The 57,225-nt window shown below is 69.8% G+C and carries 49 protein-coding genes and 1 pseudogene (1 of these 50 only partly in view); 20 read left to right on the top strand and 30 right to left on the bottom strand.

The window, feature by feature from the left end:
- Positions 1-193 precede the first annotated feature (193 nt).
- Entirely contained in the window at positions 194-760 is a 567-nt protein-coding gene (locus tag TSO352_RS08925) for a hypothetical protein (protein WP_109106987.1), read from the bottom strand.
- Between the two features lie 90 nt (positions 761-850).
- Positions 851-3,487, bottom strand: coding sequence for a glycosyltransferase family 2 protein (locus TSO352_RS08920; protein WP_247871992.1), 2,637 nt, complete (start codon positions 3,485-3,487; stop codon positions 851-853).
- Between the two features lie 324 nt (positions 3,488-3,811).
- Between TSO352_RS08920 and TSO352_RS08915 the strand changes: the two genes are divergently transcribed.
- Together TSO352_RS08915 and TSO352_RS08910 are read left to right on the top strand one after the other, a co-directional pair.
- Positions 3,812-4,222, top strand: coding sequence for an HIT family protein (locus TSO352_RS08915; protein WP_109106986.1), 411 nt, complete (start codon positions 3,812-3,814; stop codon positions 4,220-4,222).
- Positions 4,223-4,277: 55 nt separating this feature from the next.
- Positions 4,278-4,475: a hypothetical protein gene (locus tag TSO352_RS08910; protein ID WP_109106985.1), complete on the top strand. Its 198-nt coding sequence runs from the start codon at positions 4,278-4,280 to the stop codon at positions 4,473-4,475.
- A gap of 21 nt (positions 4,476-4,496) precedes the next feature.
- On the opposite strand, the gene TSO352_RS08905 is transcribed toward TSO352_RS08910, so the two are convergent.
- From TSO352_RS08905 to typA, 4 genes are all read right to left on the bottom strand, one after another.
- Complete coding sequence (locus tag TSO352_RS08905) at positions 4,497-5,558, bottom strand: ABC transporter ATP-binding protein (protein ID WP_109107374.1); 1,062 nt, start codon at positions 5,556-5,558, stop codon at positions 4,497-4,499.
- Between the two features lie 13 nt (positions 5,559-5,571).
- Entirely contained in the window at positions 5,572-6,594 is a 1,023-nt protein-coding gene (locus TSO352_RS08900; RefSeq protein WP_109106984.1) for a Fe(3+) ABC transporter substrate-binding protein, read from the bottom strand.
- Between the two features lie 113 nt (positions 6,595-6,707).
- Positions 6,708-8,381 (bottom strand): iron ABC transporter permease, encoded by a 1,674-nt coding sequence (locus tag TSO352_RS08895; RefSeq protein ID WP_109106983.1) that lies wholly within the window; start codon positions 8,379-8,381, stop codon positions 6,708-6,710.
- Positions 8,382-8,522: 141 nt separating this feature from the next.
- Positions 8,523-10,349, bottom strand: coding sequence for a translational GTPase TypA (gene typA / locus TSO352_RS08890; protein WP_109106982.1), 1,827 nt, complete (start codon positions 10,347-10,349; stop codon positions 8,523-8,525).
- 209 nt (positions 10,350-10,558) lie between these two features.
- On the opposite strand from typA, the gene TSO352_RS08885 reads away from it, so the two are divergent.
- Both TSO352_RS08885 and TSO352_RS08880 read left to right on the top strand, forming a co-directional pair.
- Positions 10,559-12,541, top strand: coding sequence for an autotransporter assembly complex family protein (locus TSO352_RS08885; RefSeq protein WP_109106981.1), 1,983 nt, complete (start codon positions 10,559-10,561; stop codon positions 12,539-12,541).
- Between the two features lie 102 nt (positions 12,542-12,643).
- Complete coding sequence (locus TSO352_RS08880; protein ID WP_247871991.1) at positions 12,644-16,963, top strand: translocation/assembly module TamB domain-containing protein; 4,320 nt, start codon at positions 12,644-12,646, stop codon at positions 16,961-16,963.
- A 39-nt stretch (positions 16,964-17,002) separates the two neighbouring features.
- Here TSO352_RS08880 and TSO352_RS08875 read toward each other — a convergent pair whose 3' ends face one another.
- From TSO352_RS08875 to TSO352_RS08860, 4 genes are all read right to left on the bottom strand, one after another.
- The gene (locus TSO352_RS08875; RefSeq protein WP_247871990.1) at positions 17,003-17,848 is read right to left on the bottom strand and encodes a class I SAM-dependent methyltransferase; all 846 of its coding nucleotides are present in this window, start codon (positions 17,846-17,848) and stop codon (positions 17,003-17,005) included.
- A gap of 57 nt (positions 17,849-17,905) precedes the next feature.
- Positions 17,906-18,217, bottom strand: a complete 312-nt coding sequence (locus TSO352_RS08870; protein ID WP_109106979.1) for a hypothetical protein — start codon at positions 18,215-18,217, stop codon at positions 17,906-17,908.
- 131 nt (positions 18,218-18,348) lie between these two features.
- Complete coding sequence (locus TSO352_RS08865; protein WP_109106978.1) at positions 18,349-18,684, bottom strand: hypothetical protein; 336 nt, start codon at positions 18,682-18,684, stop codon at positions 18,349-18,351.
- A gap of 169 nt (positions 18,685-18,853) precedes the next feature.
- Positions 18,854-19,873, bottom strand: coding sequence for a transglycosylase SLT domain-containing protein (locus tag TSO352_RS08860; RefSeq protein ID WP_109106977.1), 1,020 nt, complete (start codon positions 19,871-19,873; stop codon positions 18,854-18,856).
- Positions 19,874-20,423: 550 nt separating this feature from the next.
- Here TSO352_RS08860 and TSO352_RS33870 point away from each other — a divergent pair.
- Positions 20,424-21,212, top strand: coding sequence for a sigma-70 family RNA polymerase sigma factor (locus tag TSO352_RS33870; protein WP_247871989.1), 789 nt, complete (start codon positions 20,424-20,426; stop codon positions 21,210-21,212).
- A gap of 352 nt (positions 21,213-21,564) precedes the next feature.
- Here TSO352_RS33870 and TSO352_RS08850 read toward each other — a convergent pair whose 3' ends face one another.
- Positions 21,565-21,729: a DUF1328 domain-containing protein gene (locus TSO352_RS08850; protein ID WP_109107371.1), complete on the bottom strand. Its 165-nt coding sequence runs from the start codon at positions 21,727-21,729 to the stop codon at positions 21,565-21,567.
- A gap of 361 nt (positions 21,730-22,090) precedes the next feature.
- Between TSO352_RS08850 and TSO352_RS08845 the strand changes: the two genes are divergently transcribed.
- Positions 22,091-22,636, top strand: a complete 546-nt coding sequence (locus tag TSO352_RS08845; RefSeq protein ID WP_109106976.1) for a PepSY domain-containing protein — start codon at positions 22,091-22,093, stop codon at positions 22,634-22,636.
- A gap of 29 nt (positions 22,637-22,665) precedes the next feature.
- On the opposite strand, the gene TSO352_RS08840 is transcribed toward TSO352_RS08845, so the two are convergent.
- The 5 genes from TSO352_RS08840 to tldD form a co-directional block, all read right to left on the bottom strand.
- Positions 22,666-24,747, bottom strand: coding sequence for a YjbH domain-containing protein (locus tag TSO352_RS08840; protein WP_109106975.1), 2,082 nt, complete (start codon positions 24,745-24,747; stop codon positions 22,666-22,668).
- 117 nt (positions 24,748-24,864) lie between these two features.
- Entirely contained in the window at positions 24,865-25,416 is a 552-nt protein-coding gene (locus TSO352_RS08835; protein WP_109106974.1) for an ACT domain-containing protein, read from the bottom strand.
- Positions 25,417-25,521: 105 nt separating this feature from the next.
- Positions 25,522-25,809, bottom strand: coding sequence for an immunity protein Tsi6 family protein (locus TSO352_RS08830; protein ID WP_109106973.1), 288 nt, complete (start codon positions 25,807-25,809; stop codon positions 25,522-25,524).
- A 92-nt stretch (positions 25,810-25,901) separates the two neighbouring features.
- Positions 25,902-26,468: a polymorphic toxin type 46 domain-containing protein gene (locus TSO352_RS08825; protein ID WP_109106972.1), complete on the bottom strand. Its 567-nt coding sequence runs from the start codon at positions 26,466-26,468 to the stop codon at positions 25,902-25,904.
- Between the two features lie 161 nt (positions 26,469-26,629).
- The gene (tldD, locus tag TSO352_RS08820; protein ID WP_109106971.1) at positions 26,630-28,063 is read right to left on the bottom strand and encodes a metalloprotease TldD; all 1,434 of its coding nucleotides are present in this window, start codon (positions 28,061-28,063) and stop codon (positions 26,630-26,632) included.
- Positions 28,064-28,300: 237 nt separating this feature from the next.
- On the opposite strand from tldD, the gene TSO352_RS08815 reads away from it, so the two are divergent.
- The 10 genes from TSO352_RS08815 to TSO352_RS08770 all read left to right on the top strand — a co-directional run bounded on the left by TSO352_RS08815 (position 28,301) and on the right by TSO352_RS08770 (position 38,200).
- A complete protein-coding gene (locus tag TSO352_RS08815) occupies positions 28,301-29,635 on the top strand; it encodes a DUF3422 domain-containing protein (protein WP_247871988.1) in 1,335 nt (444 codons plus the stop codon).
- A 523-nt stretch (positions 29,636-30,158) separates the two neighbouring features.
- Positions 30,159-31,004 carry a cytochrome c oxidase subunit II gene (gene coxB / locus TSO352_RS08810; RefSeq protein ID WP_109106969.1) on the top strand — a complete coding sequence of 282 codons (846 nt, stop codon included), beginning with the start codon at positions 30,159-30,161 and terminating at the stop codon, positions 31,002-31,004.
- 126 nt (positions 31,005-31,130) lie between these two features.
- Positions 31,131-32,741 carry a cytochrome c oxidase subunit I gene (gene ctaD, locus TSO352_RS08805; protein WP_109106968.1) on the top strand — a complete coding sequence of 537 codons (1,611 nt, stop codon included), beginning with the start codon at positions 31,131-31,133 and terminating at the stop codon, positions 32,739-32,741.
- Positions 32,742-32,832: 91 nt separating this feature from the next.
- Positions 32,833-33,744, top strand: coding sequence for a heme o synthase (cyoE, locus tag TSO352_RS08800; protein ID WP_109106967.1), 912 nt, complete (start codon positions 32,833-32,835; stop codon positions 33,742-33,744).
- Positions 33,741-33,938 carry a hypothetical protein gene (locus TSO352_RS08795; RefSeq protein ID WP_109106966.1) on the top strand — a complete coding sequence of 66 codons (198 nt, stop codon included), beginning with the start codon at positions 33,741-33,743 and terminating at the stop codon, positions 33,936-33,938. The genes cyoE and TSO352_RS08795 overlap by 4 nt, the downstream gene beginning before the upstream one ends.
- A complete protein-coding gene (locus TSO352_RS08790) occupies positions 33,938-34,588 on the top strand; it encodes a cytochrome c oxidase assembly protein (RefSeq protein ID WP_109106965.1) in 651 nt (216 codons plus the stop codon). The genes TSO352_RS08795 and TSO352_RS08790 overlap by 1 nt, the downstream gene beginning before the upstream one ends.
- Before the next feature lie 21 nt (positions 34,589-34,609).
- A complete protein-coding gene (locus tag TSO352_RS08785) occupies positions 34,610-35,485 on the top strand; it encodes a cytochrome c oxidase subunit 3 (protein ID WP_199231542.1) in 876 nt (291 codons plus the stop codon).
- A gap of 87 nt (positions 35,486-35,572) precedes the next feature.
- Positions 35,573-35,944: a DUF983 domain-containing protein gene (locus TSO352_RS08780; RefSeq protein WP_109106964.1), complete on the top strand. Its 372-nt coding sequence runs from the start codon at positions 35,573-35,575 to the stop codon at positions 35,942-35,944.
- The gene (locus TSO352_RS08775; protein ID WP_109106963.1) at positions 35,941-36,735 is read left to right on the top strand and encodes an SURF1 family protein; all 795 of its coding nucleotides are present in this window, start codon (positions 35,941-35,943) and stop codon (positions 36,733-36,735) included. The genes TSO352_RS08780 and TSO352_RS08775 overlap by 4 nt, the downstream gene beginning before the upstream one ends.
- A complete protein-coding gene (locus tag TSO352_RS08770; RefSeq protein WP_109106962.1) occupies positions 36,713-38,200 on the top strand; it encodes a carboxypeptidase M32 in 1,488 nt (495 codons plus the stop codon). Before TSO352_RS08775 ends, TSO352_RS08770 begins: the two co-directional genes overlap by 23 nt.
- Before the next feature lie 411 nt (positions 38,201-38,611).
- Here TSO352_RS08770 and trpE read toward each other — a convergent pair whose 3' ends face one another.
- The 5 genes from trpE to TSO352_RS08745 all read right to left on the bottom strand — a co-directional run bounded on the left by trpE (position 38,612) and on the right by TSO352_RS08745 (position 43,098).
- Complete coding sequence (trpE, locus tag TSO352_RS08765; protein ID WP_109106961.1) at positions 38,612-40,123, bottom strand: anthranilate synthase component I; 1,512 nt, start codon at positions 40,121-40,123, stop codon at positions 38,612-38,614.
- A gap of 62 nt (positions 40,124-40,185) precedes the next feature.
- Complete coding sequence (locus TSO352_RS08760) at positions 40,186-42,066, bottom strand: SurA N-terminal domain-containing protein (protein ID WP_109106960.1); 1,881 nt, start codon at positions 42,064-42,066, stop codon at positions 40,186-40,188.
- 188 nt (positions 42,067-42,254) lie between these two features.
- A complete protein-coding gene (locus TSO352_RS08755; RefSeq protein ID WP_109106959.1) occupies positions 42,255-42,437 on the bottom strand; it encodes a CsbD family protein in 183 nt (60 codons plus the stop codon).
- 107 nt (positions 42,438-42,544) lie between these two features.
- The gene (locus tag TSO352_RS08750; protein WP_109106958.1) at positions 42,545-42,874 is read right to left on the bottom strand and encodes a hypothetical protein; all 330 of its coding nucleotides are present in this window, start codon (positions 42,872-42,874) and stop codon (positions 42,545-42,547) included.
- A gap of 20 nt (positions 42,875-42,894) precedes the next feature.
- A complete protein-coding gene (locus tag TSO352_RS08745; protein ID WP_109106957.1) occupies positions 42,895-43,098 on the bottom strand; it encodes a hypothetical protein in 204 nt (67 codons plus the stop codon).
- A gap of 192 nt (positions 43,099-43,290) precedes the next feature.
- Here TSO352_RS08745 and TSO352_RS08740 point away from each other — a divergent pair.
- Positions 43,291-43,632 (top strand): annotated as a pseudogene (locus TSO352_RS08740) (YnfA family protein).
- Here the strand turns inward: TSO352_RS08740 and TSO352_RS08735 are convergent.
- Complete coding sequence (locus TSO352_RS08735) at positions 43,604-43,861, bottom strand: hypothetical protein (protein ID WP_109106956.1); 258 nt, start codon at positions 43,859-43,861, stop codon at positions 43,604-43,606. The pseudogene TSO352_RS08740 and the gene TSO352_RS08735 sit on opposite strands and share 29 nt — an antisense overlap.
- A 593-nt stretch (positions 43,862-44,454) precedes the next feature.
- Between TSO352_RS08735 and TSO352_RS08730 the strand changes: the two genes are divergently transcribed.
- Positions 44,455-46,620: a bifunctional diguanylate cyclase/phosphodiesterase gene (locus TSO352_RS08730; protein ID WP_109106955.1), complete on the top strand. Its 2,166-nt coding sequence runs from the start codon at positions 44,455-44,457 to the stop codon at positions 46,618-46,620.
- 57 nt (positions 46,621-46,677) lie between these two features.
- On the opposite strand, the gene TSO352_RS08725 is transcribed toward TSO352_RS08730, so the two are convergent.
- The gene (locus TSO352_RS08725; protein WP_109106954.1) at positions 46,678-48,597 is read right to left on the bottom strand and encodes a potassium/proton antiporter; all 1,920 of its coding nucleotides are present in this window, start codon (positions 48,595-48,597) and stop codon (positions 46,678-46,680) included.
- A 139-nt stretch (positions 48,598-48,736) separates the two neighbouring features.
- Complete coding sequence (locus TSO352_RS08720; protein WP_109106953.1) at positions 48,737-49,273, bottom strand: RT0821/Lpp0805 family surface protein; 537 nt, start codon at positions 49,271-49,273, stop codon at positions 48,737-48,739.
- 188 nt (positions 49,274-49,461) lie between these two features.
- Between TSO352_RS08720 and TSO352_RS08715 the strand changes: the two genes are divergently transcribed.
- Complete coding sequence (locus TSO352_RS08715) at positions 49,462-49,641, top strand: hypothetical protein (RefSeq protein WP_109106952.1); 180 nt, start codon at positions 49,462-49,464, stop codon at positions 49,639-49,641.
- 64 nt (positions 49,642-49,705) lie between these two features.
- On the opposite strand, the gene TSO352_RS08710 is transcribed toward TSO352_RS08715, so the two are convergent.
- Positions 49,706-50,716 (bottom strand): patatin-like phospholipase family protein, encoded by a 1,011-nt coding sequence (locus tag TSO352_RS08710; protein ID WP_247871987.1) that lies wholly within the window; start codon positions 50,714-50,716, stop codon positions 49,706-49,708.
- 188 nt (positions 50,717-50,904) lie between these two features.
- On the opposite strand from TSO352_RS08710, the gene TSO352_RS08705 reads away from it, so the two are divergent.
- Positions 50,905-52,692: an ABC transporter transmembrane domain-containing protein gene (locus TSO352_RS08705; protein ID WP_247871986.1), complete on the top strand. Its 1,788-nt coding sequence runs from the start codon at positions 50,905-50,907 to the stop codon at positions 52,690-52,692.
- A gap of 31 nt (positions 52,693-52,723) precedes the next feature.
- Here TSO352_RS08705 and TSO352_RS08700 read toward each other — a convergent pair whose 3' ends face one another.
- The 5 genes in view from TSO352_RS08700 to tmk are tightly spaced (at most 50 nt apart) and all read right to left on the bottom strand, a layout consistent with a single transcriptional unit that may run on beyond the window.
- Positions 52,724-53,545 (bottom strand): MBL fold metallo-hydrolase, encoded by an 822-nt coding sequence (locus TSO352_RS08700; protein ID WP_109106950.1) that lies wholly within the window; start codon positions 53,543-53,545, stop codon positions 52,724-52,726.
- Positions 53,542-54,336, bottom strand: a complete 795-nt coding sequence (locus tag TSO352_RS08695; protein WP_109106949.1) for a TatD family hydrolase — start codon at positions 54,334-54,336, stop codon at positions 53,542-53,544. The genes TSO352_RS08700 and TSO352_RS08695 overlap by 4 nt, the downstream gene beginning before the upstream one ends.
- An 8-nt stretch (positions 54,337-54,344) precedes the next feature.
- The gene (gene metG / locus TSO352_RS08690; protein ID WP_109106948.1) at positions 54,345-55,895 is read right to left on the bottom strand and encodes a methionine--tRNA ligase; all 1,551 of its coding nucleotides are present in this window, start codon (positions 55,893-55,895) and stop codon (positions 54,345-54,347) included.
- 50 nt (positions 55,896-55,945) lie between these two features.
- A complete protein-coding gene (locus TSO352_RS08685) occupies positions 55,946-57,079 on the bottom strand; it encodes a DNA polymerase III subunit delta' (RefSeq protein WP_109106947.1) in 1,134 nt (377 codons plus the stop codon).
- On the bottom strand, positions 57,076-57,225 hold the 3' portion of the coding sequence (gene tmk / locus TSO352_RS08680; protein ID WP_109106946.1) for a dTMP kinase. Its footprint extends 531 nt past the window's final position; only the last 150 of its 681 coding nucleotides appear in the window; the start codon falls outside the window, past its right edge — the gene reads right to left on this strand; it ends in the stop codon at positions 57,076-57,078. Before tmk ends, TSO352_RS08685 begins: the two co-directional genes overlap by 4 nt.

Here is a 57,225-nt window from a genome sequence, read left to right as displayed (position 1 = left end):
AGGCCCCGTCTTCCGAAAGGGAGGCGGGGCTTTTTCTTTGGGCGGTGTCGGCTTCGAAGCCCCCACCTTAATCCTCCCCCGCTGGGCGGGGGAGGAGACTGGTGCTTATATGGGAGAGTGGCGGCAGTCCCTCCCCCGCCCAGCGGGGGAGGATAGGTGGGGGCTTCGAAGTCGACACTTCACCACGCCCCGCCTACACATCCACGATCATATGCGGCCGGAACGCGCCCTCCAGCGTCAGCAGCAGGTGCAGGTAGACCGCGACCTTGCGGGCGCGGTCGCTGTTGCGGGCGAGGCAGTCGCGCAGTTGCTGCGCCAACCTCGCGGTTTCCGCATCTTCGGCCGATTGGGACTCGCCGGCTCCGGTCGCGGCGCGGACGATGTGTTCAGGATCGACCGGAACCGCGGCGGCCGGATCGTTCAGCACCGCGGCGGCGAGCGCCTCCTCGTCGTGCTCCGGTGGCGGCGTCGCGGCGGGCGGCGGGGCGCGGGCGGTCAGGTGGTCGCGGAGGTTGGCCTTCAGCCGGTCGCGCTGGCGGTCGTTCAGCCCGTCGAACTGGTCGACCTCGTCGAACAGCAGATCGTAGAGGCGGCGGCGCTGCGGGTTGGGCGGGTTCTGTTCGCGCCGTTCCTGCTGCCGGTCGTGCAACTCCTGGCGCGGGTTGCGGCGCTGGCGGCGGTCGGTCGCGCTCCCGGTTCGTTCGACGCCGGTGGCGGTGCGAACGGTGAACTCCGGTGAACCGATGCCGCTTCCGGACATGGACCCGCCTCCAGGGACAACCCCTCAATGGTCAAGTCTGGCAGGATTGGCGCCGCCGTCAACGCGAAAGCGCCAATCCCGTCCGGTCGCTCAGTCGCCGGCGCCGGCGCCGACGGCGTCCTTGGTCCCGTCCTTGCCGGCGCCCGTGTCGGCCTGCGGCTTGCTCTTGCCGAAGCCGATGGTCGGGAAGACGTTGATCAGCGCGGTGACGAAGGCGGCCAGATAGGGCAGCGACTGCACCACCAGCAGGCCCGACCACATGAAGGCGTCGCGGTTCTCGTGGCCGAACACCAGGACGATGGCCAGCGCGGCGCCCCACAGCGACACCAGCAGCACCAGCTCCTCGCGCGCCATCAGGAAGGCCTGCATCAGCGCCGGCTGGTTCTCGCACTTCGGCGTGCGGACGAAGGGCCGGCCGGAGGTGAAGATGCCCAGCCACATGGCGCGGCCGACGGTGTGGGTCAGCGCCATGCCGGCGATGGCGGCGCCGACCTTGTCCCAGAAGCCGCACTTCACCCGCGCCTCGTAGAGCCACAGCGAGGCGCCGACCTTGAAGGCGAAGACGCTCAGCGTCGGGATCATGAAGACGTTGGGCGGGAACTCGAAGTATTTCGGGAAGGCCATCAGGCCGATCGACCACAGGATGCCGGCGATGCCGAACACCATGTGGGCGGCGTCGGCGAACCAGGGCAGCCAGCCGGTGATGAAATGGTACTTCTGCCCGGTGGTCAGCTCCTTGGCGCCCGGCGACAGCTGGCGCCAATGGTGCTTCAGGATCTGCACCGCGCCATAGGCCCAGCGGAAGCGCTGCGTCTTGTAGGCGGAGAAGCTGTCGGGGACGAGGCCCTTGCCGTAGCTCTCCGGCATGTAGACGGCTTCATAGCCGTGCTCGAACAGGCGCAGGCCCAGGTCGGCGTCCTCGGTGATGCACCACTCGCCCCAGCGGCCGACCTTTTCCAGCGCCGACTTGCGGATGATGGTCATGGTGCCGTGCTGGATGATCGCGTTGCGCTCGTTCCGCTGGATCATGCCGATGTGGAAGAAGCCGGCGTATTCCCAGTTGGTCATGCGCTGGAACAGGTCGTGTTCCCACTCCCGGTAGTCCTGCGGCGACTGGACGAAGCCGACCTCCGGCCGGTTGAAGTGCGGGATGGTTGCCTTCAGCCAATCGGGGTGGACCTGATAGTCGCTGTCGATCACCGCGATGTGCTCGGCGTCGGGTGCGGTCTGCGCCAGACCGAAATTCAGCGCGCCGGCCTTGAAGCCGGGCCAGTTGTCGAGGTGGAAGAAGCGGAACTTCGGCCCCAGCTTCTTGCAATACTCCTCGACCGGCCGCCAGACCGCCGGGTCCTTGGTGTTGTTGTCGAGCAGCAGCACTTCATAGTTCGGGTAGTCGAGCCGGGCCAGCGCGTCCAGCGTCTGCATCACCATGTGCGGCGGTTCGTTGTAGCAGGGCACATGGATCGACACCTTCGCCGCGTTGGGCAAGGGCGCGGCGGAGCAGGGGATGAACTTGCGCTTGAACTTGTTCTGCCAGACGACCTCGGTCAGCTCCATGCCGTCGATCAGCATCACCGCGAACAGCACGAGCTGGCAGAAGATCAGCAAGCCCCAGGCGATCTCGGTGGTCGTCGCGAGGCCGGCGGCCGAGGCGGCGCTGACGGTGAAGACGAGGACGGAGGCGACCGCCTGGATCAGCGCGCCGTAGAAGATCTGGCCGCCGATCTTCAGGTCGGGGCGGCGCCACAGGAAGAACACCAACGGCAGGAAGCCGAGCGCCACCGCGGTGCCGCACTTGATCTCCCAGTTGCGGACCTCGTTCACCCCGCCGATCATCGGGAATTTCGGGTTGCGCTGATAGTCCCACAGGCCCCAGCTCGTGCCGGCCGTGCCCTCGATCTCGCGCTTCCAGGGCTGGTCGAACGACTCCATGATGAAGTAGTCGAGCTTGTTCTGGGCGGCGACGTTCAGGAAGTTGCGGATGAACTTCGCCTGGTTGACCTGGCTCGCCTCGGCGCCGCGGCGCCACGGGCCGTCGGCCGGCCAGCCGATCTCGCCGATCAGGATGTGCTTGTTCGGGTACTTGGTCTTCAGCTCGTTGTAGCGGAACATGGCGTAGTCGACCGACTGGTCGACCGGCACGCCTTCCCAATAGGGCAGCAGGTGGACGGCCAGGAAATCAACCGCCTCGACCAGTTCCGGGTGCTTCAGCCAGACGTGCCACGGCTCGGCGATCGACACCGGGACGTTGACCTTCTTCTTGACCCGCTTGATGTAGTCGATCGCCTGCGGGACGGTCAGGTCGGCGCGCAGGATCGCCTCGTTGCCGACCAGCACGCGGCGGACGTTGCTGTTGGCGCGGGCGACCTTGATCAGGCCGGCCAGTTCCGGCTCGTCGATCTCGGGCTTGCCGGTGGTCCAGGCGCCGGCGGTGACCGGCAGGCCATGCTTGCCGGCGATCGCCGCCACCATCTCCGACCCGTCGGTGGTGGAGTAGGTGCGGACCGCCTTCACGGCGCCTTCCAGCGCCGTCATGTCCTTCTCGATGTCCTCGGCGGACGCCTTGTCGCCCTTCGATGGGCTTTTGTCGGAATGGAAGGGGGTGTAGGCGACGCCGGTGATGGCGCCGGCCCAGGACCGCTCCGCCACCGGCCGGTTCCACAGCGCCCAGAGGGCGACGTTGCCGAGGATCACCAGAATCAGGACCAGGAAGGCCGATTTGCGCATGGGGGTCGTTCTCGCTCGCCGCACCGAAAGTCACCGGACCGGCCCGCTTGGACCGATCCGAACCCGAAACACCAAAAGGCCCGCGGACATGGCGCAAGGGCGGTCATGCCGCCCCGAACCATCGCCTCGGACCGAACCCGGAACCCTTGGACCATCCACCGAAGGCCGCGCCACCGTTTGCCCGGCGCGCCCGGCATTCTATACAAGTTTCGCGGTTGCCCCGCCACTGCCGGCTATCAACAGACCAGCTTTCGGTTTATTCCGTCCGGGCCCGTTGCCATTTCGCAGCATGGCCACCGCAATCGTTCAGGTCAGGAGACAAGCATGTTTTCCCTTAACGAAAGGCTACAGGCCGACACCCTGCCGGTGACCGATCTGGGGCTGTGCCGGGTGCTGCTGATGAACAACCGGCTGTGGCCCTGGCTGATCCTGGTGCCGATGCGGCCCGGCGCGGTCGAGATCCACCGGCTGGACCCGGCCGACCAGGCGGCGCTGATGCGGGAGATCGTCCGCGCCTCCACCGTGCTGGAGCGGCTGTTCGCGCCCGACAAGCTGAACGTCGGCGCGCTGGGCAACATGGTGCCGCAACTGCACGTCCATGTGATCGGACGGACGCGTGGCGATCCGGCCTGGCCCGGTCCGGTCTGGGGCTCCGGCCATGCCGAGCCGTACGCGGCGGCCGACGGCGCCGCGCTCGCCCAGCGGCTGGCCGAGGCGTTGCGCGCCGCCGCGTGAGCTTTCCGGCGGCGCTCTGTTGGGGTGGTCAACCACAGCCTGGGAGACCGCCACCATGCCTGCCAACAACAACGACGACCACCGCAAGTCCGATGCCCCGTCCGACGCCGCCCAGCGGATCGAGGACAAGCTGGTCGAGGAAACCGGACAGGCGTCCGGCGATCCTGACAAGCCCGTCCAGAAGAAGTGGGACGAGATGGGCGAGAAGCAGGGGATCATCGAGCGGAGCCAGCGCGAGAGCGGGCGGGACTGACGGCGCCGCCGGCCGCCCCCCTCATCCTGCCGGGAACACCATCACCCGCGCCGCGTCGACCACCGCGGCCAGCTCCTGCCCGGCCTGCACATCGACATGGCCGGGGAGGCGTGCGTGGATCTCCGGCCCGCCGCCCGGCAGGTCGAGGCAGACGCGGGTCGAGGCGCCGAGGAAGCTGGAGTGGCGCACCCGGACCGGCACCGCGTTCGGACGGGCGCCGGGCGCGGTCAGCTCCAGATCCTCGACCCGGCAGGCGACCTCGACCCGGGTGCCGCTGGGCAGCGCCGGCGCCGGCAGACGGCCGAGCGGGGTGTCGAGCGCGCCGTCGCGCACCGTCGCCTCGAATCGGTTGACCTCGCCGAACAGCCGGGCGACGAAGCTGTTGGCCGGGCGGTGGTAGAGCGTGACCGGCGTGTCGGCCTGGACGATTCGGCCGGCCTCCATCACCACCACGCGGTTGCCCATCTCCATCGCCTCTTCCGGGTCGTGAGTGACGACGATGGTGGCGATGCCGCTGGCGCGGATGATCCGCACCACCTCCTCGCGCACCGAACGGCGGAGCTGCTCGTCCAGCGCCGAGAACGGCTCGTCGAGCAGCAGCACCTTGGGGTCGCGGGCCATGGCGCGGGCGAGCGCCACCCGCTGCTGCTGGCCGCCCGACAGGGTGTGCGGGTAGGCGTCGGCGTAGCGGGCGAGCGCCATGGTCTCCAGCAGCTCGGCCACCCGGCGCTTGCGCTCGGCGCGCGGCCGGTCGGTCTGGCCGAAGGCGATGTTGCCGGCGACCGTCAGGTGCGGGAACAGCGCGAAGTCCTGGAACATCATGCCGACCGGCCGCCGTTCCGGCGGCAGCGAGCGGTCCGGCGTGGCGAGCGTCGCCCCCTCCACCGCGATGGTCCCGGCCTGCACCGTCTCCAGCCCGCTGATCAGCCGCAGCAGGGTGGACTTGCCGCAGCCCGACGGGCCGACGATGCACACCACCTCGCGCGCGGCGACCGACAGCGACACGTCGTCGACGGCGGTCAGCCGGCCGTAGCGGTGCCGGATGTTCGACAGGACGACGGAGGGGGAGGGGGCGTCGCTCATCATCACCTCAGGGTCACTTCCAGCCGGCGCGGTCCATGATCCGCATCGCCTGCGGGGTGTGGGCGGCGAAGGCGGCGGCGTTGACGGCGGCCGGCTTGAAGCTGCCGAGCTTGGTCAGCTCCGGATGCGGCGCGACCGCCGGGTTGACCGGATACTCCATGTTGCCGTCGGCGAACTGGCGCTGGGCCTCCGGGCTCAGCAGATATTCCAGCAGCTTGCGGGCGTTCTCCGGGTGCGGGGCGGTCTTGACCACGCCGGCGCCGCTGAGGTTGACGTGGGTGCCGCGATCGCTTTGATTCGGGAAGACCACGCCGATTTTCGCGGCGACCTCGCGGTCCTCCTGCTTGGCCGAGGTGATCAGCTTGCCGACGTAATAAGTGTTGGCGAGCGCGACGTCGCCCTCGCCGACCGCCACCGCCTTGATCTGGTCGGTGTCGCCGCCCTGCGGCGGCCGGGCGAGGTTGGCGACGAGGCCCTTCACCCACTCCTCCGTCGCCTCGTCGCCCTTGGCCTCGATCATCGAGGCGGTCAGGGCGAGGCTGTAGGGATGGGTGCCGCTGCGGGTCAGCACGCGGTGCTTCCACTCCGGCTTGGCGAGATCCTCGTAGGTGGTGATGGCGCCCGGCTTCACCCGGTCCAGCGCGTAGACGATGATGCGGGCGCGGCTGGACAGGCCCCACCACGCGCCGTCCGGGTCGCGCAGATTGGCCGGTACCTTGACCGCCTCCAGCGCCGGCGAGGTCACCGGGGCGAGCAGTCCCTCCTTGGCGGCGGCGGCGAGGCGGCCGGCGTCGACGGTGATGAACAGGTCGGCCGGGCTGCTGGCGCCTTCCGATTTCAAGCGTTGGATCAGTTCATCGTGGTTGCCCTCGATGATGTTGACCTTGATGCCGGTGGACTTGGTGAACGTCTCATAGATGACGCGGTCGGTGTTGTAATGCCGCGAGTTGTAGACGTTGACCTCTTGTGCCTGGACCGAAACGGCGGTCAAGGCGCCAGCCGCGAAGGCCAAGCCGGCAATCTTGCTGATGAACATACGTCGCTCCCGGACTGATAACCGTTCTCACAATGATGAGAATGGGTATCAGTTGCAGCGCCGGGTGTCGAGCCGGGAAATTTGCCGGAGCCCTGGGGGTTTCCCCAGGCCGCTCAGCCCCGATGGCCGGGCCGCGCGGCGGCGATGCTGCGGCTGAGGTAGATGACCGGCAGCAGCCCGACCAGCACAATGACCAGGGCCGGCAGGGCGGCGTCGTCCAGCCGCTCGGTCGAGGCCATGCGGAAGGCTTCGATCGCCAGCGTGTCGACGTTGAAGGGCCGCAGGATCATCGTCGCCGGCAGCTCCTTGGTGATGTCGACGAACACCAGCATGGCGGCGCTGAGCAGGCTGGGGCGCAGCAGCGGCAGATGGACCCGGCGCAGCACCTGCCACGGCGTGTGGCCGAGCGAGCGGGCGGCGCCCTCCAGGTTGGGGCCGATCTTGGCGAAGCCGGATTCCAGCGGCCCGTAGGCGACGACGAAGAAGCGGATCAGGTAGCCGTAGAGGATCCCGGCGATGGTGGTGCCGAGGATGGCGCCGACCGGCCAGCCGGCCCAGTCGCGCATCAGCCCGGCGGCGATCAGGATGCCGACGGCGATCACCGTCCCCGGCGTGGCGTAGCCGAGCGAGGCGAGCTTCGCCGCGCCGCCGGCCAGGCCGCTGCGGTCGTGCCGCACCCCGTGGATGACCAGCAGGGCGATGCCGACCACCAGCAGGGCGCCGGCCGCACCGAGGATGAAGGTGTTGACCGTCAGGTCGGTGAAGCGGGCCAGCGTCAGCTCGGTGCCGCCGCGCAGGATCATGCGGATCAGGATGGCGGCCGGCAGCAGGAAGCCGAACAGCACCGGCGTCAGGCAGACGATCCAGGCGACAACGGTGCCGCCCGGCGACAGGCGCGGGGCGGGCAGGGCGCGGTAGCGGCTGGTCGTCTGGTGGAAGCGCATCCGGCCGCGCGACAGCCGCTCCAACGCCACCAGCGCCAGCACGACCAGCAGCAGGACCGAGGCCAACTGCGCCGCGGCGGCCGGGTCACCCAGCGCGAACCAGGTGCGGTAGATGCCGACGGTGAAGGTGTCGATGCCGAAATAGCGCACCGCGCCGAAGTCGGCCAGCGTTTCCATCAGGGCGTAGCCGACCCCGGCGACCAGGGCGGGGCGGGCCAGCGGCAGCGCCACCCGGCGGAAGGCGCCGAAGGCGGTGCAGCCCAGCGTCCGGCCGGCTTCCAGCACGCAGACCGACTGTTCCAGGAAGGCGGCGCGGGTCAGGACGTAGACGTAGGGGTAGAGCACCGACGACAGCACCAGCCCGGCGCCCCAGGCGGTGTGGATCTCCGGAAACCAGTAGTCGCCGCGGCGCCAGCCGAAGGCGGCGCGCAACGCGGACTGGAGCGGCCCGGCGAATTGCAGGAAGTCGGTGTAGGTGTAGGCCAGCACATAGGCCGGCATCGCCAGCGGCAGCAGCAGCAGCCATTGCAGGACGCCGCGCCCGCGGAAATCGTGCATGGTGACGGTCCAGGCGCAGGCGACGCCGGTCACCAGCGTGACGACGCCGACGATGCCCAGCAGGACCAGGGTGTTGACGATGTAGCCGGGCAGCACGGTCCGCGCCATGTGGCTCCACAGGTCGGTGGAGACGCCGGCGGACTGGACGAAGACGGCGAGGATCGGCAGGGCGATCGCCAACGCCAGGATGACGGCGAGCAGGCCGGTCGGCCCGATGCGCGACCACAGGCGGCGGACGGAGACGGCCGGGGAGCCGGGTGACGTCGCGTCGGTCGCCATCGCCATGCGTCGCAATCCTCACACTGTCAGATGGATGGCCCAGACGAAAACGGCCGGCGCCCCGCCCACCCTAGCCGCCCGTCGCGAGACGGGAAAGGGTGGAGAGGCGCCGGCCGTTTTGATCAGCTCAGCCGATCCGCCGTGCGATCAGCTCGCCTCGGCGGCGCGGGAGTGACGCTTGCGCTCGTTCGGGTCGAGGTAGCGCTTGCGCAGACGGATCGACTTCGGCGTGACTTCCACCAGCTCGTCGTCCGAGATGTAGGACAGCGCGCGCTCCAGCGTCATCTGGATCGGCGGGGTCAGGCGGACCGCCTCGTCCTTGCTGGTGGTGCGGATGTTCGTCAGCTGCTTGCCCTTGATGACGTTGACCTCGAGGTCGTTGCCACGGGTGTGCTCGCCGATGATCATGCCCTGATAGACCGGAACGCCCGGATCGATCAGCATCGGGCCGCGGTCTTCCAGGTTCCACAGCGCGTAGGCAACGGCGGTGCCGTCGCTGTTGGCGATGAGGACGCCGGTGCGGCGGGCGGCGATGGCGCCCTTGAACGGGGCGTAGCCGTGGAACAGGCGGTTCATGATGCCGGTGCCGCGGGTGTCGGTCAGGAACTCGCCCTGGTAGCCGATCAGGCCGCGCGACGGGGCGTAGAACACGATGCGGGTCTTGCCGCCGCCCGAGGGCCGCATTTCGACCAGGTCGGCCTTACGCTCGGCCATCTTCTGCACGACGGTGCCGGAGAACTCCTCGTCGACGTCGACGACGACTTCCTCGATCGGCTCCAGGCGTTGGCCGTTCAGCGGGTCGGTCTTGAACAGCACGCGCGGGCGGCTGATCGCCAGCTCGTAGCCCTCGCGGCGCATCGTCTCGATCAGGATGCCCAGCTGCAGTTCGCCGCGGCCGGCGACCTCGAAGGCGTCGCCGCCCTCGGTGTCGGTGATGCGCAGCGCCACGTTGCCTTCCGCTTCGCGGAACAGGCGGTCGCGGATCATGCGGCTGGTCACCTTGTCGCCTTCACGGCCGGCCAGCGGGCTGTCGTTGACCGAGAAGGTCATCGCCAGGGTCGGCGGGTCGATCGGCTGCGAGGCGATGGGGTCGGTGACTTCCGGCGCGCAGATGGTGTCGGCGACGGTGGTCTGGGTCAGGCCGGCCAGGGCGACGATGTCGCCGGCGGTCGCCTCGTCCACCGGAACGCGCTCCAGGCCGCGGAAGGCCAGCACCTTGCTGATGCGGCCGTTCTCGATCAGCTTGCCGTCGCGGCTCAGCGACTTGATCGCCATGTTGACCTTGACGGTGCCGGTCTGGATGCGGCCGGTCAGGATGCGGCCCAGATACGGGTTGGCTTCCAGGGTGGTCGCCAGCATCGTGAAGGGCGCGTCCTCCTGCACCTTCGGCGCCGGGACGTGGTCGCGGATCAGCTCGAACAGCGGGGTCAGCGTCTCGCGCGGGCCGTTCTCCAGGTCGGTGGTCGCCCAGCCGTTGCGGCCCGAGGCGAACAGCGTCGGGAAGTCGAGCTGGTCGTTGGAGGCGTCGAGCGAGGCGAACAGGTCGAACACCTCGTCATGCACCTCGTGCGGACGGGCGTCGGAACGGTCGACCTTGTTGACGATGACGATCGGGCGCAGGCCGAGCTTCAGGGCCTTGCCCAGCACGAACTTGGTCTGCGGCAGCGGGCCTTCGGCCGCGTCGCAGAGCAGGACGACGCCATCGACCATCGACAGGATGCGTTCGACTTCACCGCCGAAATCGGCGTGGCCGGGGGTGTCGACGATGTTGATGCGCAGGTCGTTCCACAGGACGGACGTGCACTTGGCCAGGATGGTGATGCCGCGCTCACGCTCCAGATCGTTGGAGTCCATGGCGCGCTCCGCAACCTGCTGGTTCTCGCGGAAGGAACCGGCCTGCTTCAGGAGCTGATCGACCAGCGTGGTCTTGCCGTGGTCGACGTGGGCGATGATGGCGACGTTTCGGAGATTCATGGAGCCTTGGTCTCGCAATGGCACCCCCGACACGCAGCACCTTGCCGCAAACAACAAAAAGGCCCGCCGAAGAATTCGGTGGGCGCTGTCGGGGAAACTGTTGCGGCGCAATATATGGAACCCGCGGAAAAACGCAAGTGCCGTGCCCTTCGGTCTAACGCGAATTTCCGGGATGGAGCCATGCGTCTTTGGACCCTACATTGGGAACGATGACCCGCCTCGTCTCCGCTTCCCGCCGACGGGTGGCCGCTGCCGCGCCGCTCAGAGCCCCCATCGCCGCCCCGCTGATCGCCGCCCTGCTGCTGCTGGGGCCGGCCGAAACCTGCCGCGCGCAGGACGCCGCACCGGACACCGCGCCCCCCGCCGCGGCTCCCCCGGCCGCGCCCGACACGCCGCCCCCCGACGAGGAGGCGGCGCCGGCCGGCGTCAAATACGAGGTGGAGTTCACCGGGATCGAGGATGACGGGCTGCGCAAGACGCTGAACGACGCCTCCACCCTGGTGGAGCTGAAGGGCGACGCGCCGCCCTCGCTGATCGGGCTGGAGCGGCGGGCCGACAGCGACCGCGACCGCCTGCAGACCGCCCTGCGCTCCGCCGGCTATTACGACGCGCAGCTCGACATCCGCATCGACGGCGGGCCGGCGGCCGGCGCTCCGGTCCCGGACACTCCGGTGAAGGTGACCGTCGCGGTGTCGCCGGGGCCGCTCTACCACATCAAGACGGTGACGGTGCAGGGGGCCGACGGCTCCACCCTGCCGAAGGAGGTGGCGACCGACAACCTCGGCCTGGCCGCCGGCGAACCGGCGGTGGCGCAGAAGGTGCTGGACGCGGAGGGCGAGCTGGTCGGGCGGCTGAGCCGGCGCGGCTATGCCTTCGCCAAGGCGACCGACCGCAAGGTGGTGGTCGACCATGCCGACCGGACGATGGACGTCGCCTACACGGTGCAGACCGGCCCGGTCGTCCGCTACGGCGACACCCGGATCGAGGGGCTGGAAACGGTCGACGAGGATCTGGTGCGTGGCCGCCTCGCCTGGAAGCCGGGGCAGGTCTTCGACCCCGCCGCCACCGACCGGGCGCGCCAGGACATTGCCAAGCTGGAGGTGTTCGACACCGTGCGGGTGCGGCTGGCCGACGAGCCGGGACCGGACGGGGTGACGCCGGTCATCGTCACGGTCGGCGAGCGCAAGCGCCGCTTCGTCGGCGCCGGCGTCACCTATTCGACCGAGGACGGGCTGGGCGCCAACGCCTATTGGGGCCATCGCAACCTGTTCGGCGGGGCGGAGCGGCTGCGCGTCGGCGTGGAGGTCGGCCGCGTCGCCGGCTCCTCCGGCGGCAGTTCCAGCAGCAAGAACGACCTGCCGGACCTGCGCTTCAGCGTCAATTTCCGCAAGCCCGACTTCCTGGCGGTGAAGCAGTCGCTGGTGGTCAACTTCGCGGTGGTGAACGACCAGCCGCCGGCCTACAGCCGCGTCGCCTCGGAACTGAGCGTCAAGCTGGAGCGGCCGCTGACCGACCAGCTCACCATCAGCTACGGCGTCGCCGGCGAGCGCGGCCGGGTGGAGACGCAGGACACCACCTACCAGACCGCCTACATCGGCGTGCCGCTGGCCGCCGCGTGGAACGGCACCGACAATCTGCTGAACCCGACCTCCGGCCAGCGCGCCTCGCTGCAGGTCACGCCCTGGTTTCCGGCGGGTGGCGACACCAACACCCCCTTCACCGCGGTGCAGATCAACGGCTCCGCCTATTACGACCTCGGCAGCGAGGGGCGCTACGTCGCGGCGGCGCGGATCGGGGTCGGCAGCATCCTGGGCGCGTCGCTGTCGCAGATCTCGCCCGACCACCGTTTCTACGCCGGCGGCGGCGGGTCGGTGCGCGGCTACGGCTTCCAGAAGGCGGGGCCGCGCGACCGCTTCGACGACCCGGTCGGCGGCCGCTCGCTGCTGGAGATGGGGGCGGAGCTGCGGATCAAGGTGACCGACAGCATCGGCGTGGTGCCCTTCATCGACGCCGGCACGGTCTACGACTCCGCCTATCCGGACTTTTCCGAGCCGCTGCGCGTCGGCGCCGGGCTGGGCCTGCGCTATTACACCGACTTCGGCCCGCTGCGGGTCGATGTCGGCTTCCCGCTGAACCCGCCGAGCGGCGACGCCCGCTGGCAGTTGTATCTGAGCCTGGGGCAGGCGTTCTAGCGGGAGAGGTCACCGTTTTGCCCGATTTCGTCCGGACGATCGGTGGGACGATGTCGGGCTCCCGTGGTTTAAGGCAGGGTCTTGCGGTTGAAAGGGTGTGGTGTGACGGCGGTTCGCTTTCTTCTGATCGGTCTGACCGTGCTGGCCGGTCTGCTTTCGGCCGCTGCCCCGGCGCAGGCGCTTCCCTTCATCGGCGACACCCGGCAGTGGCTGGTCGACCAGATCGAGGGGGCGGTCGAATCGCCCGACATGCACCTGAAGCTCGGCGCGATCGAGGGCAGCATCCCGACCGACTTCACCATCGCCACCGTCACGCTGGCCGACAGCCAGGGCGTCTGGCTGACGATCAACCGGCTGCGCGTGGTGATGTCGCCCTCGGCGCTGTTCACCCGCCGTCTGAAGATCGACCGGCTGGAGGCCGCGTCGGTGGACGTCGCCCGCGCGCCGGTCAGCACCCAGGCGACGGCGTCGACGCCGTCCGATCCCAACGCCTCGGTCCTGCCCAGCCTTCCGGTTGGGGTCGAACTCGACGCGCTGGTGGTGGAGCGGCTGCAACTGGCCGCCGCGCTGGCCGGCGAGCCGGCGGCCCTGCGCCTTGGCGGGGCGGTCAATCTGGCGCATGGCGGCGGGGCGCTCGACGTCAAGCTGTCGGTGGCGCGCATCGACGACCGGCCGGGGCAGGCCGACATCGCCGCCGCCTTCACCCCCGACAGCAAGGCGCTGAAGCTCGCCGTCACCGCATCGGAACCGGCGGGTGGCGTCATCGCCCGCCTGCTGTCGATTCCCGGCCTGCCGCCGGTCGAGCTGGCGCTGAACGGCGACGGCACGCTGGACAACTGGAACGGCAAGCTGAACGCCACCGCGGGCGACCCGGCGGCCGGCGGCGGCACCCTGAGCGCCGACGCCACCATCCGGACGGTGCCGGAGGGCCGCGCCCTCACCCTGGCCGCCGGCGGCGACATCGCCCCGCTGATCGCGGGGATCGCCGGCGACACGGTGACGCCGCTGGTCGGCCCGAGCCCGTCGCTGAACGCCACCGTCCTGATGGCGCCGTCCGGCGCGATCACGCTGCGCCCGGTGGCGCTGATCGCCGCCGCGGCGACCGCCACCATCAACGGCGACATCGCCGCCGACTACAAGAGCGTCGCCCTGCGCTGGACCGTCCAGGCCGGCCCCGATTCGGCGTTGCACCCGCTGGTCCCGCTGTCCTGGCGCGAAGCGGTGGTGGAGGGCTCCGCCGAGGGCGCGCTCGACGCGCTGACGGTGGCGGTGAACGGCACGCTGCGCGACCTCGCCGCCGACGACCCGGCGCTGTCCCCCCTCACCGCGCCGGAGACGGTGCTGGCCGCCCGCGCCCGGATCGACACCAACAGCGGCCGGATCGGCCTCGATACCTTGACCCTGACGACGCCGGCCGCCAAGGCGGCGGCGCAGGGGACGGTGGACGGGTGGGGCCAGACCGCCGATTTGACCCTGTCGGTCGCCGCCGACGACCTCGCGCCGCTGTCGGGACTGGCCGGCCGGCCGCTCGCCGGGGCGGTGACGCTGTCGGGTCCGGTGCGCCGCGCCGCCGACGGCACGCTGACCGCGGACCTGAAGGGCAGCGCCGACCGGCTCGCCACCGGTACCCCGGCCGACGCGGTGCTCGGCGACAAGGCGACGCTGGCGCTGGCGGGGCGGATGGAGCCGGACGGCGCCCTGCGACTGACCGGCCTGACCGTCGACGGCCGCAACGGCACGCTGACCGGCGTCGCATCCCTCGCCAACAACCAGGTCGACGCCCGGACCACGCTGGCCATCGCGGCGCTGGGGCCGCTGGGCGGCGCGGTCGGCACGCCGATGGAGGGTGCGGCAACGCTGGAGGCGACCGCCCGCGGCCCGCTCGACGCCATCCAGGCGCAGGCCAGCCTGCGCGCCCGCGATCTGGTGGTGCAGGGCCGCCGGCTCGGCGCCACGGAGGTGACCGCCAGCGCCGCCGGCCTGCCGGCCGCGCCCAACGGCACGCTGTCGGTGCGCACCCATTTGGACAAGACGCCGCTGGCGCTCGACGGCCGCTACGCCCTGCGCGACCAGACGCTGCGGCTGGACGACCTGACCGTCGCCACCGGCGCCAACCGGATCGCCGGCCAGCTGCAGGTGGCGCTGGGCACGCTGCTCGCCACCGGCCGACTGACCGGCACGCTGCCCAGGCTCGACGGGTTGTCGGAGCTGGCGGGGATGCCGCTCGGCGGCGGAGCGAATTTTGCCCTGTCGTTGGACGGCAAGGGCGGCAAGCAGGCCGCGGCGCTGACCGCCGACGCCAGCAACCTGCGGGTGGATGGGCAGGCCGGGCCGCTGCTGACCGCCCGCCGCCTGACCGCGTCGGCCGACGTCGCCGACGCGCTCGGCAGCCCCAGCGGCAAGGCGCGGGTCGAGCTGACCGACGGTGCCGCCGCCGGGACCCCGCTGGCGAAGGTCACCGCCTCGGTCGACGGCTCGCTGGCGAAGGCGAGCTTCCAGGCGAACGCCGCGGGAGCGGGCGCGCAGCCGGTCGCCCTCGACCTCGGCGGCAGCATGGCCCGCGAGGGCGAGGCGACGCGCATCCGGCTCGACCGGCTGCAGGCGCGCTACGCCGGCGAGGATCTGCGGATGACCGGTCCGGCCACCATCCTGCTCGCCGAGCGGCGCTATGAGGTGAAGGAGCTGCGGCTGTCGTCGGGCAACGCCCGGCTGGCCGCCGACCTCGGCCTCAACGGCGACCGGCTGAGCGGCGAGCTGACCATCGACCGCCTGCCGCTGGCGCTGGCGAAGCTGGCCAGCCCGACGCTGCGGCTCGACGGCGTGGCGAACGCGCGGGCGACGCTGGGCGGCACGCTGCGCAACCCGCGCGCCGACGCCACGCTGCGCGTCGCCGGGCTGAAGGCGCAGCAGACGACCCAGGCCGGCCTGCCGGGCATCGACGCCACCGTCGACGCGCAGTGGCGCGACCGCCGGCTGAGCATGACCGGGCAGGTCGCGATGCCGAAGAACGCCGGCCGCCTGACCGCCAACGCCGCCCTGCCGCTGGTGATGGACCCCGACAGCTACGCCGTCAGCCTGCCGCCGAAGGGCGAACTGGAGGCGGCGGTGAACGGCACCATCGACCTGTCGCTGGCGAACGACCTGCTGGCGACCTCGGGCGACCGGGCGCGCGGCTCGCTGCAACTGGACGTGCGGGCCGGCGGCACGATCGCCAGCCCGTCGCTCGGCGGGTCGGTGGTGCTGGCCAACGGGCGCTACGAGAACCGGGCGTCCGGCGCCGTCATCACCAACATCGAGGCGCGGCTGGTCGGCGACGGCGACGTCTTCACCGTCCAGCGCTTCCAGGGCCGCACCCGCAACGGCGGTGCCATCAGCGGCAGCGGCGTCGTCCGCCCGGCCGCCCCGGCCGACCGCCAGCTCGACATCGTGCTGAAGGCCGACAACGCCCGGCTGGTCGAGATCGACCTGCTGACGGCGGAGGTCGGCGCCAACCTGACGCTGACCGGCGGCTTCGCCAACGCCCGGCTCGCCGGGCCGATCGACATCCGCCGTGCCGAAATCCAGGTGCCCGACCGGCTGCCGGCCAACGTCGTCGACCTGAAGGTGACGGAGGTCGGCAAGGGCCGCGGCCGTGGCGCAACCCGGGTGGCGACCGCGGCGGGAACCCGGCGGGTGCCGCCGCCGCCGGCCGAACCGGCGCCGACGCCCTTCGTGCTGGCGCTCGACCTGACGGTGAACGCGCCGAACCAGGTGTTCGTGCGCGGCCGCGGGCTGAACGCCGAGCTGGGCGGGCAGTTGAAGGTCGCCGGCACCGCCAACGCGCCGGAGGTGACCGGGCGCTTCACCGTCCTGAAGGGCAGCCTGGACCTGCTGGCCCACAGCTTCGAGTTCAAGCGCGGCATCTTCGACTTCGACGGCACCCAGCCGATCGACCCGCGGCTCGACCTGATGGCGGAGGCGACGGCCAACAGCGTCACCGCCCAGGTGGTGGTCAGCGGCACCGCGCGCCAGCCGAAGATCGAGCTGACCTCGCCCCAGGGCCTGCCGCAGGACGAGGTGCTGGCCGGCGTGCTGTTCGGCAAGTCGGTCGGCAACCTCAGCGCGGCGGAGGCGGTGCAGCTTGCCCAGTCGGCGGCGGCGCTGGCGGGGGTCGGCGGCGGCAGCGGCCTGCTCGACCGCGTGCGGCGCGGGCTGGGCGTCGACCGGCTCGACTTCACCCAGGGCGAGAACGGCAAGGGCGGCGCGGTGCAGGCCGGCCGCTACGTCAGCGACCGCGTCTATGTCGGCGTCGAACAGGGCATCGGCGCCAACCAGAGCCGCGCCAAGGTCGAGGTCGACATCACCAAGAACCTGAAGGGTCAGGCGGCGGTGGGTGCCAACTCCGACACCCAGTTCGGCCTGACCTACGAGAAGGACTACTGAGCCGCTCTCCATCCCGGTCGGGTCGTCAGCACGCCGCCCTCACCAGCCGACCACGATGCGGGCGTGCGACGGGACCGGGACGACGCCGTCCACCGCCTTCGCCGCGAAGCGGGCGGCGATGTCGGCCTCCAGCGCGGCGCGGCGGTCGGCGGGCAGGCCGCCCAGCCGGTGGCCGAAGCTCATCTCCAGCGCCGCGTGCCAGAAGGGCTGGCCGGCCGGCGCCTTGCGCACCGGGGTGAGGTCGGTTTCGCCGCCATGCTGGAATCCGGCGGCGCGCAGGATGGTGGTCAGGGTTCCGGGGTCGGCGAAGCGGAACAGCGGGTCCAGGCTGCCGTCCTCGCCCAGATGGTCGGCCACCACGGCGCCGATCTCGGCGAACAGCCCGTTGCCGGCGCGGGGACCCCACACCATGAAGGCCGCCCGCCCGCCGGGGCGCAGCACCCGCCGCACCTCGCGCAGCGCGCGGTCGACCGGCGGGACGAACATGATGCCGAACCGGCAGGTCACGCGGTCGAAGGCGCCGTCGGCGAAGGGCAGGGCGGTCATGTCGGCGGCCAGGAAGACGGGCGCCGCCCCTTCCGCGGTCCGGGCGCGACGGACGGCGCCGGCCATCATGCCGGGCACGAGGTCGCTGCCCACCACCAGCCCGCCCGGTCCGACACGGCGCGCGGCGCTCAGCGCCGGTTCGCCGGCCCCGGACGCGAGGTCGAGCAGCCGGTCGCCCTCCGCCACCTCGGCGGCGTCGAGCAGCGGGCGGTTCAGCTTGTCGGCCAGACCGGCCATCGGGTCGGCCCAGCGGTCCCAGGCGTCGGCGCTGGCGGCCCAGCGGTCGCGCTCGCGCGCTGCATCGGGGTGGGTGCCATCGGCAAGGAGAGTGTCGGTCACGGGCCCTGCGTTCAATTCGATCGGGGACGTTACGCTCACCGTTCTACCACACCGGGCTCAATGGAGAAGCCTCGCGCTGCCCGCAACGCGCTGGACCGTGTCGGCATCGCTCAACCGCTCGCCGAGTGCGGTCAGCTCGTCGGACAGCTTGCGGTTGGCGTCGGTCAGTTGCTGGATGCGGGCCTGCGCCGCCTGATGCTGGGCGGACAGCGTCGTCACCGTCTCCGTCAGCTTGCGGATCTGCTGCGACTGGCGCGTCGCGGCCTCGTTCAGGCTGCGGCGGATCGATCCGACGGCCACCAGCACAACCACGCTGATGGTCACGCCGGCCACGATGGCGACGATGCTGAGCCCCGTGTACCAGTCCATGGGCGAAAGCTTCCGCCCATTCGACCCGCCGGTCAAGGTTCACCAAACGCGACGGACCCGGCGCCTGTCGGGGCCGGGTCGTCGCGTCGCGCTGTGTCGGTCGGGGAAGACGCCGGGATCAGGCGCCGGGATCAGGCGACGGTGCTGTTCACCGGACGCTCCGCCTTCATGCGCAGGTCCTTCAGGTGATCGCCGAAGGCGCGCAGCACCGGCAGGATGCGCTGGGTCTGGTCGGCGGTGACGTGGGCGTCGGTCTTCAGCACGATGGTCGGCGCCTCGCTCATCAGGCGCTTGGCGCGCATCGGGCCGACCTTGTCGTCAAGGAACATGGCCATGCCCATCAGGATGCCCAGCGTGACGTCGTCCGGAGCCTTGGGCAGGGCCAGGACCTCATGCAACTCGTTCAACAGCGTGTAGGCGACGATGGAGGTGCGTTCGATCGTATCGACGTCGGCGGCCATGGGCATCGGGCGGGTCCTCGAGAAACGTTCGGATGAAACGCTGGGAATCGCTTGGGGGCGGCTCTTGCGAATTCCTTCGCTTCCCGAGGGTAATCAGCATTTTATAACCAAAGTGTTAACCATCCACGCTCCGAGTCGTCCGAGTCGCTTTTTTCCGATTCGCAATCTCCCGTTCTCAGCGTTTGCCGCCGCTGCGCGTCCTGGTCGAAAGCGACAGCTCGGCCACCTCCTCTCGCTTCGGACTGACCAGCCCGGCCGACTGCACGACGTCGCGGTTGTAGGGGTGGTAGTTCGATGCATACAGGCTGTGGATCTTCACCACATAATCCTGGGTCTCGCGGTAGGGCGGCACGCCCTTGTACTGCAGCACGGCGCCTTCGCCGGCGTTGTAGCCGGCCAACGCCAGCGTGACGTTGCCGTCGAAATAGGCCAGCAGCCAGCGCAGGTACTTCATCCCGCCGCGCAGGTTCTGTTCCGGGTCGAACGGCTTGGTAACGCCGAAGCGTTCCGCCGTCTCCGGGATCAGCTGCATCAGGCCCATGGCGTTCTTGTCCGACACGATGTCGACGCGGTAGCCGGATTCCACCGCGATCACCGCCAGCACCAGATCGGGGTCCAGGCCATAGGTCGGCGCCATCTTCGCCACCATCGCGCGGATTTCGGCCGGCGGCTTGCGGATCACCCCCCAGCGCACGTTCGGCGGTTCGCAGCGGTCGGGCGTCTTCACCCGGTCGGCGGTGCCGACCATGCGGAGCGCCGGCTCGTTGCCCAGCGCCGCCGCCTTGCGCAGCCAGGCCCGCCCCAGCTCGGCGTCCTTGGCGACGCCGCCCTGGCCGGCCATGTGCATCCGCCCGGCCATCAGGGCGGCGTCGGCATAGTCCTGGCGGGCGGCTCGGCAATAGAGCGACAGCGCCATCCGCAGATCGGTCTGCACCCCGTCCGCCCGCTCGTAATGCTGCGCCAGTTCGTACTGGGCGCGGGCGCTGCCCTTGCCGGCCAATGTCTGCAGGGCGGCGACCGTCTTCTCGGCGATCCCGGCCTCGGCCGGTGCCGTGGTCAGCAGCGCCGGCAGCAGCGCGCCGAAGGTCAGGGCGGCGATGCGCGTGCCGCGGGCCAACCGGTTGAAACCACGCTGAATGGTTGCTGAGTTCTTCAGCGCGAACGGCGTACCGCAAAGGTTCGTGTGGCCTTTCACGTGACCCCCCTGTATGATTTTACTGAAGCGTTCGGAGAACTTCGAAAGGAACAACTCCGATTTTTCAGGGAGGACGCCGCTGCAGCCCTTTGGGGCGCCGGCATATGCCGTAGTGAAAAGGTGGCTGCACGATAAGTCATCGCAGAACATGCTTGATGCGGAGCCACCAATAAAAAATCCATAGGCCGATCGGTCATTGCCGTTCGGCCTTTTTCTTTTCAGCTTGGTCATGCGTCCTCCAATCGTGTTGGAGAGATAACGAACAACCAAGTTATTCGCCAACACCCGAACGGCGACCTTCGTGGGATTCACGGGGTACTCTGGGGGTACTCTGGCCACTTTGTATGAGCGACTAGCCTTTTTCCCATCTGGCAGGTGGTTTGTGCGCCCATTACGTACGGATCGGGCCAGATAATCGGCTGCAAATTCGACGGCCCCGGACGGACGCGGAACAAGGCGCCCTTCCGGGGCCGTCGCGCCGGAGGCCACGGCGGCGCGTCGAACCCGCACCGCCATGGCGCACGGCAATCAAGGAGGCATCGTTTCACCGATGGCGAACCACGTCGCGACCACGTTGAGCCACCGAATGCGCTGCCCGACGCCGGTCGAGCCGGGAGCGTTCGGCGCCGATGCCGTCGGCCGGACCCGTTCGGACCATGCGCCGGCTGCTGCGAAGCAGGACGCCGACCACGGCGATACCCGTCATGACACCACCAGCCACGCGGAGGCGCAGACTATTCCGGACGTCGAGGATGCCACCCTTGGGGACGCCGCCAGGGACACCGTCGCCACGGCGGCGGAGGATGACTTCCGCCCCGATCCCAACGCGCCGCCCGATCCGGCGGTGATCCGCCAGATCGAGGAGGAAATCCCCCGCCTGCGCCGCTTCGCCCGCGCCATGGTGCGCGACGCCACGCTGGCCGACGATCTGGTGCAGGAATGCCTGGAGCGCGCGCTGTCGCGCCTGCATCTGTGGCGTCCCGGCACCAACCTGCGCGCGTGGCTGTTCACCATCCTGCGCAATCTCCACATCAACGGCGTCCGCCGCCGGCAGCCGGTGGTCGACATCGACGCCGAGGCGCAGGCCGCCATCGGCGCCGCCCCCGGGTCGCAGTTCGTGCGGATGGAGTTGCGCGACCTGCGCCGCGCGCTGGCCCTGCTGCCGAACGAGCAGCGCGAGGTCGTGCTGCTGATCGGCCTGGAGGGGATCTCCTACAACGAGGCGGCCGACATCCTCGCCATCTCCATCGGCACCGTGAAGTCGCGCCTGTCGCGCGGGCGCCGTGCGCTCCGCCTGCTGATGGAGGGGCACAGCCCGAGCGACGACGCCGACGCCTGAACCGGCGTCGGTTCCCCGGCGGCACCCGGGGCCTGTACGAATTTCGCGGGGTGTCCGGTCGCCGGGCGCCCCGTTTTCATGCGCCTTCCGTGCCGATCCGATCCAACGGCCGATCCGATCCAACGGCCAAAAGAAATGGCGGCGCCCGCAAGGACGCCGCCATCAGGCGGGGACAATCGAAGCGCCGCCAGGGCCTGCCGGCCAGGACGTCACATCCGGGAAGAGAGCGTTGCCGCATCGGGGGGAACGAGGCGCCAACGCGGGTCGTCACGGGGGGAGTCAACCGTGCGATCCGCCGCTGGTTCCCGGATGGAAGGGAAGAACCGGCGGATCGCCCGGTCGACTGGTCAGCCTACCGTCGGCGGACCAGACCCATGATCAGGCTGATGGCGAACAGGACCAGGAACAGGAAGAACAGGATCTGCGCGATGCCGGACGTGGCCGATGCGATCCCACCGAACCCGAGCGCGCCGGCGATCAGCGCGATGACGAAGAAAACGAGAGCCCAATAGAGCATCATACCCTCCCTCGCTCGGCCGAAGATCTCGTGTTGAGGATTTCGGGCGTCGCGCATGAGACAAGTCGTGGCCGGATCCGCCGTCCCGCGGTCTCCCGTCCGTCGCCGCGGCCGATCGGGCAAGACCGGCCAAGGTGACGGAAGCAGAGGCGTTACGGCGGCATTCAGGAAGCAGAACAGCCAACCCGGCGTGATGTTCCCGGTCGGCGCATCGCGATGCTGCGCGTCGCGATGCGTGTCGACCCGGCGTTCGCGGTTTCCGGGCAACAAGCGGCGGCCCCGGGTGTTGACCTTGTCGTGACGGCCGACGGTTTCGCCGATCCCGGCGGGGCCGGCCGCAGGACAGGGACAGGAGGGATTGATGAGAACCACGCTTTGTCTGGCGGTGCTCGCCGCGACGCTGGCCGCCGCCCCCGTCGCGATGGCGCAGGGCACCTCGACCGGGTCGCGCAACGACGGCACGGAGCCGCCGATGCAGAAGTCGACCAGCTCGTCCGGCACCAGCCAGGCGCCGGTCATCGACAGCCTGCCCGGCAACCAGAACGATCCCTGGCACGACATGAACGCCCGGCCGGGCACCAAACCCGACCGTGCGGTGAAGCACCGCGCGCAGTCGGGCAGCACCGGCGGGTCGAAGGACCGCGCGGCGTCCGGCTCCTCCTACTCCGACAGCGGCCGGCGCACCTCTTCGGACGCCAGTGTCACCGGGCGCCGCGGCCGGGGACAGAAGCCGCTGGAACTCCAGCAGACCACGCTGTTGAACCAGCTCAGCGCGGCGGGCTACAGCGCGGTTCGCGACTTCCGCAAGGACGGCGACCGCTATGTCGCCAGCGCGATGGACCAGAAGGGCCAATGGTCGACGGTGGTGCTCGACCCGCACACCGGCAGCATCGCGCCCCGGCGCTGATCCGGGGCGTTGCTCTGGGGCGCTGATCCTCAGTCGATCAGGCGCTGCCAAGTGCCGGCGAGCCGCCCGAAGCCGCCCGGCACCCGCAGATCATACAGGGGCAGCGGTTGCTGGAGCCGCTGCCCCGCGTCGCGCCCGAGCGTCCGCACCGCGGTTTCCACCGTGCCGCCGACCGGCAGCCAGCCCGACGCGGCGATCGGCACCACCAGCGCCAGCCCCCAGTCCATCCGCCCGCCAAAGCGGCTCTGGCCGCCGTCCGGCCCCTCGGTCCAGGTGGCGTGCGCCGTCAGCGCGACACCGCCGTCGAAGCGCCGCATCACCTCCGCCGTGCCGCCCCAGTCGCCGCCGAGATAGCGGCCGAACCGCAGCGCCGTCGTGGTGCCGGCCCCCGGCGCCTCCCAGTAGAGGCTGGCGTGCCCGGTGTCGTGCGCGTCGTTGCGCTCCAGGCCGAACGGGCGCTCCGGCCGCCGTTTCCAGACATGGTTGAGGTCCAGCCCCAGCGCCCAGCGGGCGGCCAGCGGCTGGTACAGCGCCTCCCCGCCATAGCCGGCGAACATCTCCTCGATATGACCGGCCGACAGCCGCGTCGTCACCCCGTCCAGCGGGCTGGCGAGCCACGCGGCGTAGGCGTGGTCGAGCGACAGCGGCCGCCCGGTGTAGCGCGGCAGATCGCTGCGCACCGGCTGGGCCGTCGGCAGCGCGTTGGTGTCGAGCAGGGCGAGGTTGTCGCCGGCGTTGATCCGCAGCCCGCTGCCGAGCACCAGCCCGCGCAGCGGTTCGCCCCGCAGCATCACGTCGGTGTGGGTGCGCTGGACCAACGGCGTCCCCAGCTCCGCCAGATCGAAGGTGGCGACCAGCCGCGTCGACAGGTCGAGCCGCGGGCGCCAACGACCCGGCCCGCGGCCCGGCGGCGGTCCGGCCGACGGCTCCACCAGCGCGGTGCGCCACATCTCCTCGGCGCTGCCGCGGTGGCGGGCGGCCTGCTCCAGGTCGCGGCGCAGCAGGGTGACGGCGGCGCCGTCGAGCCCGGCGGCGCCGGTGACCAGCCGCAGTCGCTCCACCTGTGGCGGGGCGAGGTCGGCGAGCAGCCGCGCCGCGTCGCCGACCTCGCGCGCCGCCGGCCGCCGGCCGGTGCCGGCGGGGTCGAGCCACAGCGTCGCGGTGTCCCCCTCGATGCGGACGGCGCGGGCGGGCAGTCCGTGGGTGCGCGCCACCAGCGCCAGCGCGTCGGGCGACAGCGCCGCGTCGGCGGACGGCCGTGGTCCGATGGTGGGGGAGGGTGGCGTGCCGCGGTCGGCGTCGACCGCCGGGTCGTAGCGCACCGTCAGCCGCAGCATGGCGCGCCGACCCTGTTCGTAGGCGGCGCCCAGATCGACCCAGGGCACCGGGCGGTAGGACAGCCCGACGCTGTAGCGGCTGCCGGGGTCGAAGCCCGGCTCGTCCTGGCGCTGGGCGCGGAAACGGTCGCCGGAGGATTCCAGTTTCAGGCTCAACCCCGGCAGCGGGGTCTGCCACTCGGCCCCGCCGAACAACGCCACCCGCTCGCCGCCGAACCACGCCTTGGGTCCGCGGACGGTCGGCCAGGACGACGGGTCGCGGTCGCGGCGGAACCGGCCGCCCAGGCCGCGCAGCGGGTTGCGGAAATGCCCGGCCTCGCCCAGCGTGCCCCAGCCAAGCCCGAGCGTCAGGTCAAGGTCCCACCAGCGCCGCGACAGCGCGACATACTCGCCGGCAAAGCGCCCCTTGCCCGGCAGGTCGAGCCCGGCACCGGTAACGTCGCGCCCGCCGACGACCAGCGCCGGCCCGTTGCCGTCCTCAGCCCGCAGCCGGACCTTCAGGTCGAGCCCCGGCTCGCTGAGGCCGAAATAGCCGGGGTAGGCGCTGTTGCGCGCCGTGACCTCCAGCCAGGGCAGCGGCTGGGCCGAGATCGTCGCGTGCCGGTGCAGATCGCCGAGCGCGGTCAACCCGCCGCTCATCGAGCCGTCCGGCGCCATGCGGGCGCTCGGCATCTGCAACAGCCCGACGCCGCCCCAGTCGGAGAGGCTGACGGACGGCTCCTCCGCAAGGGCCGGCGTGACGGAGAGGATGAGAAGGCAAAGAGGGATGCGCACGCGCTGATCGCGAAGGAGGCGGGTATGGCGCCGATCCTTCGCGATTCATGCGTATGGATGCAACCGCAAAAAGAATGAGGGGAGCTTTTTGCCGGAACGCGCGTGCGTTGCGCCCTGCTACAGCGCCTCGGTCCGGCAGGTCAGCCCGAGCGTTTCCGCCGTGTTGGCGACCGCCGACAGGCAGACCTCCGCCCGTTCGGCCGGGATCGACACCGAGAAGCGCAGGATATAGCGCTCTCCCGCCCGGTCGGGCAGGGTCTGGGCGTCCAGGCGGACGATGTTGGCGTCGAACTGGGTGAAGATTTCCGACAGGCGGGCGACGAGGCCGGGCTGGTCGCCGCCCGACACCTCGACGCGGTGGGTGATCAGCGCCTGCGGACCCGGTTGCGGGTCGAAGGCGAAGAGGGTGACCTTCACCTCGGCGCCGGCCAGGACGGGCAGGGAGGACAGGCTGCCCTGCACCTCCTCCACCGTCAGGCCGTCGGGCAACTCGCAGACGGCCGAGAACTCGGCGCCGGTGCCGAGCGAGGCGAAGGTGGCGTCGCGCAGGTTGATGCCCTGTTCGAACAGGTGGCTGGTGATGCCGGACACCAATCCGACCCGGTCGGGGCAGAAGGTGGAGACCAGGGCCAGTCCCCTAGCCGATCCCGTCTCACTCGATCCCGTCATGGCTCGTCTCCCGTATCGACTTTCTTCGTGGGCGGGGCTCGGCCGCACCGTCTCATGGGGCGATCATCGAAGCGGGGTGCCGGGAACGCCAGCACAAAATGACGCTCAGCCGCCGAACAGGCGGCGGGTGGCGGCGCTGATGGCGTGAAGCTCCGCCGCCAGCGCCGGGTCGACGTCGTCAACGTAGTGGGAGGCGAGCAGGCCGAAATTCAGCTCCGCCGCCCGGTCCAGCCGGTCGCGCCCGGCGCGCGCCTCGCCGTCGACATAGTCGAGCTGGCGCTGGATGCTGGTCAGCCAACGGTTGTCCGGCTCCCGCCGTGCCAGCGCGGCGATGCCGACGGAGGCCCGCGCGATGCGGCGGCGCAGTTCGTCGGTGGTGGCGATGTCGGGCATGGTCGGGCTCTCCGGTAAAACGCGGCGGGGCGCAGTCTGGACCGCCGACCCCCGTCCGGTGAACAGCGGATGGCGGCGGAGGGTTGCGCGCCTTACGGCACGGCACCGCCGCTGGTGACGCCGGCCTTGACGCTGTTCGGCACCACGACCTGGGCACAGCCGCCCTGGGTCTGCACGCTGGTGCCGGGGGTGGTCCAGTTGTCGACGATCGGGGCGGCGACCGACTTCAGCCCCTGGCCGGCCGGCAGCACCGCCTTGTACTCCGCCCGGCCGGCGCCCGAGATGCCGAGGCAGTCCGGGGTGGCGGTCACCACCGGGGAGAAGAAGTTGCCGAAGCGGACGCTGTCATAGCCGGTGCGGACATACTGGAACCAGGTCGTGCCCGCCGGCACCTCCATCACCTCCACCGGCTTGGAGAAATCGATGTCCTTGGCGTCGTCGCCGTAGCGGGCGGAGGTGAGGTCGGTCGAGGCGTAGAAATAACTCGCCACCACCACGCGCGCGTTCAACTGGTCGGCGCTGGTGCCGGCGGCCTTGGCGGCGGTCACCTGATCGGGCGTCGGCGCGGTCTGGGCATGACTCGGCCCCGGCAACGCCATCGCCAGTGTCAGGCAGAGCGCGAGCATCGATCCCTTGGCAATGCGTGCGAACGGGTGCATGGGGTGTCATCCAATCCGGGAGGTTGAGAATCTCCGGAGGAACGATACCCACGCAATCGAGCCTGCCAAGCCCGGAATGCGACAGGGGCCGGACCGCTTTCACGGCCCGGCCCCTTGTCAAAGCATCAAAGCGCGCCCTGTTCAGGGCAGGCCGTCCCGCCTCAGGCGGCGGTGCCGCCGACCGTCAGGCCTTCCAGCTTCAGGGTCGGCTGGCCGACGCCGACCGGCACGCCCTGGCCGTCCTTGCCGCAGGTGCCGACGCCGGGGTCGAGGCGGCTGTCGTTGCCGATCATCGACACGCGGGTCAGGCTGTCCGGACCGTTGCCGATCAGGGTGGCGCCCTTCACCGCCGGGCCCAGCTTGCCGTCCTCGATCAGGTAGGCCTCGCTGGCGGAGAACACGAACTTGCCGTTGGTGATGTCGACCTGGCCGCCGCCGAAGTTCTTGGCGTAGATGCCCTTCTTCACCGAGGCGATGATCTCGTCCGGGGTGTGGCTGCCGCCGCGCATCACCGTGTTGGTCATGCGGGGCATCGGGTGGTAGGCGAAGCTCTGGCGCCGGCCGTTGCCGGTCGGGCGCATGCCCATCAGGCGGGCGTTCATGCGGTCCTGCATGAAGCCGACCAGGATGCCGTCCTCGATCAGCGTGGTGCACTGGCCGGGGGTGCCCTCGTCGTCGACGCTGATCGAGCCGCGCGAGTTCTCGATGGTGCCGTCGTCCACGATGGTGACGCCGGGGGCGGCGATGCGCTGGCCCATCAGGCCGGCGAAGGCGGAGGTCTTCTTGCGGTTGAAGTCACCCTCCAGCCCGTGGCCGATGGCCTCGTGCAGCAGGATGCCCGGCCAGCCGCTGCCCAGCACCACCGTCATCTCGCCGGCCGGGGCCGGGACGGAGGCGAGGTTGACCAACGCCTGCCGCAGCGCCTCGTCGACGAAGCCGCGCCAGGTTTCCGGCTGGATGTAGTGCTCGTAGGTGACGCGGCCGCCGCCGCCATAGCCGCCGGTTTCCATCCGGTCGCCCTCGGCCACCACGACGGAGACGTTCAGGCGGACCAGGGGGCGGAGGTCGGCGACGCGCACGCCGTCGCCGCGCAGGATCTGCACCGCCTGCCATTCGCCGCTGATCGAGCAGCTGACCTGCCGCACCCGCTCGTCCTTGCCGCGGGCGTAGGCGTCGATGTCGGCCAGCAGCTTCACCTTCTCCTCGAAGGGAACGAGGTGCAGCGGGTTGTCGGGGATGTAGAGCGCGCGGTTGGTTCCCGCCGGCGGCTCCGCCAGGGTGCCGGTGTGGCCGCTCTGCACGGCGCGCACGGTGGTCGCGGCGCGGCGGATCGCGTCCTCCGACAGGGTGCTGGCGTGGGCGAAGCCGGTCGCCTCGCCGGCGATGGCGCGCAGGCCGAAGCCCTGCGTGGTGTCGAAGCTCGCCGACTTCAGCTTTCCATCGTCCCAGCCCAGCGATTCGCTCTGGGCGTATTCCAGATACAGCTCCCCATCGTCGGCGTTGTGCAGGGCCTCCTGCACGACGCCTTCCACGCGGGCGCGGTCCATGCCGGCGCGGTTGAAGAAGAGATCGTCAGTGACGGCAAGCGCGCTCATGGACACTCCGAGAATCTGATGGTGGGCCGGATCGCGACCGGATGCGGACTCGTTCCAAGGTAGGACACAGTGTCATAGCCGGCGCCCTCGCGCCCAGCCGTGCGATGTGTTCTAACGGACACTGTATAGTGTGGCGTCGCGCGCGGCATCCGGCAAGGCTTGGCGGCAAGGCCCGGCGGCGCAACAGGGCAGACGAAGGGGGGTATCATCATGACCGGCGGTGCGGTTCAGACCAGCATGGGAACCCTCGATCGCGACGGCGCCGTCATCGGCTCGCGCCCGCTGCGCGACCACCCGTTGCGCCAGACCCTGACCAACGAGGTCCACGCCCGCCCGCCGGAGGCGCTGACCTCGCCGATGCGCGCCACCATGCTGGCCATGCTGTCGGGCGAGGGCGCCGGGGAGGCGGACCGCCGCCATCTGGAGGCGTTGTGCGACTGGGCCGGCGTCGTTCGCCCGCCGCAGGGCGCCACCCACCACAGCGCCTCCTTCGGCAGCTTTCACCTGAAGTGGGAGCGCCACACCGAATTCTCCGCCTGGACGGTGTTCCGTCCCGGCGCCATGCCGGCCGGCACGCTGGTCGACCCCTTCCTCGACCCGGCGCTGGCGGCACTGCCGCGCGACTGGCTGGCCGGGTTGCCGGGCGACCTGCTGGTCGGCATCCACGTCGCCGTGCTCGACCCCGAGACGCCGGAGCCGTCGGCCAACATGATGGCGGCGATGTTCGGCTCGGAAAGCTACGTCGGCTCGCGCATCGCCGGGCGCTCCGCCACCGCCTGGACCGACTTCCGCATCCATGGCGACGGCTTCTCGCGCATGCTGATCATCGACCACTCGATGACGCCGCGCCAGACCGGCCGCGTCGTCCAGCGCCTGATGGAGATCGAGACCTACCGGGTGCTGGCCCTGCTGGCCCTGCCGATGGCGCGCGGCGTGCTGCCGCGCATCAACCCGATCGAGGCCGGGCTGGCCGACGTCACGACGCGCATCGCCACCCTGCGCGGCCTGCAGGACGAGCGCGACCTGCTCGACCGGCTGACCCTGCTGGCCGCCCAGACCGAGCAGATCGCCGCCGAGACCGCCTACCGATTCGGCGCCGCCCGCGCCTATTACGAGCTGGTGGAGCGCCGAATCGAGGAGCTGCGCGAGATCCGGATCGAGGGGCTGCAGACGGTGCAGGAGTTCATGGACCGCCGCCTGACCCCCGCCGTCCGCACCTGCGAGGCGGTGGAACAGCGCCTCAACTCGCTGTCGCAGCGGGTGGCGCGGGCCAGCAACCTGCTGCGCACCCGGGTGGAGATCGCGGTGGAAGGCCAGAACGCCGAGCTGCTGCAGTCGATGGACCGCCGCGCCCACCTGCAACTGCGCATGCAGGAAACGGTGGAGGGGCTGTCGGTGGTGGCGATCAGCTATTACCTGGTCGGCATCGTCGGCTACGCCGCCAAGGGCTTGAAGGGCTTCGGATTCAAGATCGATCCCGACATGCTGGTCGGCGTGATGATCCCCATCGTCATCGCCTTCGTCTGGTCCGGCGTCCGGCGGATCCGCAAGGTGTTGACCAACCCGCACTGACGGCGGCCGAAGGGGCGGGACGCTACCACCTTCGCGGTACTGGTCCCGAACCCGCAGCTCCACCATTCTGATTCCCCGGCCGGCCCCGCAGCGAGGGCCGGAGTCGCGTTGGTGCGTCGCAACAATTCTGCGCGACGCCGCGCCTTGGCGCATGTTCCTTTCGGCCGACCATTGGCAGAAAACTCCGCTGTTCCAACGGACTGCGACAGAATGCCGCATGGATTGCCCCCGCCGCCGGCTCAACCTTTGTTCCTCTGACACGGCTCAACGCGAGGAAAAGTCTATGCCGAGAGTGGGAGAGAGGAAAGGCTTGTAACCCAGCGTGGCGAGGGGATAAGCTCCGCCTGCGGGTAAATGTCGCGCTAACATGGCGTGATCCCTGCATAAACTGGCGTTCGCTGACAAGCCCAACGATGGACCGCACCAACAGGTGACGGACCGAACAACCAGGGGCGAAGGGAGCGTCGGCGGGAAGAGACGACCGCGGCTCGACACGAACGTCGCGGCTAAGAAGGGGTTGGGGATGAAAAGGCAAAGCCTGTGCGCCGCCGGGCTGGCGGCGGTCCTGTCGATGGTCGGAGCCTGGGGAAGCGCGCTGGCGAACGAGCCGCGGCCGTGGGAGATGGGCATGCAGCCCTCGGCTTCGCCGGTCAAACACCTGATGACCTCGTTCAACGACCTGCTGAACGTCATCATCACGCTGATCGTGATCTTCGTCGCGGCGCTGCTGGCCTACTGCGTCGTCCGTTTCAATTCCAAGAGGAATCCGGTCCCGTCGAAGACCTCGCACCACACGCTGCTCGAGGTCGCCTGGACCGTGGTGCCGGTGATCATCCTGATCGTGATCGCCGTGCCGTCCTTCAAGCTGCTCTACGCCGCGGAGCGCATCCCGCAGGCCGACATGACCATCAAGGTCACCGGCCACCAGTGGTACTGGGATTACGAATACCCCGACCACGGCAACATCACCTTCTCCAGCTACATGATCCCGGAGCCGGAACTGAAGCCGGGCCAGCGCCGCCTGCTGGAGGTCGACAACCGCGTCGTCGTTCCGGTCAACACCACCGTGCGCGTGCTGGTCACCGCCAGCGACGTCATCCATTCCTGGGCGGTGCCCGCCTTTGGCCTGAAGAAGGACGGCGTGCCCGGCCGCATCAACGAGACCTGGTTCAAGGCCGAACGCGAGGGCGTCTACTACGGCCAGTGCTCCGAAATCTGCGGCACCAACCACGGCTTCATGCCGATCGCGGTGGAAGCCGTCTCGAAAGAGGCGTTCGACGCCTGGGTCGCCAAGGCCAAGACGGCCTACGCCCCCCGTGACGCCGACCGCGACGTGGCGCAGCGCCCGACCGGCACGCTGGTCGAGTAACGCCGCATCGCACCCCCGCCGACGGGACCACGCGACCAAGAAGAACCGTACCCAGCCGCCGCCCGCCGTCCCCGCCGAGGGACAGCCGCCGGTACCGGCCAGGAACAGCGACAAAGGGTTGAAGACATGGCAAACGCCACACCGGGACATGCACAGGGGCATGAGCACGGACATGACGACCATCACGTCCCAGGTTTCGTGCAGCGCTGGTTCTATTCGACCAACCACAAGGACATCGGCACGCTCTATCTGATCTTCTCGGTGATTGCCGGGCTGATCGGCGGCCTGTTCTCGGTCATCATGCGGATGGAGCTGCAATCGCCCGGTCTGCAGATCGTCGGCGACGGCCAGATGTGGAACGTGCTGATCACCGCCCACGGCCTGATCATGGTGTTCTTCGTGGTCATGCCGGCGCTGATCGGCGGCTTCGGCAACTGGTTCGTGCCGCTCATGATCGGCGCGCCCGACATGGCCTTCCCGCGCATGAACAACATCAGCTTCTGGCTGATCGTGCCGGCCTTCCTGCTGCTGCTGAGTTCCGCCTTCGTCGGCACCGGCGCCGGCACCGGCTGGACCATCTATCCGCCGCTGTCCTCCCCCGTCGGCCACAGCGGGCCGTCGGTCGACATGGCGATCTTCGCGCTGCATCTGGCCGGTGCCAGCTCGATCCTGGGCGCGGTCAACTTCATCACCACCATCTTCAACATGCGCGCGCCGGGCATGACGCTGCACAAGATGCCGCTGTTCGTCTGGGGCATGCTGGTGACCGCCTTCCTGCTGCTGCTGGCGGTGCCGGTGCTGGGCGGCGCGATCACCATGCTGCTGACCGACCGCAATTTCGGCACCACCTTCTTCAACCCGGAAGGCGGCGGCGACCCGATCCTGTTCCAGCACCTGTTCTGGTTCTTCGGCCACCCCGAAGTCTACATCATGATCCTGCCGGCCTTCGGCATCATCAGCCACATCATCTCGACCTTCTCCAAGAAGCCGGTGTTCGGCTATCTCGGCATGGCCTACGCCATGGTCGCGATCGGCGTCGTCGGCTTCGTCGTGTGGGCGCACCACATGTACACGGTCGGCCTGGACGTCAACACCAAGGCCTACTTCACCGCCGCCACCATGATCATCGCGGTGCCGACCGGCGTGAAGATCTTCTCGTGGATCGCCACGATGTGGGGCGGCTCCATCGACTTCAAGGTGCCGATGCTGTGGGCGATCGGCTTCATCTTCCTGTTCACCGTCGGCGGCGTCACCGGCGTGGTGCTGGCCAACGGCGGCCTCGACAACTACATGCACGACACCTACTACGTCGTCGCGCACTTCCACTATGTGCTGTCGCTGGGCGCCGTGTTCTCGATCTTCGCCGGCTGGTACTACTGGATCGGCAAGATGTCGGGCCGGCAGTATCCGGAATTCTGGGGCAAGGTCCATTTCTACACGACCTTCCTCGGCGTCAACATGGTGTTCTTCCCGCAGCACTTCCTGGGCCTGTCGGGCATGCCGCGCCGCATTCCGGACTATCCGGACGCCTTCTGGGGCTGGAACATGGTCTCGTCGCTGGGTGCCTACATCTCCTTCGCCTCGACCCTGCTGTTCGTCTGGATCGCGATCCGGACGCTGCGCAGCGGCGAGCGGGTTTCGGCCGCCTATTGGGGGCCGCAGGCCGGCACGCTGGAGTGGACGGTAAGCTCCCCGCCGCCGTTCCACGCGTTCGAGACGTTGCCGCAGGTCAAGTGACCGTGCTAACCGGCGGGCGTCGCCGCAAAGCATCGCCCGCCAATGGGGAGCACGGCCGACTGATCCAGGGCCAGAGGATAAGGGACAATTCATGACCGACATGACCAACGAACTGACGCTCGACCGGCCGGGAGGGGCATCGGCCGGTGATTACATCGAGTTGCTGAAGCCGCGCGTCATGTCGCTGGTGGTCTTCACCGGCCTGGCCGGGATCGTCCTGGCGCCGGGCCACATCCACCCCTTCCTGGCCGCGGTGGCGGTGCTGTGCATCGCCGTCGGCGCCGGGGCGTCGGGTGCCATCAACATGTGGTACGACCGCGACATCGACGCGGTGATGACCCGCACCGCCAAGCGTCCGATCCCGTCGGGCCGCGTCGGCGCCGACGAGGCGCTGGGTTTCGGCGTCACCCTGTCGGTCTTCGCCACGCTGGTGATGGGGATCGCGGTGAACTGGACGGCGGCGGCGCTGCTGGCGCTGACCATCGGTTTCTACGTGTTCGTCTACACCATGGGGTTGAAGCGGCGGACGCCGCAGAACATCGTCATCGGCGGCGCGGCCGGCGCCTTTCCGCCGATGATCGGCTGGGCCGCGGTGACCGGCGGCGTCGAGTTGCCGTCGATCCTGCTGTTCCTGCTGATCTTCCTGTGGACGCCGCCGCATTTCTGGGCGCTGGCCCTGTTCCGCAACGCCGACTACACCCGCGCCGGTGTGCCGATGATGCCGGTGGTCGCCGGGCCGCTGTCGACCAAGCGCCAGATGCTGGTCTACACGCTGGTCCTGCTGCCGGTGGCGGCCTCGCCGTATGTCGTCGGGATTTCCGGGCCGTTCTATCTGGCGGTGTCGAGCCTGCTGGGGCTGATGTTCGTCGGCTGCGCGGTCCGCGTCCTGCGGTCGACCGACGACACGCCGGCCAAGAAGATGTTCGGCTTCTCGATCCTGTATCTGTTCCTGCTGTTCGCCGTGATGATCGGCGAGCGGCTCGTGCTTGGAGGTGGGGCATGACCGTGATGGACCGCGATCTTTCCGACAGCTCGCCGCCCAGGGCGGATGCACCGCGGGCGGACGAGGTCCGGCGCCAGGAGGCATTGCGGCTGAAGCGGTTGCGCGGCCGCAACCTCGCCGTCCTGGCGGCGCTGCTGGCGCTGGTGGTGCTGTTCTACGCCATCACCGTCGTCCGGATGAGCGCGGGGCACTGATGGCCGCCCCGGAAAACAACCCCTCCGGCGACCGGATCCGCCGCCGCAACCGGCTGATGGTCGGTTCGCTGTTCGGGCTGGTGCTGGGCATGATCGGGCTGACCTACGCGTCGGTGCCGCTCTACAGCCTGTTCTGCGCCGCCACCGGCTTCGGCGGCACGACGCAGCGGGCGGAGCAGGCCGCGGCGAGGATCGTCGACCGCAAGGTCACCGTCCGCTTCAACGCCGACACCAACGGCGCGCTGCCCTGGTCCTTCCGGCCGGAGCAGAAGGAGGTGGTGCTGAAACTGGGCGAAACCGCGTTCGCCGCCTACCGGGCGGAGAACAAGGGCGCCAAGCCGACCGTCGGCACCGCCGTCTACAACGTCACGCCCGAAAAAGTGGGCAGCTATTTCAACAAGATCCAATGCTTCTGCTTCACCGAGCAGGTCATGCAGCCCGGCCAGGCGGTGGACATGCCGGTGGTGTTCTTCGTCGACCCGGCGATGGCCGACGATCCCAACATGGACGACGTGACGACCATCACGCTGTCCTACACCTTCTTCCGCGCCAAGGACAGCGAGGCCGTTCTTGCCCAGCAGGCCGCCTCGCCGGCGCCCGCGCCAGGAAGCAATCAAAAGGCGGAGCCCGGGGCGACCGCCACAAACTGAACCAAACGGGGTAGAGAGACGATGGCCGACATCACCCACGGGCACATGCCGCACGCAGAACCATCCGCGCACGAACCGGGCGCCGGCATCCCGCATCCCTACCATCTGCTGAAGCCCAGCCCGTGGCCGCTGATCGGCGCCTTCGCCGGCGGGCTGCTGGCGACCGGCATGGTCATCTACATGCACGGCGGCGGCAAGCTGCTGCTGATCCTGGGCGTGCTGGCGATCCTGACCACGATGGCCGGCTGGTGGCGCTCCGTGATCCGCGAGTCGGTGGTGGAACACGCCCACACGCCGGTGGTGAAGATCGGCCTGCGCTATGGCATGGCGCTGTTCATCGCGTCGGAGGTGATGTTCTTCGCCGCCTTCTTCTGGGCCTTCTTCCACGCGGCGCTCGAACCCAAGGCGACCGCGGTCAACCCCGACGCCCACTGGCCGCCGCCGAACATCCACGTCATCAACCCGTTCGACATGCCGTTGATGATGACGATGATCCTGCTGCTGTCGGGCGTCACCGTCACCTGGGCGCACCACGCCATCCTGGAGGGCCGCAACCGCGAGGCGTCGAAGGCGCTGGGCTTGACCGTGCTGCTGGGCGTGATGTTCTCGTTCTTCCAGGGTTATGAATACGTCCACGCGGCGTTCAAGTTCACCGACGGCATCTTCCCCTCGACCTTCTACATGGCGACCGGCTTCCACGGCTTCCATGTGCTGGTCGGCACCATCTTCCTGGCGGTCTGCTGGGTCCGCACGGTGAAGGGCCACTTCACCCCCGACAGCCATTTCGGCTTCGAGGCGGCGGCCTGGTACTGGCACTTCGTCGACGTGGTGTGGCTGTTCCTGTTCGTGTCGGTCTACTGGTGGGGTGGGCATGGCGGCGTGGTCGCCAGCCACTGACGGTTCACCCGCTTGGGGCCGGTCCGGCGGCTGGCGGCCGCACAGAAAACGGGCGCCGGAACGGCCCGAACGGGAGGTCACCGAAGCGTGAGCGACTACCACACCAACGTCTCCCCGATCACGGCGGGCCTGCGCTGCGCCTGCCCGCGCTGTGGCCGGGGGGCCCTGTTCACCGGATACCTGACGGTGGCGGAGCGCTGCCCCGTCTGCGGCCTTGATTTCTCGAAGGTCGACAGCGGCGACGGGCCGGCCGTCTTCCTGATCTTCATCCTGGGCTTCCTGGTGGTGCCGGTGGCGCTGTGGGTGTCGATGACCGTCGACTGGCCGCTGTGGCTCCACGCCATCGTCTGGAGCATCGTCGTGCTCGGCCTGACGCTGGGCATGCTGCGGCCGGCCAAGGCCTGTGTGGTCGCGCTCCAGTACCGCTACCGCCGCAGCGAGGTCGAGAAGGGTTCATGAGCCTCGATCACTCATCGGGCGCCCGGCGCGGATTCCGCCCGGCGCTCGGCGCCACGCTGGTCACGCTGGCCGGGATGGCGGTGACGATCGGGCTCGGCACCTGGCAGGTCGAGCGTCTCAATTGGAAGACCGACCTGATCGCGCGGATCGACCGCCAGATGGCCGAGCCGCCGGTGCCGCTGCCGGCACGGATCGACGATCCGGCGGCGTGGGAGTTCCGGCCGGTGACGCTGACCGGCCATTTCCTGAACGACAAGGAGTTGCTGGTGATCGCCCGTCCGCACCCCGGACAGGCGGGCTACGAGGTGGTGACGCCGTTCCAGCGCGCCGACGCGGCCGGGGATGGCGGGATCGTGCTGGTCAATCGTGGCTTCGTGCCGATGGACCGCCGCGACCCGGCCAGCCGCGCCGCCGGCCGGGTGGAGGGCGACACCACCCTGCGCGGCATCGTCCGCCTGCCCCAGACGCCCGGACTGTTCATGCCGGGCAACGGCACGCCGGCCCCGGGATCGGTGTGGATGCGGGTCGAGCCGCCGGCGATGGCGGCGGCGCTCGCGCTGCCCGCCGTGGCGCCGGTGGTGGTGGAGGCGCTGCCGGGACAGACCGCCGGCCTGCGCGACGCGCCGGCGGGGATCGAGCCGCGCGTCGAGCTGCCCAACAACCATCTGCAGTACGCCTTGACGTGGTACGGGCTTGCCGCCACGCTCGCCGCGATCTACGTGCTGTCGCAGCGCAAACGCGCCGACACCGGAACCGACGGACGCCCCGATGACCGCATACCAACAGCTTGAACGCCGCCACGCCCGCATCGCCGCCATCGGCGACGCGCTGGGGATTCTGGGCTGGGATTCCCAGACGATCATGCCGGAGGGCGCCAACGACGGCCGGGCCGAGCAGACCGCCACCCTGTCCGTCATCGCGCACGAACTGGCGACCGACCCGCGCATGGCCGATCTGCTGGCGGAGGCCGAGGCCGACGACAGCCTGGACGCGTGGCAACGCGCCAACCTGCGCGAGATGCGGCGCCACCACATCCACGCCACCGCGGTCCCGGGCGAGCTGGTGGAGGCGACCAGCAAGGCGGTGTCGGTCTGCGAGATGACGTGGCGCAGCGCGCGGGCCGACAGCGATTTCGCCATGTTGCTGCCCTCGCTGACCGAGGTGCTGGCCCGCACGCGCGAGGGGGCGGAAGCGATGGGCGCGGTGATGGGGATCAGTCCCTACGACGCGCTGCTCGACACCCACGACCCCGGCGCGCGGGTCGAGCGCATCGACGCGCTGTTCGCCGATCTCGCCGCCTTCCTGCCGGACCTGATCGGCCGCGTGCTCGACCGGCAGAGCGCCGGGCCGGCGCCGCTGCGGCCGGAGGGGCCGTTCCCGGTGGAGACGCAGCGCCAGTTGGGCGTGCGGTTGATGGAGCGGCTGGGCTTCGACTTCCGCCGCGGCCGGCTCGACGTGTCGCTGCACCCGTTCTGCGGCGGCGCCACCGGCGACGTGCGGATCACCACCCGCTACGACGAGGCGAATTTCGCCGACGCGCTGATGGGCGTGCTGCACGAGACCGGCCATGCGCTGTACGAGCAGAACCGTCCCCAGGCGTGGCTGAGCCAGCCGGTGGGGCAGGCGCGCGGCATGGCGGTGCACGAGAGCCAGTCGCTGCTGATGGAGATGCAGGCCTGCCGCTCGCCGGAGTTCATCACCTGGCTCGCCCCGGTGGTGCGCGAGGCGTTCGGCGGGACCGGCCCGGCGTGGGAGGCCGACAACCTGCGCCGGCTGTACAGCCGGGTGGAGCGCGGCCTCATCCGCGTCAACGCCGACGAGGTGACCTATCCCGCCCACATCATCCTGCGCTACCGCCTGGAAAAGGCGCTGATCGCCGGCGACCTCGCGCTGCGCGACCTGCCGGGCGCCTGGAACGACGGCATGGCGGAGTTGGTGGGGGTGGTGCCGCCCGACGACCGCCAGGGCTGCCTGCAGGACATCCACTGGCCGAGCGGCGGCTGGGGCTATTTCCCCAGCTACACCCTGGGCGCGATGACCGCCGCACAACTGTTCGAAGCGGCACGCGCCGCCGACCCGGAGATCGTGCCGTCGCTGTCCCGCGGCGAGTTCGCCCCGCTGGTGGCGTGGCTGCGGGTGAACGTCCATGAGACCGGCTGCTTCCACGCCTCGGGCGATGCGCTGCTGACCGCGGCGACCGGCCGGCCGCTGGACGCGACGGTGTTCAAGCGGCATCTGGAGCGACGCTATCTGTAAACGCCAGTCTGCGCGGAAGGCGTGCAGAAGGGTCTTGCAGGGAAGCAGAAACGGATTATCTTTGGGATAAGCGTGCCGAGGGTCCTACACCTCGGCACGCCCATCCGATCAGCGGTTCAGAAGATCAAGGCACGCCTTGACGATCTGCAACAGCAGGATCAGGAGTTTGAGGAGGTCCGACATCCTCTACCTCCTTGCTTTGCGGCGGTGGTGGCGGCCAGCCCGCCACCACGTCCGCCCCGGCACTATAGCGTTAAGGTTGCAGATGTGTGCTGCGTCGGTCGGCACGCGCGTGAAATCCTGTGGATAAAATGCGAATCAGCGCTCCTGGCCGCCTGTGCACAGCGTCCAAGCGCATGAAAAAAGGCCGCCCATTAAGGCGGCCTTTTCGCGTTCTTGCAGGGAGTGCCCTTACCCGCGCGCGGTGGTGCGCAGGGTTTCCTCGGCGGCGCGGATCAGGGCCATCGACTTGTTGACGGTCTCCTGATACTCGGCTTCCGGGTCGCTGTCGGCGACGACGCCGCCGCCGGCCTGGACATACATCATGCCGTCCTTCAGCACGGCGGTGCGCAGCGCGATGCAGGTGTCCATGGCGCCGGACGCGCCGAAATAGCCGACGCAGCCGGCGTAGACGCCGCGGCGGGCCTTTTCCAACTCGTCGATGATCTCCATCGCCCGAACCTTCGGCGCGCCCGACACCGTGCCGGCGGGGAAGCCGGCGACCAGCGCGTCCAGCGCGTCGAATTTCGGGTCGAGATCGCCCTCGACGTTGGAGACGATGTGCATGACGTGGCTGTACAGCTCGACGATCATCTTGGCGGTCACCTTGACCGTGCCGATCTTCGCCACCCGGCCGACGTCGTTGCGGCCGAGGTCGAGCAGCATCAGATGCTCGGCCAACTCCTTGGGGTCGCTCAGCAGGTCGGCGGCCAGCGCCTCGTCCTCCGCCGTCGTGGCGCCACGCTTGCGGGTGCCGGCGATCGGGCGGACGGTGACCTTGCCGTCGCGCACCCGCACCAGGATCTCCGGGCTGGATCCGACGACCGTCAGTTCACCGAAGTCGCAATGGAACAGGAAGGGCGACGGGTTCAGGCGGCGCAGCGTGCGGTACAGCGCCAGCGGCGACGGCTTGAAGGGGAAGCGAATGCGCTGGGACGGCACGACCTGGAAGATGTCGCCGGCGCGGATGTACTCCTTCGCCTTCTCCACGATCGCGTGATACTCGGCCTGCGTCGTGTTCGAGGTCCAGGCCAGCGGCAGCCCGTCCTCGGTCCGCGGCTCGCGCCGGTAGGGCAGGGGGCGCTCCAGGTCGGCCAGCGCGTCGACCAGCCGTTCGCGCGCGTCGGCGTAGGCGGTGGCGGCGTCCTTGCCGGCCTTCGGCCAGACCGGGGTCACCAGCGTGATCGAATCGGTGTGGCTGTCGAAGATGGCGACGATGCTGGGCCGGGTCAGGATGGCGTCCGGGATGTTCAGCTCGTCCGGGTTGTCGTCCGGCAGCCGCTCCATCAGGCGGACCATGTCGTAGCTCATGTAGCCGAACAGCCCGGCGGCCATCGGCGGCAGCTCCGCCGGCAATTCGATCCGGCTCTCGTTGATCAGCGCCCGCAGCGCCTCCAGCGGGGCGGTGTCGAGCGGGCGGTAGGCGTCGGCGTCGTGCAGGGCGTCGCGGTTGATCTCCGCCGCCGTCCCGCGCGACCGCCACACCACGTCCGGCTTGAAGCCGATCACCGAATAGCGGTCGCGCCGCGAGCCGGCGCCGCGCTCCGCCGATTCCAGAAGGAAGCCGAAGGGGCGGCCATCGGCCAGCTTCATGTAGGCGGAGACCGGCGTCTCCAGGTCGCTGACCAGCGTGGTCCACACCACCTGCGGCCGACCGGCGGCGTAGGCGGCATCGAAGGCGGTGGTATCGGGCTGGACCTTCACGGCACGGGACCTCTTGTTTCCCCCACTCCGGCGCGGGCGTGCCGGAGTGTCGGTTGCTGGCGTCAGTTGCTGGCGAAGAACTGGTCGATGCGCTGGCGGTGGATTGACACCGGGTATTTGGCGCGCAACGCCTCGGCAAACTCGGCCATCAGGTCGTTCTGAAGGCCCTGTTCCACCGCGGCGCGCACCGGCGCCAGATCGGCGTCGGCCGCCTGGGGATCGGCCGGGATGACCTCCTTCAGGCGGGCGACGACCTGGGCGTCGGCGGTGGCGCCGCTGATCACCTCGGCCGGCTTGGCGGCGAACAGCTTGGCGACCATGTCGCCCGGCAGCCCTTCGACCGACTGAGCGTCGCGGGCAAAGGGCGTCGTCATGGCGAAGCTGGCGCCGGCCTGGGTCGCCACGTCCTGCGCCGCGGCCTCGGCGCCCTGCTTCAGCTTGGCGGCGATCTCCTCGGCCTTCTTGGCGGCGCGCTCGGCGCGCTGGTCCTTCTGCCACTCGGCGATGACCTGGTCGCGGACGTCGGCCAGCGGGCGGACGGCGGCGGGGATGACGCTGTCGACGCGGACGGCGGTGAAGGTGCTGCCCTCGCCCTCGGCGAGGTTGGACGTCGCGCCGGTCTTCAGCTGGAAGGCGCTGGCGAGCTGCGCCTTCAGGCCCGGCAGGTTGGGGGCGGCGTCGCGGCCGTCCGGCGCCTTGCCGGTGCTGTCGACGGCGGCGACCTTGGTCAGGACCAGACCCTGGGCCTGCGCCACCTCTTCCAGCGGCGCGCCGCTGGCCAACTGGTCCTCGACCCGGTTGGCGATGGAGAAGACGGCGTCGAGCGCCTGTTCCTTCTTCAGCTCCGCCTCGAGCTGCCCGCGCACGTCGTCCAAGCTCTTGACGGCGCCCGGCGTCACACCGGTCACGGTCAGGACATGCCAGCCGAGCCCGCTCTTCAGCGCGTCGGACACCTTGCCCGGCTCCAGCGCGAAGGCGGCGTCGCCCAGTTCCGGCAGGTCGTTGCGGGCGATGTTGTCGAGCGTCACCGGCTCGACCCCGGCCTCCTTGGCGGCCTCGCCGAAGCCCTTGGTCTTGGCGGCCTCGGCGATCTGCTTCGCCTTGGCCTCGTCGTCGACCACCACCATCTGGACCGTGCGCTTCTCGGGCGTCCCGAACTCGTTCGCACGCTCGTCGTAGGCCTTGCGCAGCTGCGCGTCCTCGATCTTGACGTCCTTGGCCAGCGCCTCGGGCGACAGCTGGGCCACGGTCAGGGCGCGGTATTCCGGTGCGGTGAAGCGGACCTGATGGTCGTCGTAGGATTGCTTGATCGTCGCGTCGTCGGGCACGCCGACGTCGCCGATCGAGGCGTTGGGCAGGGTCACCACCTCCGCGACGCGCTTCTCGCCGCGGTAGCGGTAGAGCTGCTGCACCAGCGGCTGCGGCGCCGTGACGTTGGCGCCGACGGCGCCGGCCACCAGTTGCCGCGCCGTCTCGCGCTGGATCATCGCGACGTAGCCATCCTCGGTCAGCTGGTTGCTGCGCAGCACGGTGCGGAACAGCGTCGGGTCGAACTTGCCCTGCGGGTTGCGGAAGGCCGGCTCGTCGGCGATGCGGAGCTTCACCACCTCAGGCCCGACGGCGATTCCCAAATCCTGCGCGGCGAGGTCGAACAGCGTGCGCTGGATCAGCGACTGCAGCGCCTGGTCGAGCAGGCCGAAGCGCTTGGCCTGTTCGGCGGTCAGGTTGCCGCCCAGCATCGGGCGCAGGCGTTCCATCTGCCGGCGGAATTCCTGGTCCAGCGCCTCGCGCCCGATCTCCACCTTGCCGACCTCGGCAACCGTGGTGGGGGTCTGCGAGCGGAACACGTCGCCGATGCCCCAAATGCCGAAGCTGAGGATCAACAGGACGAACAGGATCTTGACGACCCAGGAGCCGGCGAAATTGCGGATGAACTGGAGCATGGGACCCGAATCTGAGCGCGTCGTTCGGCCAATCCGGCCGGGGCGGCGCATCATAGATAGGGGATGCTGGGGCGGCAACAGCCCATTTCCACCGGCGATGCCGGGATGCGGGCACGGAAACGCCCCGGCTCCGCGATCGGCGGGGCCGGGGCGTCCGGAACGGTCCCGGAACTGCCCGGGTGGCGCGGTTACTTCTTCAAGGCGTCGCGGGCGGCATCCTTGGCGCCGCCGATGGTGTTCTGCACCTTGCCGGCCGCCTTGTCGGCCTGGCCCTCGGCCTGCATCTTGGTGTCGCCGGTCGCCTTGCCGACGGCATCCTTGACGGAGCCCTTGGCGGAGCGGGCAGCGCCCTCGATCCGGTCCTTGTCCATGGTGGCAACCTCCTTGGCGTGTCGTTGTCCCCATACAACAGCACGCAAGGCAAATGGGTCCGGCCGCCGGTGTGACGAAAAGGGGCGAGTGTCGCCCGATCGGGCGCTCAGGCCCGCCGCGGCCCGTCGGTGCCGAGCGCCGCCGGCAGCGGGGCGGAGGACGGCGTGTCGCCGCGCAACGGGCCGGCGGTGCGGCGGCGCAACGTGGCGAGCGACAGCGCGTGATGGCTGATCCGATCGCGGAAGTCGCGGTCGACGCGGGTGTAGGCGCTGAAGGCGAGCCTTATCGCCGCCGGCGAGCGGGAGCGCAACGCGTCGTTCAGCGCGTCGCGCAGCGTGCGCAGTTCGAGAATCCCGGGGACGAAGGCCATTTCGACCGCCTCGGCCAGGATTTCGATCGAGCAGAGTGCCGCTTCGTCGTCGAGCGGAAAGCCCATGCGGGACTCCGGTGCGATGATCAGGAACCGAGCAGGTCGACGACCGCCGTCAGGCAGCGCCGGCGCGTCTGGCATTCCTCGCAAAGCGTGGTCGTCGGGCAGTGAGTCCGGCGCAGCGCGTCCAGCCCCTGGAACAGCACGCGCTTCTTGTCGTCGGAGATCACGTCGGTGGCCCTGATCGTCTCGAATGCGTCCCGCATCGGGTTGGTTACGTCTATGAGCATTGCCTTATGCCTCCATGCATAGGGAATTTATGCTGCACCCGCGCCTAAGTCCATGAACACACTGTAATATGCCGACGCTAAATTGAAACGAGCTGTGGCGGTTTCTGCCGGACGGCGGTGCTTGACGCGCGAAATGTCGCACGTCAGCATCGCCGGCCGTGGCGAGGGCGCCGGCATGGTGGAAGGGGCGGGATGGATCGGGCGGTGTGGCCGACGCTGGCGCTCTACGCGGTGGCGGCGCTGGCGGAGATCGGCGGTTGCTTCGCCGTCTGAGCGTGGGCGCGGCTGGATCGCAGCCCTTGGTGGACCCTGCCGGGGATCGCCAGCCTGGGCCTGTTCGCGTGGCTGCTCACCCGGGCCGACGCGGCGTTCGCCGGGCGCGCCTATGCGGCCTACGGCGGCGTCTACATCGCGGCGTCGCTGCTGTGGCTCTGGCTGGTCGAGGGCGCGCGGCCGGACCGCTGGGACGGGGCCGGTGCGCTGCTCTGTCTGGCCGGGGCGGCGCTTATCCTGGCTGGCCCGCGCGGGGGCTGAACGCGCGGGACACCGGACGGTTGACCGAGCGCGGCAGGGGCGAACTCCAGGCGGGACCGCTTTCCAGCACCAGGCCTGCGCCGTCGATCCGCAGATACGACCCGACGCGCACCACACGGCGGAGGATGTCGTCGTTGAGCATGATCTGGGCGTCGGCCAGGGACAGCGGCTTGCCCTGGTAGTACGCACGCCCGTCGGCGTGGCGGATCTGGCTGAAGGCGATGGTCATGGCGGGATGCTCCCTATCGTTTCTTGAGCCCCGGTCCTGTTGCGGCTCTGTGGCGCGGCTGCGGCTGCGGCGGGCTTGGTCCTGATGCATGGGCAGTTGTCGGACAAACGCCGGAAGCGCGCGGTTTATTCCTCCATCGGCTGCGGCGAGGGGCGTTTTTCGGCCCGGACGCCGATACGCGCTTCGCCATCCGCCCCCGGACGGCACGGTGCCGGGCGGGTTGGGACGACGAAACCGGGAACAGTCTCACCCGAACACTGCCGATGGTCCAGGGGCGGGTGGCCCATGCCACCGAATTGTCGCAAGTCACACGCGCAAAAGCTGTAATTGTGTGCGCCGGTCCGGTCGTTTATCGCCAACACCGGTGCGGCGGATTGAACCATGTCAATCGGGAATCCGGGTTCAACCGTTAGAGTGGGGGCGTGTCACGGTCGTGGCGAAGAGCCGGGGCAGGCGGACGCGGTGCCAGCGACGTTGGAAAAAGTGCCGGAGGCGGTCATAATACCACCGGCTCGTGTTGGATTTATGCGCAAGGCCGATTCGGCCGAACAGAAAAGACGGATCGCTTCGTGGACCTACAACCGGCGGATCAGATGAACGGTTCCGACAGTGCGGGAGATGCCTCCCTGCCGCGCGACCCGGCATTTCTCGCTTCGTTGGCGTCCAGCCTGCTGGACCATGGCGACGTGACGCTGGTCTATATCGACCGTCAGGGGGTGTGCCGCCACGCCGACCGGCGCTTCGCCGCGGCGCTCGACCGCACGCCGGCGGACCTGATCGGCCAGACGGTCGCCGGCATCGACCATCCCGTCGTCGACGCGCTGCGCGGCGCCATCGACGCGGTCGGCCTGTCGCCGGTGCCGACGACGGCCCCGCTCGACTGCCAGACGGTCGGTTGCGACGGCCGGCGCTCGATGCTCAGCGGCAGCGTCATCGCCCACCATGACGGGCAGGGCGATACGCTGGGTTATCTCGGCGCCTTTCACGAGACGGGCGATCCCAACCGCATCGCCGAGTTCGTGACCCGACGCGACTCGTTCATCGCGACGCTGCTGGACGCGGCGGTGGACGGCATCATCGTGTCCGACCGCACCGGCATCATCCGCTCGATCAACCGCGCCTGCTGCACCATGTTCGGCTATGAGGAGAGCGAACTGCTCGGCCGCAGCATGACCGTGCTGATGCCGCCGCCCTTCTCGCGCGACCACAACCGCTACGTCGACAGCTACATGCGGACCGACCGCGCCAAGATCATCGGCATCGGCCGCGACACGCTGGGCCAGCGCAAGGACGGCACGGTGTTCCCCATCCATCTCAGCGTCGGCGAGGCGCGGCTGGGCGACGACGTGACCTTCGTCGGCATCATCCGCGACATCTCCGAACGGCTGGCGGCGGAACAGCGCGCCACCTATCTGGCGCGGCACGACCCGCTGACCGGCGTGCTGACCCGCACCGCCTTCCTGGAGGAGTGCGAGGCGCTGTTCGCCGGCCACCACCCGGAAGACGCGCCGCCGGCGCCCGGTGCCCCGGCCGTGGAGGCGGCGCCGGACAAGGGCGAGGGCGCCTTCGCCCTGTTCTCGCTCGACGTCGACCAGTTCAGCGACGTGAACGAGGCGTTCGGCTTTCACGTCGGCGACGCCGCGCTGAAGGCGATGGTCAGCCGGGTGACGGAGGTGCTGCCGCCCAACACCATCATCTGCCGCATCGCCGCCGACGAGTTCGCGGCGCTGGCCCGCGTCAGCGATGGCGCGCACGCGCGCACGCTGGCGGAGGTGCTGCACGACCGCCTGACCGCGTCGATCTACGCCGACCGCCATTGGGTGCGGCTGCGGCTGTCGGTCGGGGCGGCGCTGCAGGACGACCGGACCGGTTCGCTGGAGGACCTGAACGCCAAGGCCAAGCTGGCCTTGCAGGCGGTGCAGCACAATGGCGGCAACGCCGTCTGCTTCTACACGCCGGAAATGGCGGCGGCGGCGACGCGGCGGATGATGCTGACCATGCATCTGACCCACGCCATCGAGCGCAACGAGCTGCATCTGGTCTATCAGCCCATCGTCGACCGGGCAGGGGTGGTGCGGTCGGCGGAGGCGCTGCTGCGCTGGAACCACCATGCGCTGGGCCCGGTGTCGCCGGCCGAGTTCATCCCGGTTGCCGAGGAAAGCGGCCTGATCGTCCCGATCACCGACTGGGTGCTGTCGACCGCCATCGAGCAGATGGCACGCTGGCAGGCCGACGGCGTGTTGCCGGAGCGGGTGTTCCTCAACATCTCCGGCCAGCAGTTCCTGCGCGGCAACCTGACCCGGCGGCTGGACGAACTGCTCACCGAACACCCGTCGCTGCGCCATCATCTCGGGCTGGAGATCACGGAGCAGGCGGCGGTGCGCGACCTGAAGGTGGCGGTGCGCACGCTGGGCGAGCTGGCGGATCTGGGCATCCAGGCGGCGATCGACGATTTCGGTTCCGGCTACTCGTCGCTCAGCTATGTCCAGCAGTTGCCGGTCGCCAAGCTGAAGATCGACCGCGCCTTCGTCATCGACGTGCCGGAGAACCCCAAGAGCAACGCGCTGGTCCGCGCCGCCGTCGGCATGGCGCACGGCCTGGGCCTCACCACCGTCGCCGAGGGGGTGGAGACGGTCGAGCAGCGCGATTTCCTGGTCTCGGTCGGCTGCGACATGATGCAGGGCTACCTGTTCGGCCGCCCGATGATGCCGGAGGCGCTGGCCGACATGGTGCGCGGGCAGACGGCGGCGGTCCTGTGAGGGCTGTGCGTCCTCGTTGATCCGTCGCTTGGTCCGATGCGCCCCCCGCTCCGGCGGTCAGCCCCCGTTGCGGCCTTCCAACTGCTCTTCGCGCGGCCGCTCCGCCTCGTCCGACGGTGGCGCCGGCGGCTCGATCCGCAGCGGTTCCGGGCGCCGTCCCCGCCTCAACTCGCGGCGTTTCCAGCGCTGGAACGACTGCTGGTTCCACCAGCCGCGCAGCCGGACGCCGAGGTCGCCGACGCGCTGCTTGACCGAGCGGCGGCGGCTGGCCGGACGGGCCGGCTCCAGCGCCATGCCGACCGAGGTGATGCCGTGGTCGTCCATGTCGCGCACGATCAGCTCGACCCCGCCCATCCGCACCCGGTCGCCCAGCTCGCAGGCGCCGGCGAACTCGTTGCGCAGCAGGTCGCGCAGGGTCAGCTTGGCGTTGGCGAGCGACAGCGGCAGGCCGTACATCTCGGCGATCTGCTCCACCGTCGCGTCGGGGCTGAGGGCGAGGTCGCCGTAGAACTCGCGGTCGTTCTGGTCCAGCGCGCGGCTGCCGCCATAGAGCTTGTCGATCAGCGGCAGCCGGTGCTGCGGCGTGAACAGATAGACGTGGTCGCCGGGCTGCAGTGGCTTCGCCTTGTGCAACGGCACGACGGCGCCGGAACGGATGACCAGCGACGGGCGGGCCCAGCGCGGCATGCGCTGGCCGCGCGCCGCCGGGCTCTTGGCGTGGACGGTGTAGGCGACCAGCTCCTGGTCGGCGTTGCCGGGAAGCTCCAGCTCCACGCGCTCCACCGGGCCGCGTCGCGGCGGGACGATCAGCTCCAGCGCGCGGGCCATGCTGCCGATGGTCCAGCCCTGGACCAGCAGCGACACCACCACGACGATGAAGGCGGTGTTGAAGATGACCTGCCCGTTGTCCAGCCCGCCCAGCACCGGCACCAGCGCCAGCAGCAGCGACACGGCGCCGCGCAAGCCCACCCAGGCGATGAAGCTGGTCTCGCGCACCGAAAAGCGGAAGGGCAGCAGGCAGATCCAGACCGCCAGCGGCCGGGCGACCAGGATCAGCAGCACCGCCACCGCCAGCGCCGGCAGGGCGATGCCGGCGAACTCCCGCGGGGTGGCGAGCAGGCCGAGCATGACGAACATGACGATCTGGCTGAGCCAGGTCAGGCCGGAATGGAAGCGCCGCAGCTCCAGCGCGCCGCGCAGCTTGACGTTGCCGGCGTAGAGGCCGGCGGCGTAGACCGCCAGATAGCCGCTGCCGCCCAGCACGTTGGTGGCGGCGAAGATGAACAGGGCGAAGGTCAGGGTGACCACCGGGTTCAGGCCGGCTTCGAAATTCGCCTTGTTGATGAAGGCGACCAGCAGCCAGCCGCCGATCAGCCCCATCACAGCGCCCAGCGCGAAGGCCAGCGCCAGTTCGCCGACGATCGCCATGGGCGAGGCGAGACCGTGGGTCGCCGCCTCCACCAGCAGGATGGTGACCATGATGGCGACCGGGTCGTTGCTGCCCGATTCGATCTCCAGCGTCGAGCGGACGCGGTCGCGCAGCGTGATGCCGCCGACCCGCAGCAGGAAGAACACCGCCGCCGCGTCGGTGGAGCTGCAGGCCGCCCCGACCAGCAGCGCCTCCACCCAATTCAGATCCATCAGAAAATGGGCGCCGGCGCCGACGACGCCGGTGGTGATCGCCACCCCCAACGTCGCCAGCGTCATCGCCGGCCAGGCGGCGGCCTTGTAGCTGGACAGCTTGGTGTCGAAGCCGCTTTCGAACAGGATGACGGCCAGCGCCATCGATCCGATCAGGAAGGCCGATTCGGGGTCGTTGAACGAAATCTTGCCGATCCCGTCCTCGCCCGCCAGCAGGCCGATGCCGAGGAAGATCAGCAGCAACGGCGCACCGACGCGCAAGGCGAGATAGCTGGTCAACACGCTGGCGATCAGCAGTGTCGAACCGATGAGGATGATGTAACTGACCGCCTCCATAAGCCCCGCGCGCCACGTCCGTCAGACCGCCATCGGGCGGAACCCACCGCCATAAGGCGGAACCCGTTGATTTTGACGGCTGTCCGGCACATCCGCAAGGAGTAGGACCCGGCGAGGGCCATTCGGATAGGCTGTACGCTTACGACACCAGCTTCCAGGTTCCGTCAGGCTGGCGGCAGGCGGTGCCGCGCGCGACCTCGGTCCGGCCGTCGATCACCACCGAATGCTGGTAGTCGCGGCAGGTCTGGCCGTTGTCGCTCTGGTAGGTCCGGGTCGGCTGGATGGTGCCGCGGTTGCCGCTCTCCGGGTTGTTCCAGGTGATGGTCTGGTTGTTGGTGACCGCGCGCTCCTCCGCGTCCGAGGCGCGGTTCTGGTCGGCGGCGGTGAAGTGGCGGGTCAACTGCTGGCCGGCGTAGGCGCCCAGCAGCGTGCCGATGGCGGTGGTCGCCAGCTTGCCGCTGCCGCCGCCGAAGCGCGAGCCGAGCAGGCCGCCGGCCACGGCACCGCCCAGGGTGCCGACCGTCTCCGTCGTGTTCATGTTGCTCATCGGGCCGGTCTGGCAGGCGCCCAGCGACAGCGCCGCGACGGCGGCGAACGCCGTGGCCCGCAGCCCGGCACGGCGGACCGGCCGGGTGGGGGTGTTGCTGGCGGTGTTCGTTTCGGTCGCGCGCGACATGGCGGTTCCCCCTTTTCAACGTTGCACGGGTAAAGCCGGGTCAACGTCCGGGGGATGAGGAGGTTCCCAGCCGGAAGTCCCCAAAAGCGCCCAGACAACACAATGGGGCAAAAGCGCGGTCGGCAGGGAAGCAAAACGCGATCTCGGGTGTTTAGTCATCGAACAGTCAACACAAGGAGGGTTGCACGATGTCCCGTTTGCGTCTGATCGGCGCGGTGTTCGCGCTTCTTTCGGTCGCCGCCTGCTCGACTGGCGGCGTGGTCGGCGGCACGGCCGGTGCGGCCGGCGGTTACGCGGTCGGCGGCACCCGTGGCGCGGTGATCGGCGGCCTGGGCGGCGCGGCGCTCGGCACCGCGATCGACCATTGATCGGGCACTGATCGACCATTGATCGGGCACTGATCGACCACAGGGCCACCCACGCGACCGGCCGTCAGTCGGCCGGTCGCCCCTCTCGCACCGGATCGCGCGCCGATTCGCGCGGGCCGGTCGCGAACACCGCCAGCGCGTCGTGCAGGTCGGGCAGCGCCCGTTCCACCGCCGCCTCGCCCTCGCGGATGCAGTCGTCGGCGCGGTCGAACTCGGTCAGGCCGATGTGGCCCAGCCGCGGCACGATGTGGACGTCCGGCGGCTCGCCGGCCAGCCGCGACCGGGTGATCCGGTCGGTGACGATGCCCAGCGACGACACCATCACCCCGAACAGGCTGGGCCCCTCATAGTCGCGGCGGAAGATCCGCCGGGTCAGCGCCCCGATGGCGGACGGCGAGCGGCTTTCCGGCATCTCCTCCTCCACCAGCCGCAGCAGGTCGAAGCCGGCGGCGGTCGGCACGCTGGCGCCGGGCTTGCGCGCCTTGCCCAGGATGTCGCCGGACAAGTTGATCGCGATCACCATCTGCGCCCCCAGCGCCCGGCAGGCCGACACCGGCACCGGGTTGACCAGCGCGCCATCGATCATCCAGCGCCCGTCGATCGACACCGGCGGGAAGACGCCGGGCAGCGAGAAGGACGCCCGCATGGCGTCGACCAGCTCGCCCTGCTGCAGCCACACCTCGTGCCCGGTGACGAGGTCGGTGGTGATGGCGGCGTAGGGGCAGGGCAGTTCCTCGATGCGGAGGTCGCCCAGATGCTGGCGCAGCTCCGCCATCAGCCGGTCGCCGCCGATCAGCCCGCCCCCCCGGCGCAGCCGCAGGTCGAGGTAGCCGACGATCTTCAGCCGGGTCAGGCCGCGCACCCAGGATTCCAGCTCGTCGAGCTTTCCCGCCAGATGCAGCCCGCCGACCAGCGCACCGACCGAGGCGCCGCAGACGATGTCGGCCTCGATCCCATAGCGTTTCAGCGCGCGCAGCGCGCCGATGTGCGCCCAGCCGCGCGCCACGCCGCCGCCGAGCGCGATGCCGATCCGCGGGCGCCGGCCTCCCGCTCCACCGCCGTTTCCAATCGCCATGGCGCGTTCCCCTTCCGCCGCAGTCCGGGTCCGGTCCCGGCCGTTGGTCTTTCCAATCGTCGGCATCATCGCACGAATGGGTAAAGGAAGGATGCAACCACCGCGACCGGCGACGGAAGCCCGCCTGTGGACAAAGCGGAACCCCATGGGCTAAGCCATTCCCCATGGACAAGAAACCGAGTGCGACCGTGACGAACAAGAGCGGCGGGGCCCTGCGGCTGGATGCGGCGACCGAACGGCTGGCCGGCCGGATGTGGCGCGAGTGGGTGCGGCCCTACCGGGCCAAGCTGCTGCTGTCCTTCCTGCTGATGGCCGTGGTCGCCGCGGCGACCGGCGCCTACCCGCTGCTGATCGACCGCTCCTACGCCATGTTCGCGGCGCAGGACCGCGGCATGCTGCTGGTGATCCCGCTGGCCATCGTCGCGGTGACGATCGTCAAGGGGTTGTCGCTCTACGCGCAGACGGTGGTGACCAGCGACATCGTCCAGCGCATCATCGCCGACATCCGGCTGTCGATGTTCGCCCATCTGCTGACCTCGGACATGGCGCAGTTGCACGCCACGCCGACCGGGTCGCTGACCTCGCGCTTCATCAACGACGTCGACCTGATCCGCAACGCGCTGAGCCGGACGCTGACCGGGCTGGTGCGCGACATCCTGACGGTGGTGGCGCTGGTCGGGTCGATGTTCTACCTCGACTGGTTCCTGTCGCTGATCGTCTTCATCATCTATCCCGTAGCCGCGGTGCCGATCGTCCGCATCGGCAAGCGGCTGCGCCGGGTGTCGCGCGACACCCAGGCGCAGATGGGCGACATGACCTCGCTGCTGACCGAGAGCCTGTCGGGCGCCCGCATGGTCAAGACCTATTGCCTGGAGGATTACGAGCGCAACCGCGCCGACCGCGCCTTCCACGACAACTACGTCCTGACCATGAAGGCGGTGCGCGCCCGCTCGCGCATCGACCCGATGATGGAGGTGCTGGGCGGCGTCGCGGTGGCGGGGGTGATCGCCTTCGCCGGCTACCGCATGACGATGGGCGAGGGGTCGGTCGGTGCCTTTTCCGGCTTCGTCGGCGCGCTGCTGATGGCGGCGCAGCCGGTGCGCGCCATCGGCACGCTGAACGCCGCCCTGCAGGAGGGGCTGGCCGCCGCCCAGCGCATCTTCGAACTGGTCGACCAGAAGCCGACGATCCTGGAGCAGCCGGACGCCGCCGCCCTCACCGTCAGCACGGGCGCCGTCGCCCTGCGCGACGTCCGCTTCGCCTACGAAGCCGGGGCGGAGACGCTGAAGGGCATCGACCTCGACATTCCCGCCGGCAGCACGGTGGCGCTGGTCGGGCGCAGCGGCGCCGGCAAGTCGACCGTCTTCAACCTGATCCCGCGCCTGTACGACGTCAGCGGCGGCGCCGTGCTGATCGACGGCCAGGACGTCCGCGGCGCCACCCTGCGCAGCCTGCGCGGCGCCGTGTCGATCGTCAGCCAGGACACCGTGCTGTTCAACGACACCGTGCGGGCGAACATCTGTTTCGGCCGGCTCGACGCCGGGATGGACGATGTGATGGCCGCCGCCCAGGCCGCCGCCGCCCACGACTTCGTCATGAAGCTGCCGGAGGGCTATGACACGGTGATCGGCGACCGCGGCGTCAAGCTGTCGGGCGGCGAGCGCCAGCGTCTGGCGCTGGCCCGCGCCTTCCTGAAGGACGCGCCGATCCTGCTGCTTGACGAGGCGACCAGCGCGCTCGACAGCGAGTCGGAGCGGCTGGTCCAGGCGGCGCTGGAGCGGCTGACCGAGGGGCGGACCACGCTGGTCATCGCCCACCGGTTGGCGACTGTGCGCAACGCCGACCGCATCGTGGTGATGGAGGCCGGCCGCATCGTCGAGCAGGGCACCCACGAGGCGCTGCTGGCCGCCGACGGCACCTACGCCCGGCTGTGCCGGCTGCAGTTCGGCGAGGACGAGGTGCGGGCGGGGGCCTGAGCGCCCCGTCCCCCCGGTCGGTCGGTCGGACCTAGACCTCGATCACCAGCCCGTCATAGGCCGGCTCGACGCCGGCCGGCAGCATCCGGCGCAGGCTGTCGTAGTCCATGCTGTTGTCCATGTGGGTCAGGTAGGCCCGGCGCGGCTGCACCCGTTCGATCCACTCCAGGGTCAGCGCCAGATGGGCGTGGACCGGGTGGGGCGGCTCGATCCGGCCGCAATCGACGACCCAGGTGTCGATCCCGGCCAGCGCGGCGAAGGCGGCGTCGTTCAGCCGCACCACGTCGGTCGAGTAGGCGAAGCCGCCGAAGCGGTAGCCGACCGTCCGCATATAGCCGTGGTCCTGCTCGAACGGCGTCACCGCCAGACCCTTCACCGCGAAGGGACCATCCACCCGATGCGACTTGAGCACCGGGCGGTAGAAGGGGTAGCCGGCCGGCAGCGGCTCGAAGCAATAGGGGAAGCGCATCTCGATGTCGCGCAGATGCTCGTCCCAGCCATAGGCGTCGATCGGGGCGTGCATCTGGCGGCAGATCTCGCGCAGCTCGTCGATGCCGTGGGCGTGGTCGGCGTGCTGGTGGGTCCACAGCACGGCGTCGAGCCGCGAACAGCCGCTGTCGAGGAACTGCTGGCGCAGGTCGGGCGAGGTGTCGACCAGCACGGACACGCCGTCGCGTTCGACCAGCACCGACGGACGCATCCGCCGGTTCTTCGGATTGGCCGGGTCGCAGCGCCCCCAGTTGCCGCCGGGCACCCCGGCGACCACCGGCACGCCGCGCGACCCGCCGCAGCCGAGAATCCGCACGCGCACCGGCCCACCTGTCGGATCGGGTGACGCGCCGGCCACGCTCATGCGGCCGCCTTGTCCGCGACGGCCTTGTCGAACAGGCGGAAGAAGTTGTCGGTGGTGATGCGCGCCAGTTCCTCCGGCGCGATCCCCTTGACCTCCGCCACGCAGGCGGCGGTGTGGGCGACGTAGGCCGGCTCGTTGCGCTTGCCGCGGAAGGGGATCGGCGCGAGGTAGGGCGCGTCGGTCTCCACCAGGATGCGGTCGAGCGGCATGTCCCTGACGATGGCGCGGAGATCCTCCGACTTCTTGAAGGTGACGATGCCGGACAGCGACAGGGTGAAGCCGTAGTCCACCGCCTCCTCCGCCAGCGCCCGGCCGGAGCTGAAGCAGTGCAGCAGCCCCTTCACCGGCTGGCCGGCCGCCTCCTCCTTGACGATGCGCATGGTGTCGTCGTCGGCGTCGCGGGTGTGGATGATCAGCGGCAGGCCGGTGTCCAGGCTGGCGCGGATGTGTCGGCGGAAACATTCCTGCTGCTGGTCGCGCGGGCTCTTGTCATAGAAGTAGTCGAGCCCGGTTTCGCCCAGCCCGATCACCTTGGGGTGGCGCGACAGGTCCACCAGCGTTTCGACCGTGGTGACGTCGAACTCCTCCGCCGCCTGGTGGGGATGGACCCCGACCGAGCAGAAGATGTCGTCATAGCGCTCCGCCACCGCCAGGATGCGGTCGAACCGGCTGATGTAGGTGCAGATCGTGACCATCCGCCCGACCCCCGCCTGCCGGGCGCGGTCGACGACCGCGTCCAGCTCCTCGGCGAAGTCGGGGAAATCGAGATGGCAATGGCTGTCGACGAGCATGCGGGAACTCAGGCCTTCGGTTCTTCGACGTAGCGCGGGAAGACGCCCTGCGGCGTCGGCAGCGGCGTGCCGGCGACCAGCGCACCCGCCGGCCCCAGCGTGCCGAAACCGCGGGCATCCGGCCCCAGCGCCAGCAGGTCGAGGATCTTCGCCGACGAGTCCGGCATCACCGGCTGGGTCAGGATGGCGAGGTGACGGATGGTCTCCGCCAGCGCATACAGCACGGTCGCCATGCGCGCCGGGTCGGTCTTCTTCAGCGCCCACGGCGCCTGTTCGTCGACGTAGCGGTTGGCGTCGCCGACCACCGCCCAGATCGCGTCCAGCGCCTTGTGGAAGGACTGCACCCGGATCTCCGCCCGCACGACGTCGAGCAGCCCATGGGCCGAGCCCAGCAGGGCGTTGTCGGCCTCGGTGAAGTCACCCGGCGTCGGCACGGCGGCGCCGCAGTTCTTGCCGATCATCGACAGCACGCGCTGCACGAGGTTGCCGTAGTCGTTGGCGAGGTTGCCGTTGATCCGGTTGACCATCTGCTTGTGCGAGAAGTCGCCGTCGTTGCCGAACGGCACCTCGCGCAGCAGGAAATAGCGGGTCTGGTCCAGGCCGTAGGTGTTGACCAGCGCGTCCGGCGCGATGACGTTGCCGAGCGACTTCGACATCTTCTGGCCTTCGATCGTCCACCAGCCGTGGGCGAACACGCGCTTGGGCGGCTGCAGGCCGGCGGCCATCAGGAAGGCCGGCCAATAGACGGCGTGAAAGCGCAGGATGTCCTTGCCGACCATGTGCAGGTCGGCCGGCCAATACTTGGCATACTCGCCCGTCGTGTCGGGATAGCCGACGGCGGTGATGTAGTTGGCCAGCGCGTCGAGCCACACATACATGATGTGGGCGTCGTTGCCGGGGACCGGGATGCCCCACTTGAAGGTGGTGCGGCTGACCGACAGATCCTTCAGGCCCGACTTGACGAAGGACATCACCTCGTTGCGCTTGCCGGCCGGGGCGATGAAGTCCGGGTTCGCCTCGTAGAAGGCGATCAGCCGGTCCTGCCAGGCCGAGAGCTTGAAGAAGTAGGACGGCTCCTCCACCCACTCGCACTCGGCGCCGGTCGGGGCGATCTTCTTGCCGGCCGGGCTGGTGGTCAGCTCGTCCTCGCCGTAGAAGGCTTCGTCGCGGACCGAATACCAGCCGGCGTAGGATCCCAGATAGATCTCGCCGCGCTCTTCCAGCACCTTCCACAGCGCCTGCACCGAGGCGACGTGGCGTGGTTCGGTGGTGCGGATGAAATCGTCGTTCGAGTAGTTCATCAGCGACACGAGGTCGCGGAAATTCTGCGAGACGCGGTCGGTGAACTCCTGCGGCGGGATGCCGGCCTTTTCCGCCGACTTCTCCACCTTCTGGCCGTGCTCGTCGGTGCCGGTCAGGAATTTCACGTCGAAGCCATCGAGGCGCATGAACCGGGCGAGGACGTCGCAGGCCAGCGTCGTGTAGGCGTGGCCGATGTGCGGCACGTCGTTCACGTAATAGATCGGCGTCGTCAGGTAGAAGGTCTTCGGCCCGGCCATTGGCGGCACTTTCTCCGGATTGAGTCTGTCGGCGCTAAAGCGAACGCCGGTCAGGCGGCCGCCGTTTCCAGCGCCGCCAGGGCGTTCAGGACCACCTGCTTGCGGTCCAGGTTTGCGGATTCCGCGCGAGCGAAAAGACGCTGAACCTTTTCCCACACCTCCACCCAACGTTCAAGACTGCGGGTGCCCCCGTGCCCTGCCGATGCCAATCGGCTCATCAGCGCGGCCTCGCCGGGCACCACCTCCGCCGGCAGGACGCCGCGGGCGGTGGAACGGGCGAAGCGGGCGAGCCACCAGACCAGCAGCTCCGTCGCCGTCTCGTAGAGGCCGTCGTCCTGCTTGCGGACCAGCTTGTCGCCGAAGGCGTGGGCAGCGACGATGTCCAGCCGCGGCAGGTCGGCAAGCAGGGCGATCATCTCGCGGTACAGCCCAAGCCCGCCGGCGTCGGCAAGGTCGATGGCGCGGCCGATGCTGCCCTCCGACAGCCGGGCCAGCGCGGCGCGGTCCTCCACGGCCAGCGCCGGGCGGTGCTGGGCCAGCAGGCCGATGACGGTGTCCTCCTCCAGCGGCTTCAGCGTCAGCTTGCGGCAGCGCGAGCGGATGGTCGGCAGCATGCCGCCGGGGTTGTCGCTGACCAGCAGCAGCAGGGCGCCGGGCGGCGGTTCCTCCAGGATCTTCAGGATGGCGTTCAGGCCGCTGACGTTCATGCGGTCGGCGCCGTCGATCACCGCGACACGCCAGCCGCCCTCCGCCGAGGTGCGGCGCAGGGCCGGGCCGATCTTGCGCACGTCGTCGACGGCGATGTCGCGCTTCAGCCGGTCGCGCTTCTCGTCGCGCTGGCGCTCCACCGTCAGCAGGTCGGCGTGGCCGCCCGAGGCGACGCGGCGGAACACCGGGTGGTCGGGCGGCAGGTGCAGCGAGGTCGCCGGCGCGGCGGTGCCGAACAGGCTGTCGCCCGGCGGATCCTGGGCCAGGACGAAGCGGGCGAAGCGGTAGGCCAGCGTCGCCTTGCCGACGCCGGGCGTGCCGCCGATCAGCCAGGCGTGCGGCAGGCGGCCGGAGTTCCAGGCTTCCAGCAACAGCCGCTCGGCCTCGTCATGGCCGACGAGGTCGGGATTGCGCCGCGGGGCCAGCGCGTCGTCGGCCGCCGGTTCGGCCGCAGCGGAGCCGCGCGCCTTGCTCATGGCGCCAAGCCCAGGCGGGCCGATGCGGCGGCCCAGACGCGGGCCTGCACGCCGTCGAGGTCGGCGTCGGCGTCGATCACCGCGCAACGCTCCGGCTCGCGCCGGGCAATGTCGAGGAAGCCGTCGCGCAGGCGCTGGTGAAAGGA

It is taken from the genome of Azospirillum sp. TSO35-2 (genome assembly GCF_003116095.1).
Lineage (GTDB): Bacteria > Pseudomonadota > Alphaproteobacteria > Azospirillales > Azospirillaceae > Azospirillum.
This window is presented reverse-complemented; position numbering and strand designations above follow the sequence as displayed.

Coding starts and splice junctions, on each gene's coding strand:
- TSO352_RS08925 (WP_109106987.1), bottom strand. CDS start 760: ATGTCCGGAAGCGGCATCGGTTCACCGGAGTTCACCGTTCGCACCGCC.
- TSO352_RS08920 (WP_247871992.1), bottom strand. CDS start 3,487: ATGCGCAAATCGGCCTTCCTGGTCCTGATTCTGGTGATCCTCGGCAAC.
- TSO352_RS08915 (WP_109106986.1), top strand. CDS start 3,812: ATGTTTTCCCTTAACGAAAGGCTACAGGCCGACACCCTGCCGGTGACC.
- TSO352_RS08910 (WP_109106985.1), top strand. CDS start 4,278: ATGCCTGCCAACAACAACGACGACCACCGCAAGTCCGATGCCCCGTCC.
- TSO352_RS08905 (WP_109107374.1), bottom strand. CDS start 5,558: ATGAGCGACGCCCCCTCCCCCTCCGTCGTCCTGTCGAACATCCGGCAC.
- TSO352_RS08900 (WP_109106984.1), bottom strand. CDS start 6,594: ATGTTCATCAGCAAGATTGCCGGCTTGGCCTTCGCGGCTGGCGCCTTG.
- TSO352_RS08895 (WP_109106983.1), bottom strand. CDS start 8,381: ATGGCGATGGCGACCGACGCGACGTCACCCGGCTCCCCGGCCGTCTCC.
- typA (WP_109106982.1), bottom strand. CDS start 10,349: ATGAATCTCCGAAACGTCGCCATCATCGCCCACGTCGACCACGGCAAG.
- TSO352_RS08885 (WP_109106981.1), top strand. CDS start 10,559: ATGACCCGCCTCGTCTCCGCTTCCCGCCGACGGGTGGCCGCTGCCGCG.
- TSO352_RS08870 (WP_109106979.1), bottom strand. CDS start 18,217: ATGGACTGGTACACGGGGCTCAGCATCGTCGCCATCGTGGCCGGCGTG.
- TSO352_RS08865 (WP_109106978.1), bottom strand. CDS start 18,684: ATGCCCATGGCCGCCGACGTCGATACGATCGAACGCACCTCCATCGTC.
- TSO352_RS33870 (WP_247871989.1), top strand. CDS start 20,424: ATGGCGAACCACGTCGCGACCACGTTGAGCCACCGAATGCGCTGCCCG.
- TSO352_RS08850 (WP_109107371.1), bottom strand. CDS start 21,729: ATGCTCTATTGGGCTCTCGTTTTCTTCGTCATCGCGCTGATCGCCGGC.
- TSO352_RS08845 (WP_109106976.1), top strand. CDS start 22,091: ATGAGAACCACGCTTTGTCTGGCGGTGCTCGCCGCGACGCTGGCCGCC.
- TSO352_RS08835 (WP_109106974.1), bottom strand. CDS start 25,416: ATGACGGGATCGAGTGAGACGGGATCGGCTAGGGGACTGGCCCTGGTC.
- TSO352_RS08830 (WP_109106973.1), bottom strand. CDS start 25,809: ATGCCCGACATCGCCACCACCGACGAACTGCGCCGCCGCATCGCGCGG.
- TSO352_RS08825 (WP_109106972.1), bottom strand. CDS start 26,468: ATGCACCCGTTCGCACGCATTGCCAAGGGATCGATGCTCGCGCTCTGC.
- tldD (WP_109106971.1), bottom strand. CDS start 28,063: ATGAGCGCGCTTGCCGTCACTGACGATCTCTTCTTCAACCGCGCCGGC.
- TSO352_RS08815 (WP_247871988.1), top strand. CDS start 28,301: ATGGGAACCCTCGATCGCGACGGCGCCGTCATCGGCTCGCGCCCGCTG.
- coxB (WP_109106969.1), top strand. CDS start 30,159: ATGAAAAGGCAAAGCCTGTGCGCCGCCGGGCTGGCGGCGGTCCTGTCG.
- ctaD (WP_109106968.1), top strand. CDS start 31,131: ATGGCAAACGCCACACCGGGACATGCACAGGGGCATGAGCACGGACAT.
- cyoE (WP_109106967.1), top strand. CDS start 32,833: ATGACCGACATGACCAACGAACTGACGCTCGACCGGCCGGGAGGGGCA.
- TSO352_RS08795 (WP_109106966.1), top strand. CDS start 33,741: ATGACCGTGATGGACCGCGATCTTTCCGACAGCTCGCCGCCCAGGGCG.
- TSO352_RS08790 (WP_109106965.1), top strand. CDS start 33,938: ATGGCCGCCCCGGAAAACAACCCCTCCGGCGACCGGATCCGCCGCCGC.
- TSO352_RS08785 (WP_199231542.1), top strand. CDS start 34,610: ATGGCCGACATCACCCACGGGCACATGCCGCACGCAGAACCATCCGCG.
- TSO352_RS08775 (WP_109106963.1), top strand. CDS start 35,941: ATGAGCCTCGATCACTCATCGGGCGCCCGGCGCGGATTCCGCCCGGCG.
- TSO352_RS08770 (WP_109106962.1), top strand. CDS start 36,713: ATGACCGCATACCAACAGCTTGAACGCCGCCACGCCCGCATCGCCGCC.
- TSO352_RS08760 (WP_109106960.1), bottom strand. CDS start 42,066: ATGCTCCAGTTCATCCGCAATTTCGCCGGCTCCTGGGTCGTCAAGATC.
- TSO352_RS08755 (WP_109106959.1), bottom strand. CDS start 42,437: ATGGACAAGGACCGGATCGAGGGCGCTGCCCGCTCCGCCAAGGGCTCC.
- TSO352_RS08750 (WP_109106958.1), bottom strand. CDS start 42,874: ATGGGCTTTCCGCTCGACGACGAAGCGGCACTCTGCTCGATCGAAATC.
- TSO352_RS08745 (WP_109106957.1), bottom strand. CDS start 43,098: ATGCTCATAGACGTAACCAACCCGATGCGGGACGCATTCGAGACGATC.
- TSO352_RS08735 (WP_109106956.1), bottom strand. CDS start 43,861: ATGACCATCGCCTTCAGCCAGATCCGCCACGCCGACGGGCGTGCGTAC.
- TSO352_RS08730 (WP_109106955.1), top strand. CDS start 44,455: ATGAACGGTTCCGACAGTGCGGGAGATGCCTCCCTGCCGCGCGACCCG.
- TSO352_RS08725 (WP_109106954.1), bottom strand. CDS start 48,597: ATGGAGGCGGTCAGTTACATCATCCTCATCGGTTCGACACTGCTGATC.
- TSO352_RS08720 (WP_109106953.1), bottom strand. CDS start 49,273: ATGTCGCGCGCGACCGAAACGAACACCGCCAGCAACACCCCCACCCGG.
- TSO352_RS08715 (WP_109106952.1), top strand. CDS start 49,462: ATGTCCCGTTTGCGTCTGATCGGCGCGGTGTTCGCGCTTCTTTCGGTC.
- TSO352_RS08710 (WP_247871987.1), bottom strand. CDS start 50,716: ATGGCGATTGGAAACGGCGGTGGAGCGGGAGGCCGGCGCCCGCGGATC.
- TSO352_RS08700 (WP_109106950.1), bottom strand. CDS start 53,545: ATGAGCGTGGCCGGCGCGTCACCCGATCCGACAGGTGGGCCGGTGCGC.
- TSO352_RS08695 (WP_109106949.1), bottom strand. CDS start 54,336: ATGCTCGTCGACAGCCATTGCCATCTCGATTTCCCCGACTTCGCCGAG.
- metG (WP_109106948.1), bottom strand. CDS start 55,895: ATGGCCGGGCCGAAGACCTTCTACCTGACGACGCCGATCTATTACGTG.
- TSO352_RS08685 (WP_109106947.1), bottom strand. CDS start 57,079: ATGAGCAAGGCGCGCGGCTCCGCTGCGGCCGAACCGGCGGCCGACGAC.